42 protein-coding genes are annotated in these 49166 nt (G+C 38.4%); 19 read left to right on the top strand and 23 right to left on the bottom strand.

All coding sequences use genetic code 11. The features are described from left to right. Positions 1 to 47 precede the first annotated feature (47 nt). From ACYVFA_RS23945 to traM, 6 genes are all read right to left on the bottom strand, one after another. A complete protein-coding gene (locus ACYVFA_RS23945; protein ID WP_460474394.1) occupies positions 48 to 1259 on the bottom strand; it encodes a recombinase family protein in 1212 nt (403 codons plus the stop codon). Next, positions 1210 to 1398 (bottom strand): hypothetical protein, encoded by a 189-nt coding sequence (locus ACYVFA_RS23940; RefSeq protein ID WP_460474393.1) that lies wholly within the window; start codon positions 1396 to 1398, stop codon positions 1210 to 1212. Before ACYVFA_RS23940 ends, ACYVFA_RS23945 begins: the two co-directional genes overlap by 50 nt. 68 nt (positions 1399 to 1466) lie before the next feature. After that, positions 1467 to 1760 carry a hypothetical protein gene (locus ACYVFA_RS23935; protein WP_460474392.1) on the bottom strand — a complete coding sequence of 98 codons (294 nt, stop codon included), beginning with the start codon at positions 1758 to 1760 and terminating at the stop codon, positions 1467 to 1469. Between the two features lie 21 nt (positions 1761 to 1781). Then, positions 1782 to 2585 (bottom strand): hypothetical protein, encoded by an 804-nt coding sequence (locus tag ACYVFA_RS23930; protein WP_460474391.1) that lies wholly within the window; start codon positions 2583 to 2585, stop codon positions 1782 to 1784. Between the two features lie 31 nt (positions 2586 to 2616). After that, entirely contained in the window at positions 2617 to 3468 is an 852-nt protein-coding gene (gene traN / locus ACYVFA_RS23925) for a conjugative transposon protein TraN (protein WP_460474390.1), read from the bottom strand. A gap of 28 nt (positions 3469 to 3496) precedes the next feature. Further along, positions 3497 to 4582 (bottom strand): conjugative transposon protein TraM, encoded by a 1086-nt coding sequence (gene traM, locus ACYVFA_RS23920; protein WP_460474389.1) that lies wholly within the window; start codon positions 4580 to 4582, stop codon positions 3497 to 3499. A gap of 449 nt (positions 4583 to 5031) precedes the next feature. Between traM and ACYVFA_RS23915 the strand changes: the two genes are divergently transcribed. Further along, complete coding sequence (locus ACYVFA_RS23915; protein WP_460474388.1) at positions 5032 to 6243, top strand: zinc metallochaperone GTPase; 1212 nt, start codon at positions 5032 to 5034, stop codon at positions 6241 to 6243. Positions 6244 to 6267: 24 nt separating this feature from the next. Here the strand turns inward: ACYVFA_RS23915 and ACYVFA_RS23910 are convergent, their stop codons facing one another. Beyond that, positions 6268 to 6735, bottom strand: coding sequence for a DUF3299 domain-containing protein (locus ACYVFA_RS23910; RefSeq protein ID WP_460474387.1), 468 nt, complete (start codon positions 6733 to 6735; stop codon positions 6268 to 6270). A gap of 112 nt (positions 6736 to 6847) precedes the next feature. Continuing rightward, entirely contained in the window at positions 6848 to 7315 is a 468-nt protein-coding gene (locus tag ACYVFA_RS23905; RefSeq protein WP_460474386.1) for a DUF3299 domain-containing protein, read from the bottom strand. Between the two features lie 92 nt (positions 7316 to 7407). Between ACYVFA_RS23905 and ACYVFA_RS23900 the strand changes: the two genes are divergently transcribed. After that, entirely contained in the window at positions 7408 to 7776 is a 369-nt protein-coding gene (locus ACYVFA_RS23900) for a hypothetical protein (RefSeq protein ID WP_460474385.1), read from the top strand. Between the two features lie 11 nt (positions 7777 to 7787). After that, the gene (locus ACYVFA_RS23895) at positions 7788 to 8225 is read left to right on the top strand and encodes a hypothetical protein (RefSeq protein WP_460474384.1); all 438 of its coding nucleotides are present in this window, start codon (positions 7788 to 7790) and stop codon (positions 8223 to 8225) included. A 219-nt stretch (positions 8226 to 8444) separates the two neighbouring features. On the opposite strand, the gene ACYVFA_RS23890 is transcribed toward ACYVFA_RS23895, so the two are convergent. The 4 genes from ACYVFA_RS23890 to ACYVFA_RS23875 are packed head-to-tail and all read right to left on the bottom strand — an operon-like array spanning position 8445 to position 14669. Beyond that, a complete protein-coding gene (locus tag ACYVFA_RS23890; protein WP_460474383.1) occupies positions 8445 to 9902 on the bottom strand; it encodes a DUF3526 domain-containing protein in 1458 nt (485 codons plus the stop codon). An 11-nt stretch (positions 9903 to 9913) separates the two neighbouring features. Then, on the bottom strand, positions 9914 to 11326 hold the full coding sequence (locus ACYVFA_RS23885; RefSeq protein ID WP_460474382.1) for a DUF3526 domain-containing protein: 1413 nt from the start codon (positions 11324 to 11326) through the stop codon (positions 9914 to 9916). A gap of 9 nt (positions 11327 to 11335) precedes the next feature. Then, a complete protein-coding gene (locus ACYVFA_RS23880; RefSeq protein WP_460474381.1) occupies positions 11336 to 12523 on the bottom strand; it encodes a hypothetical protein in 1188 nt (395 codons plus the stop codon). A gap of 4 nt (positions 12524 to 12527) precedes the next feature. Continuing rightward, positions 12528 to 14669 carry a TonB-dependent receptor domain-containing protein gene (locus ACYVFA_RS23875; RefSeq protein WP_460474380.1) on the bottom strand — a complete coding sequence of 714 codons (2142 nt, stop codon included), beginning with the start codon at positions 14667 to 14669 and terminating at the stop codon, positions 12528 to 12530. A gap of 489 nt (positions 14670 to 15158) precedes the next feature. On the opposite strand from ACYVFA_RS23875, the gene ACYVFA_RS23870 reads away from it, so the two are divergent. The 5 genes from ACYVFA_RS23870 (at position 15159) to ACYVFA_RS23850 (ending at position 23515) form a co-directional block, all read left to right on the top strand. Beyond that, positions 15159 to 17663, top strand: a complete 2505-nt coding sequence (locus tag ACYVFA_RS23870; protein WP_460474379.1) for a TonB-dependent siderophore receptor — start codon at positions 15159 to 15161, stop codon at positions 17661 to 17663. A 77-nt stretch (positions 17664 to 17740) separates the two neighbouring features. Further along, entirely contained in the window at positions 17741 to 19189 is a 1449-nt protein-coding gene (locus ACYVFA_RS23865) for an ABC transporter permease (protein WP_460474378.1), read from the top strand. 1 nt (position 19190) lies between these two features. Next, positions 19191 to 20552 carry a DUF3526 domain-containing protein gene (locus tag ACYVFA_RS23860; RefSeq protein ID WP_460474377.1) on the top strand — a complete coding sequence of 454 codons (1362 nt, stop codon included), beginning with the start codon at positions 19191 to 19193 and terminating at the stop codon, positions 20550 to 20552. A gap of 12 nt (positions 20553 to 20564) precedes the next feature. Beyond that, the gene (locus tag ACYVFA_RS23855) at positions 20565 to 21260 is read left to right on the top strand and encodes an ABC transporter ATP-binding protein (RefSeq protein ID WP_460474376.1); all 696 of its coding nucleotides are present in this window, start codon (positions 20565 to 20567) and stop codon (positions 21258 to 21260) included. A 47-nt stretch (positions 21261 to 21307) separates the two neighbouring features. After that, positions 21308 to 23515, top strand: a complete 2208-nt coding sequence (locus ACYVFA_RS23850; RefSeq protein ID WP_460474375.1) for a carbohydrate binding family 9 domain-containing protein — start codon at positions 21308 to 21310, stop codon at positions 23513 to 23515. 105 nt (positions 23516 to 23620) lie between these two features. Here the strand turns inward: ACYVFA_RS23850 and ACYVFA_RS23845 are convergent, their stop codons facing one another. Further along, entirely contained in the window at positions 23621 to 24649 is a 1029-nt protein-coding gene (locus ACYVFA_RS23845; protein WP_460474374.1) for a YncE family protein, read from the bottom strand. Positions 24650 to 24871: 222 nt separating this feature from the next. On the opposite strand from ACYVFA_RS23845, the gene ACYVFA_RS23840 reads away from it, so the two are divergent. The 7 genes from ACYVFA_RS23840 (at position 24872) to ACYVFA_RS23810 (ending at position 30850) form a co-directional block, all read left to right on the top strand. Next, on the top strand, positions 24872 to 25666 hold the full coding sequence (locus ACYVFA_RS23840) for a DUF4198 domain-containing protein (RefSeq protein ID WP_460474373.1): 795 nt from the start codon (positions 24872 to 24874) through the stop codon (positions 25664 to 25666). Positions 25667 to 25793: 127 nt separating this feature from the next. Further along, positions 25794 to 26186: a hypothetical protein gene (locus ACYVFA_RS23835; RefSeq protein WP_460474372.1), complete on the top strand. Its 393-nt coding sequence runs from the start codon at positions 25794 to 25796 to the stop codon at positions 26184 to 26186. Between the two features lie 223 nt (positions 26187 to 26409). Next, positions 26410 to 27222 (top strand): MbnP family protein, encoded by an 813-nt coding sequence (locus ACYVFA_RS23830; protein ID WP_460474371.1) that lies wholly within the window; start codon positions 26410 to 26412, stop codon positions 27220 to 27222. Between the two features lie 8 nt (positions 27223 to 27230). Then, positions 27231 to 28739: a cytochrome c peroxidase gene (locus tag ACYVFA_RS23825; protein WP_460474370.1), complete on the top strand. Its 1509-nt coding sequence runs from the start codon at positions 27231 to 27233 to the stop codon at positions 28737 to 28739. Between the two features lie 13 nt (positions 28740 to 28752). After that, on the top strand, positions 28753 to 30252 hold the full coding sequence (locus ACYVFA_RS23820; protein WP_460474369.1) for a cytochrome c peroxidase: 1500 nt from the start codon (positions 28753 to 28755) through the stop codon (positions 30250 to 30252). Then, positions 30249 to 30506, top strand: coding sequence for a YHS domain-containing protein (locus ACYVFA_RS23815; RefSeq protein WP_460474368.1), 258 nt, complete (start codon positions 30249 to 30251; stop codon positions 30504 to 30506). Before ACYVFA_RS23820 ends, ACYVFA_RS23815 begins: the two co-directional genes overlap by 4 nt. Continuing rightward, a complete protein-coding gene (locus ACYVFA_RS23810) occupies positions 30503 to 30850 on the top strand; it encodes a heavy-metal-associated domain-containing protein (protein WP_460474367.1) in 348 nt (115 codons plus the stop codon). The genes ACYVFA_RS23815 and ACYVFA_RS23810 overlap by 4 nt, the downstream gene beginning before the upstream one ends. 799 nt (positions 30851 to 31649) lie before the next feature. On the opposite strand, the gene ACYVFA_RS23805 is transcribed toward ACYVFA_RS23810, so the two are convergent. From ACYVFA_RS23805 to ACYVFA_RS23765, 9 genes are all read right to left on the bottom strand, one after another. Then, complete coding sequence (locus tag ACYVFA_RS23805; protein ID WP_460474366.1) at positions 31650 to 32999, bottom strand: c-type cytochrome; 1350 nt, start codon at positions 32997 to 32999, stop codon at positions 31650 to 31652. 6 nt (positions 33000 to 33005) lie between these two features. Further along, positions 33006 to 34475, bottom strand: coding sequence for a c-type cytochrome (locus tag ACYVFA_RS23800; RefSeq protein WP_460474365.1), 1470 nt, complete (start codon positions 34473 to 34475; stop codon positions 33006 to 33008). A 181-nt stretch (positions 34476 to 34656) separates the two neighbouring features. Further along, a complete protein-coding gene (locus ACYVFA_RS23795; RefSeq protein WP_460474364.1) occupies positions 34657 to 35385 on the bottom strand; it encodes a helix-turn-helix domain-containing protein in 729 nt (242 codons plus the stop codon). A 352-nt stretch (positions 35386 to 35737) separates the two neighbouring features. Then, positions 35738 to 37687 carry a TonB-dependent receptor gene (locus ACYVFA_RS23790; protein WP_460474363.1) on the bottom strand — a complete coding sequence of 650 codons (1950 nt, stop codon included), beginning with the start codon at positions 37685 to 37687 and terminating at the stop codon, positions 35738 to 35740. Positions 37688 to 37885: 198 nt separating this feature from the next. Next, positions 37886 to 39055 carry a DJ-1/PfpI family protein gene (locus ACYVFA_RS23785; protein WP_460474362.1) on the bottom strand — a complete coding sequence of 390 codons (1170 nt, stop codon included), beginning with the start codon at positions 39053 to 39055 and terminating at the stop codon, positions 37886 to 37888. A 46-nt stretch (positions 39056 to 39101) separates the two neighbouring features. Further along, positions 39102 to 40214 carry a DJ-1/PfpI family protein gene (locus tag ACYVFA_RS23780; protein WP_460474361.1) on the bottom strand — a complete coding sequence of 371 codons (1113 nt, stop codon included), beginning with the start codon at positions 40212 to 40214 and terminating at the stop codon, positions 39102 to 39104. Between the two features lie 54 nt (positions 40215 to 40268). Further along, positions 40269 to 42584: a TonB-dependent receptor gene (locus tag ACYVFA_RS23775; protein ID WP_460474360.1), complete on the bottom strand. Its 2316-nt coding sequence runs from the start codon at positions 42582 to 42584 to the stop codon at positions 40269 to 40271. Positions 42585 to 42868: 284 nt separating this feature from the next. Beyond that, on the bottom strand, positions 42869 to 44113 hold the full coding sequence (locus ACYVFA_RS23770; RefSeq protein ID WP_460474359.1) for a PepSY-associated TM helix domain-containing protein: 1245 nt from the start codon (positions 44111 to 44113) through the stop codon (positions 42869 to 42871). A 65-nt stretch (positions 44114 to 44178) separates the two neighbouring features. Further along, complete coding sequence (locus tag ACYVFA_RS23765) at positions 44179 to 46536, bottom strand: TonB-dependent receptor (protein WP_460474358.1); 2358 nt, start codon at positions 46534 to 46536, stop codon at positions 44179 to 44181. 329 nt (positions 46537 to 46865) lie between these two features. Here ACYVFA_RS23765 and ACYVFA_RS23760 point away from each other — a divergent pair, with 329 nt between their 5' ends. Beyond that, positions 46866 to 47180, top strand: a complete 315-nt coding sequence (locus tag ACYVFA_RS23760) for a hypothetical protein (protein WP_460474357.1) — start codon at positions 46866 to 46868, stop codon at positions 47178 to 47180. 88 nt (positions 47181 to 47268) lie between these two features. Here ACYVFA_RS23760 and ACYVFA_RS23755 read toward each other — a convergent pair whose 3' ends face one another. Further along, the gene (locus ACYVFA_RS23755) at positions 47269 to 47646 is read right to left on the bottom strand and encodes a hypothetical protein (RefSeq protein WP_460474356.1); all 378 of its coding nucleotides are present in this window, start codon (positions 47644 to 47646) and stop codon (positions 47269 to 47271) included. 316 nt (positions 47647 to 47962) lie between these two features. Between ACYVFA_RS23755 and ACYVFA_RS23750 the strand changes: the two genes are divergently transcribed. From ACYVFA_RS23750 to ACYVFA_RS23740, 3 genes are read left to right on the top strand one after another with little or no spacing between them, the layout of a single operon-like run. Next, the gene (locus ACYVFA_RS23750; RefSeq protein ID WP_460474355.1) at positions 47963 to 48172 is read left to right on the top strand and encodes a helix-turn-helix transcriptional regulator; all 210 of its coding nucleotides are present in this window, start codon (positions 47963 to 47965) and stop codon (positions 48170 to 48172) included. Further along, positions 48165 to 48497, top strand: a complete 333-nt coding sequence (locus ACYVFA_RS23745; RefSeq protein WP_460474354.1) for a HipA N-terminal domain-containing protein — start codon at positions 48165 to 48167, stop codon at positions 48495 to 48497. Before ACYVFA_RS23750 ends, ACYVFA_RS23745 begins: the two co-directional genes overlap by 8 nt. After that, a complete protein-coding gene (locus ACYVFA_RS23740; RefSeq protein WP_460474353.1) occupies positions 48494 to 49132 on the top strand; it encodes a HipA domain-containing protein in 639 nt (212 codons plus the stop codon). Before ACYVFA_RS23745 ends, ACYVFA_RS23740 begins: the two co-directional genes overlap by 4 nt. Positions 49133 to 49166 lie beyond the last annotated feature (34 nt).

Raw genomic sequence — 49166 nt, 5'->3', positions numbered from 1 at the left:
AGTCCTTTTTCCGCAAAGTAAACCCTTTTTTAGCTACTCCCCAACTTTTAAGATTGATCCGAGAACCATCTTTCGTAGGTGTCATGAGAGATTTTATTGGTAATCCATTTTTCTTCTATGGCAAACAATTTCGAATCCTCTGCTTCAAGCTCCTTTTGTTTCTCAAATAGTAGCTGTTTATCAGAAGCTGTTTTGGTTTCAAAAATGCGGAGTGCATTTTTTTGAATAACCCCAATCATTTTGTCTGGTAAGCTCATGAGCCCGAAAACTTGTCTGAGTTGGTCATGGGCCTTTATTGCACTCAAATTTATATGGTTGGTTCGGTTACACTTATAATAGTAATAGTAATTACCCAGTTTCCCGCGTGAGGGCGCTCCTGTTAATAGCTTTCCGCAAAAACATTTCAAAACACCTCTTAAAGGTATTTTCTCATCAATAACCACTCTTTCCTTTTCGGGTTTTCTAAGTTTACGCTGAACCATTTCCCATGTAGTAAGGTCAATGATCGGTTCATGCTGTGCAGGGAATAGCCCGCCGGGATAATCTTTGAAAGCATCTACATGTTGCAACCCTGCATATAATGGATAGCTCAGAATACGTTGAATGGCTACATTGCCTGAACGCCTGAATCCTTTTTCTTTAGCCTGTTCAGCAATAATATAGATAGGTATTCCTTTTAAGTAAGCATTGTAAATAAATTTTACCACAATCGCTTCGGATTCATTAACAACGAGTTTCCGATCCTTACGTTCTCCTACTTTAAAATATCCGAAAGGCGGGTTCTTATAAATATAGCGTCCTTCCTTAGCTTTAGCTGTATAAATACCCCCACGCACCTTGATACTCCTGTTAATATTATCTTCTTCGGCCAGAAGCAACTGCAGACCCGCTCTGAAGAAACTACCCGGTGTATCGTAATCAAAGGTTATTCCTTCAGTGACACTTACAATCTGGATACTGTAAGTTTTTTGCAACTTTTTTACGTAACCCATCGCTTCACTCGCATTACGGCTAAAGCGATCAAGTTGGTCGACAATCAGATAGTCGACTCTTTTATGGTGTTTCGCTATAAACTCCTGTAATTTTATAAAGTCTGGTCTGTCAAATGTTTTGGCACTATAACCCCGATCAATGAATGTGTCGACTAAATCTACATCATTGTTTCGAAGCCATTGACTGGTATATAATTCCTGTCTTTCAATGGATCCGTTACTTTGCTTTCTGTCGCTGAAGCGTAGATATCTGATTGCTTTCTTCATATCTTTCCCGAATTGAAATATTTACGATAATTTCCGCTATCAAATTTAACAATTTGGCTTCAATAACAGAAGAAACAGGCTCTTTAATTGTTGTATAATTTAAACCAAAATGAGGGTTTTTCTTTTCCACTTTTTCCATCTTACACCTCCTAATTTTAGACAATAAAAGCCCTTTCGGGCTTTCATTAATTGTTTGTATTAATCTGATTATTTACTTTCAAAAAAATAGATTTTACTGCCTTTGTTCTTATTGAAAGAAGGTTCATAACGGATATAACCAAAATCACTTAAATCTCTTACACATTTCAGATAAGTTGCCGGAGAAGAGATTTTAGCAATAGGCATGATCTCATTACTAAACGCAATTATCGGGTTTTTAAAACCTTTTTCTTTTCTGTATTGCAGTAAAGAAGCATAAATACCAATATGTGTGATACTGATGCGAGGATCCTTTTCAATGAATGAGAAGAATTGCGATAATGGTGCTAATACCTCTTCCATGACGAACTTATCACTGTTTTTTTAGGCGAATTGCGATTGCCTTTTAGTCTTTTTTTTCATTTTGGAAGTCTCAGGACCTTCGTCATCAGCGTTGCCCTGGCGTTCGTTCCTGCTTCCTTTCTTCAATGATTGACTTTCTGATGTCGACTGTTTTTCCGATTTCTCTTGTCGCATATCTATTCTTTTGAGATTCGTATCATAGATGTTGATGGTCTTGAATTGGGGGCTGGCCTCAATATAATGCTTTTGGTCGATCCCATCTTTCTGAAAGGTTACCGACTGAAGATTACCTTTTTTCAGCGACTCAATTAGATTATTCTTAAATTCTTCGTTAGTAAACTCCCTGATAGGATGTTTGGCCAAAGCTGTTTCCAGATCGTATCCATAATTTTGGTGATAATGCTTCAACTTGAAGTTGCCATTGTCATGGCTTTCTTTAAAATCCATCTGTATCCAGGCATTAAAGACCTGTCCTTCTTTATTAGTCAAGTCTTTATTCACAGCCCTGCCACTCATGAGATTGTAGGCCTCTTTGAGCGTAATACTATTACCCTTATTGATATAGAACTGCTGCTCCATTTTTTCTGAAGCCCCTTCTTTCTGTAAACTGACCTGATAGGAATTAAAAAAATATAGGTCACTTTGTTTAGACTTACTGAAATTTAATTCCGTATTTACCGTATCATTGCCATACTTTGTATAATGGTGGAGCTTAAACTCCTGCGTGCCCTTTTCAATAGCCGTTTTCAGTTTATCTTCCAGGCCTTCTCCGAAACCTGTGAACTTAATCTGGTCCCGCAGATATTCAAAATTTTTCTGATTCATGACTTCCATCTATTTAGCGTTTAAAAGTGAATTAATCGGATGTGTATAGCCCCTTGACGGGCTCAGCCCGGACAATGGTCTTGTTTTGTACCTTTAAGTTCAGGTGTCTGCCTCCATTCTTTTCCATGAGCTGTATAGCCAGGTACTTCTTGTCGGGAATGGTGAATTTTGGGAGAGCAAAAACGACTACCTGCTGAGTCTTCCCTGAAATCCTATCAATATTACCCTCTACATATACAGGCTTTATCTCTATTTCCTGCGAGGCGGTTCGTTTCGCTTTTTTCTGGTCGCGGATGAAAAAGCGTAACTGGTCAATATCAAAGGCGAGATGTGTATCATTCCCCAATCTTAGCCGATAATAGATGATATTATCTCTGATAAATAGCCCGTCTAATAACAGCGTAATTCCAAACTTCCAATCCCTTTTTCTGGTCGTTTTTCTATCAGAATTGGCTATCACACCTACATCGAGCCTAACTTCAGCAGCATTGATTATTTCGGGAACAAACTGGATAGTCCCTTTTGTCTGATTCTCCGTTACCAGCGAAAGATTTAATAATGCTGGACTATCGGCGTAATTTACCGTAAAAGAATATAGTCTGCCATCTGCTGTCACAACCGTCAGATTCGTTTCCTCAAAATCCTGTTTTGCGGCCTTTAATTGAAGGATATTCTCTATTCCTCCCGCTTTCTGAACTAATACGTCTTTGCTCCCCCTGTCCACACTTTTGATAGCATAGGGAAAAACAATGTTCGTTGTTTTAGCATATGTAATCTGCAATTCTCTGGAAGGAATGCTTTGGTCAGATTGTTGCGCATGTGCATTTATATAAGTGAGAAATAGGCCTATACACATAATTCCTGCTACACTAACTGTTCTCATCTTAATGAATTTTTAAGTTTTACAATAGTTAATTCTGTTTCTGTTTTTCATCATACAAAAGCACCTGGTATCCTGCTTTCACCGTAACCTTGACTAACTTTACTTTCTTACTTAATAAGGATTTTGCAGCCTGAACTCCGGCAGTGGCTGCCTGTGCCTCCCAGGAAGAGTCCAATGAACTCAGACCTATGGTCTGAATAGACCGGTCAGCGGATTCTTTAGCCACCTCACGATTGATAGCCCCAGGAATATAAATTCCTGCCAATCCGTCCAGATCATAGACAGACAAATCAACCCGAAAGAGGGATTGATTGTAGCGTATGCTATTAATCTGTATTTCCAGTCTTTCTCCATTCAATTGTGCCATTCCAAATAGAAAATTATCTTTAGGAATATTCACTCCATTGATTACCACCTCATTGATCAACCTGAGTTTTACTGTTGAGCCGTTGACTAGTGTCTGGGTTTCGTGGATAACGGCTTCAATCGCATTCTGAACATTTTCTCCTGCATAGGTGTCGAAACCATTCGTCATACGATTATTCTCGCCATCCGTACTGAGTAGGGAAACAGGGAGTTCCTTCGCAGTAGTTGTGACTGGATAAACACTTCCTTTTTGCTGTACAGTATTTTCACTTGACCTTTGCTGAACCCGTTCTGGATGCTGAATGTCCAGAATCGTTTCCAATACACTGTTAATCTGCTTCATTTCTTCATCCTCTTTTCCCGGATCAGTCATCGTCTTCATCATTTGTTCCAGGCGATCAATATCTGCTGAATGCATGCTGTTACCCAGGTTTCCACCAAATGAGGAAGATGCATAAGGATTAGGTAAATTAGGCCTGGAACTATCGTTTAACTCCCGATCCAACTGTGCAAGTTTCTGATAGATTTTTTCTTCATTTGCGTCATTGTATCTGGTATGGCTGTTCAGGGAGGTGTTCAGGCCGCCTGCTATTAAAGTATCGTTCTTGCCATTGAGAGCTGATTTCCTGTAATTGGGATCGTTTTTCATGAGCTCTTTGAGTTTTGCCGAATCTGCCTGTGCCTGATTATAAAAATCAAGTTTGGTTAGTGCATGGTCATCTTTCAGCGTTGCATAAGGTAGGTCCAATAGGAGACCTGAAGGATTTCAGGTCACAGCCTATTCCGGTAGGCTGAAACAAAACCCGGGCGGCAAAAAGACAATCCCTACATAGGGTAGGGCAGTCTTTTCGCCGGAAATCGGTACAGCCACTTGCACCGAAGCAGCCTGTCGCATTTTCCTGAAGGAGGCTTCGGTGCAAAAGGCTGTGTACATAAGTAGGATTGTAGCTGATTGGTTTTTTATAAAATCTGATTTTAACAGTATTTACATAATGACGAATAACGTTGAATTACCTGAGAGACTTAGCTCCAATGAATGTTAAGATGGTTATCACAACAGTATTCATGTGCATATAGCCCACCAATTTTCATTACTACTGATTGAATCATAGTAATTTTAAATATTTTTGCAACTTTGTTGCAAGTGAGTATTTTGAGTTTTATTTTTGCAACAATGATGCAAAAATAAAACTTTACATGAAGAAACTACCCGTAACAGTTCTGTCCGGTTTTTTAGGTGCCGGAAAAACAACCCTGCTTAATCACATCCTACATAATAAAGAAGGGCTCAAAGTAGCAGTGATTGTCAATGACATGAGTGAGGTAAATATTGATGCCCAACTGGTTGAAAAAGAGAACACCCTCTCGCGTACGGAAGAAAAGCTCGTTGAGATGTCGAATGGCTGTATCTGTTGTACTCTCCGTGAAGACTTAATGATTGAGGTAGAAAAACTGGCCAGAGAAAATAGGTTTGATTATTTGTTGATAGAATCGACAGGTATTTCTGAGCCGGTTCCGGTTGCTCAGACTTTCAGTTTTAGCGATGAGGAAAGTGGGCTTGATTTATCAAAATGGGCATACATAGATTGCATGGTAACAGTTGTTGATGCTTTCAATTTCGGTAAGGATTTTGGTTCGCCTGATACCATTGGTAGCAGAAACCTAACCGAAAATGATCAGGATTATCGCAGTATTGTCAACTTACTGACTGACCAGATTGAGTTCGCTGATGTCATTATTTTGAACAAGACCGATCTAATTACTCCTTATCAATTAGGAGAACTGAGGGCAGTCATACACTCACTGAATCCAGGATCCAGAATCATTCAATCATCCTTCAGTAAGGTCAACTCGAATCAAATCATTAACACCGGGTTATTCGATTACGATAAAGCAGAGGCATCGGCAGGCTGGGTTCAGGAGCTTGAAAATCGTAAAAAAGGTAAAGTTCACACCCCGGAAACAGAAGAATACGGCATCAGCAGCTTTGTTTTTCATGATAAGCGTCCGTTCCATCCGGAAAGATTCTGGACCTATCTGTCAGAAAACTGGCATGCGGGCATTATCCGCTCTAAAGGATTATTCTGGATTGCTTCAAGACCGGATGAAGCCCTTAACTGGAGCCAGGCTGGAGGATCGCTAAGGGCGGAAAGTGCTGGTGTGTGGTGGGCCAGTATGCCTTTTAGTCAACGAATCAGATATGCATCATTTGTAGACAATCAGAAAAAGATTGAAAGCCGCTGGGACAAGAGATTTGGTGACCGCCAGAATGAACTCGTTTTTATCGGTCAGGACCTGAACAAGGAACTCATTGAGTCGGAACTAGAGCATTGTTTATGCTCAGAAGCCGAAATAAAACACATGGAAGCAAAAGGAAGATTTAAAGACCCTTTTCCGTTGTTTAATTGAAAATTGGTTTGGTATCTTGAGGAGCTAGTTTATTTTCTGAATTGGTTCAGTATCAGTCAATATATAATTAAGTTCCTCAGGATTAGTGCCATTTAATCTGAAAATACCTCTGACAATCCAGATTTCATCGGTAGTAAATTTTTTCTTTTTCTTCAGTTTCAATTGAATAATTGATTCGGGGCCGGAACTGCCACAGAAAAAACAGGAAGCCATAGGGTTGGCCGAAAGAACGTATATATTATTAGCAGCATCCACAGGAATCATGTATCCTTTGATTTCCACTTGCTTGTATTCCAGCAATTGAACCTTGTTGCCGAATTCAGGATATAAGACATACATTCGCTGTATCTGACTAAACCTCTTACGAAAGCGTACATCTTCCAGATCTTTCCAGGTGATTTTTATAACAGCAGGCAGCATTGTGAATCCGGCAGTGGCAAGGCAGGCGACTATCATTATCCAGTTTCTGATTTGTACTTTGAATACTTTCATTATTTCCAGAGGGTTTACTGTTTGCTGAAATAGATATTAAACTGAAGCCATCTTAAAATCCCTGAAAATTTTAGATGACTTACAAATTCAAGGACTTTTTTGTAAAGCCTTATCAATTAATTTTCCTGACTGGTTGCGTATTTACCAGTATATAATTAAGCTCTTCTACATTGTCGGCGTTTAGTTTAAGTATTCCCCTAACCTCCCATATATCATCAGTTACGAATCTTTTAGCCTCCTTCATTTTCAATTGAATTATTGATTCGGGGCCTGAACCGCCACAGAAAAAACAGGAAGCCATGGGTCTGGCAGAAAGCACAAAAATTTTCTCAGTAGGATCTACGGGAATCATAAATCCTCTTATCTTAATCTCTTTCCCTTCAAGTGCTTTCACTTTTGCACCAAATTCAGGATAGAGCATATGCATGCCTATGTCTTCATTAAATTTCCTTGTGAATCGCACATCCCGCAAATCCTGCCAGGTAATTGTCAACACTTCTACGGGAGGAAGAAAACTGCAAATAAGAGGCAAGGCAGCCATGAAAAATACAAGACTGATTTGTTTACTAAACTTTTCCATAAAATAGATTTGATAAGAATGAAACAAATACATTTGCAACATTGTTGCAAATGTATAAATATTGTTCTATTTTTACAATAGATTTTTTTAGTATGAAAGAAACAAGGAGTTTTTTAGGAATTGCCATTACCACACTTTTACATTCTTATTGCTGTATATTTCCCTTATTTATTAGTGTCTGGGGTAGTGTGTCAATGCTGGGGAAATTATTAGTACTTCAACCATTTTTCTGGATTATCCAGGCTGGTGTATTAGGATTTACTTTATATGGGTATTACTTTAAAAATCCAAATCCCACCAAAAAGCAACGTTTAAGAATTATGCTTGTTTGGGGCTTATTACTATACTCATTAGGGATTTTTATTATCCCCCATACAGACTGGATTAAATCTGATATTGAAAAATTAAAAATCGAACAAACGAAAAGAATATTACAATCTAAAACATCAAAATCTGATTAGGTATGAAAAAAATGGCATACTTATTTGTTTCGCTACTGATTGCCTGTAGTTCTAAATCTCCGAAAGATGATCCTGTTTTAGTTGAGGCTAATAAAATTCATCTGGATGCATCCGCCATTCAGGAAGAAATTGAACCAACTATTGATAATTTGGATAGCCTTAAAGCGCTGCTAGTCACGAAGAAAACACCTGCGGCAGATTCATTAGTAAGCAGCATTGAAAAAATCAAAACGGATTTTGAAGAGTGGGAGAAAAATCTGTTTGAGGTGCCCGGTTTTGAGCACGCCCACAAAGAAGGGGAGCACCACCATCATAACCATACTCCCGCACCTGAACTTCCAGCCGACAAAATGCTTGAAGTACAAAAAGAAATCAAAGCTGATATAATAAGAATTAAGCAAGAACTAACTGATATTTTAAACAAAGCTAACAGCAAAGTAAAAGCCTGAACATAATTTTCAAGTTGTTATGATATGCCCATTGAACGAATAATAGGTTGTGTTAAATCAGCAGAAATTTCAAGTTTTGCTTAGCCGAAAAAGCCATTAGTAAATGCAACTAATGGCTTTTTCGGATGGTTAAAATTAATTTGAGTTCCATCATATACAACAAGTATTAGTTTGAGAGGCATGAGTTCTGGTGAATATTCCGATAATTTTCTGTGCGGATTACATGCGCAAGGTATTAAGTTTTTTATTACTTATCTGATATAAAATATAGCTGGCAGTTATTAAAAATAGAAAACTGCCAAATAATAATAGGTTGTTCGGGGTGTGAGATTCCGGTTCAAAAACAGGCAATTTCTTATAATCAGACTCCTGAAGTGGGCGCACATTGAATAAAGCCGGGAAATAAGCTGCATGTATCTTCTGCTGAAACTTTCTTGCCTGCCAGATAAACTCATGATTTGCCTGAGCATCATTAGCGGCCAGACTTGTTAGGAGACCATCTACCGCTGCCGCAGGATTAATAAAGACACTGCCGTCAGTAAGGGCTTGTCGTTGTTCAACTGATGAATAATATTTCTTAACTTCAACTGTGTGCATTTCATTCAATAATTCGTGATAAGCAATAAAAACTGCTAACCTGAATGCCGGGGTTTCCGGTGTGATGCGGGCATTTTTATATGCCGGGTGTAACTCACCTAACTGACGGATAGTCTGTTTGCCAAAATCGTCATTTTCGAATTTATCTCCCTGTGGCCGTCTCGACATCGTACTCACAATGGTATTATCTACCCTTACTATCGTTTCTGCAAGCATCGTTACTAAGGCAGGCATAAGCATACAAGTGGTAATCCACATCATACCACTACAAAGGGCATTAAAAGAGGTTGATTTACCAAAGGAATTTATAAAATATACGATAGCAAACCATAAGAGCAGATACAGGTTTACAGCCACAAAAAAATGTAAATCCTGCAAGCCAGCGTTCTGATGAAAACTAAGTGCATTAAGGGTGATACCTGCTGCAAAAATTAAAAGTAGTAAGATTTCTATCAATAGGGCTGTCAGAAGAAATTTTGCTAGTAACCAATATTCTGCTGAAACCCCCTGACTAAAAATAAGACGCCAGTTTCCGTTATCCAACTCTGCCGAAAAGGTGTTGAAATTTAAGAGAATAATCAATAGCGGAAGCAGATAGATAACCCAGAAGGTAACATCGAAATGCCCTGCCAGCGAACGCAGAGGGTTGTTGATTTCGCCCTGCTTGAATAATTGCATGAAAAAATTCTCTATCTTAATTGTATAATAGTAGGGAAATGTATCTGCCTGACCGATGTTATAGATAGCCGTGCTGATGGACTTTTTAAAAGCAGGCAAAGCAATGATGCGGTTACCCACAAAAACGCTGCCTGCAAGATTAATTTTCGCTTTACCCTCTGCAGTGCTTGTATCAGCATGAAAGTTCTGAAGCTGGTCGTTTATTACTTTCTGCTTTTCAGCCGCAAAAGTTTCAATAGTGTTTATCTGCCTGCGCTTGAAACTAAATCCCTGATACAGGCTATACATACCTGCAATCAAAAACACGCCAATCAAGAACCAGTTGCTTTTTTGTTTCCTGAATTTCCAGTAATGTAAACGTATTAAGGATGGAAGACTGATGGTATTAACTGATGAATTCATGATTGTTGATTTTAACTAAATAAGTTTTTATTACCTATGCTCACGAGCACTAGACTCAATGCAAGCACCCATAAAACCAGCCATATATTTTCTTTGATTGCATACTGCAACGACCAGCCCAGCGGATGGGAGTCAATATGCAAATCTTTGATCGTATCATAGATGCCTGATTTAACCTTATAGGTTTCGAATTCACCATATTTTGAGTTTTCCATCATATCCACATTCATGGTTTGAACAAAATCTCGTCGGTATTTTTCGGCTTGTTGCTGAAAATCTATTTCTGTTTCCAAAGTAGCACTTGTTCCTGTCATGGAGAGCGTTCTGACAGCTATAAAAGGGCTAAAAATAGAAAACCAGCCTTGCAAATCTTTCTGTTTTTTCAAGGTACGGAATATTCGGTCAAAATAATGGTCATAAACCTTACTGCTATATTCTTCTCCCTGCTGCATAATGTAGCCCACAAAATTGAATGGCAATTGTTGCACACTATCTACTTTGTATTTTATGAGCAGGTCTTTTTCTATTTTTTTCGCTCTGTCACCACTAGCATTATGCCCATCAAGGCCTTTTTCAATGGCTTGCGCAATCTCTTTTCGGAATTCGTAATTGGTTGAAACAGGGTAGGTGTTTTCAGCAATATTGGCAGCCACTCTTGGTAAAATAATAAGCGTTAACATCCATATTAACAGTAAGGCAGAAACAGACGTACCGACATCTTTTATCTGTGCAGAGATAATGACCCCTAATAGACTCCAGAAAACATAATACAGCGAATAAATAAGCCATAGATATAGGGTAGCTTCCAAACTTAGGTTACCAAAGAGAAACCAGGCACTTAAAGCGGTTAAGGACAGATAGCTTATCAGAAATATTTCAAAAATCAGAAATACTGCCAGAAACTTCGACCAGAGTATGTGTTTCATGGCTACCTCTTGCGAAAGCAGAAGCGCCAATGTTCCTCTTTGCCTTTCTCCATTGATGATATTAAAAGTGAGCAAAGCGATTAGCAAAGGAATAATAAACTGACAGATCAAGGCAGGAGACATCCAGCCAAATCGTATGCCTGTATCGCTTTCCTGCGTTTTGTTGAACAGAAAATCATTCTGGCGGTGAGGCTCCAGATAAATGGAGGTTCCGGTATAAATGGTTAAACCAGGATCAAAACAATGCAGGGCATAGGGCTTTTTGTAGGCATAGTTACCGAAGTGAGCCGCAATGTGCGGATGCTTTAACTCCTGTGTAAGCCAGGCTGCCCGTGATTTCTCCTGGGCTGACATTCTGGTCTGCCACAAATCGTGCTGGTAGTGCAATTGATGAACTAAGGCCAGCAAACTGAGGAACATTAGAAAAAATATCAGCCACTTAAGGCGGCTATCACGCCGCCATTGAAGCCATTCGTTGAAAACAAGACGTTTAATCATTTTTTCAGCTTATTTAATTTTTACGAATCCATTACATTCGCCTGCTGCCACATCAAATTCCTTGGTTACGGCACCCGTTGCCAGATTCATCGAGTAAATGGCATTCGTACTGGCTGTAGGTGCACTCAGGTAAAGTTTTGTATTATCCCACTTTTTTGCAAAAGCCGTGCTGAATACCTGAGGTAAGCTCGAAGAAACTTCACCTTGTGAGGTTCTGGCGTTCAAATCGATTTTATAGTACTTATATCCGGCTTTTTCTGAGTTATCGAAAGGATAATAATCAGGGTCTTCACTTTTTAAGGTTAATGCCTTGCCATTGCCATAGTAAAAGATTCCCTGCGCATCTGAGCCAAGAGTAGATTTCAGATTAAAAAAGTAGTTCTGGTCAAAAGCGGTTTCTCCATTTTTTATTCGCACAATTCCACTCGGTACTTTACTGCCATTTCCTGTACCCATAATATACAGGTCTTTATTTTCATCAAGCACAAGGCTGCTGGCTCCAAATCCATATTGCGGGCCGGAGTTCCAGATTATGCCGCATCTACCATCAGCAATAAGTTTTTCTACCTGATTGGTGGTTCGGTTAATGACTGTTACATAAACAGAATCACCCAAGTTTGAAAAACTGGCATCCTGATAGTTTACACCCATAAAAAGGTAGTTATCCCGATGTGCCATGCCCAGATAATATACTTCTGTGGCCTTAGGTTTCTGGATAGAGGTAAGGTCGACAGAGGCGGTTACCTGCATGGTGGTCGGATTAAATTTTACCAGTTTAGGTACGCCACCAAAACCATTGCTGGCGGCATAAGCTTCCGTATCACTGATGAAATCAATGGCACCAAAAGTTTTTAAACCCTGTACTATAAACGAACCTAATTCTTTGGGTTTGCCGGCATCGTCAAAGCCATATTTGCGCAAAGTAGCCGGGGCTCCAAAAGTAGTAAGATACGTATAGCCATTATAGGCATACATGATTCCACTACTGGGTAACTCGGCCGCCCCTGCGGTTGAGACTGTACCTGTCGGGAAATTCTCGAAACCCATAAAGTAAGTAGTCTGGTTAGGATAGGTACCTCCTGTAACAGCCATGGTATACTGAATACTTTCTCCTTTGGTAGGAGGAGTTTCGGCATCTTTACAAGCATTGAATAAAATAATAATGGCACTACAGAGAAGTAAGGTAATCTTTTTCATTGATTTAAGTTTTAGAATGATAAAATCGGAGTTTAACATGATAGGTTCTGCCCGGAAGCTGAACCTTAAAATTATCGTAGAGCAGTTTATCAAAAAGGTTATTGACATCTATTGCCAAAGAGATTCTGCTTTTGTAGTGCAATAAGGAAATACCAATATGATTGATAAACTGACGGGGAATAATATTTTTCAGGCTGGGGTCTCCATCTACTGCCCAATACAGATAGTACTGATGCACATAATTGCAGTTCCAGTAAAACTGCATATTTGCTTTTTTGCGCATGACACTATCTTTTACAAGTGTAATGCCCGCATTGGCAAACAGATAGGGGATATTGGGAAGCCTTGCATTTTTGTAGCGTTCATTATCAATTCCATAGCCTGCCACATAAGACTTGTTGCGTAGATCCTGAAAGGTAAAGTTGGCATCCAGATTCAGCCAGGCGTAAGGACGTACCCTGACAGCAGTTTCTACACCTTTTATATCGGCTCTGAGTATATTCTGATATTCAGAATAAAAAATGGAAGGGGGTAGATAAATAATGTTGTCTAGTTTCCGATAAAAACCTGTTAGCTCTGCATCTATGACAGCACTTCTGAAAACTGTATTCAGGTTAATGTTGTCTGAAGTTTCAGGTAATAAGTTTGGATTAGGGCGAACCAGCCGTAAATCGCCGAATGTTTCAAGCTCGTCAGGCAGCCGGGTAGCCTTTTCATAAGAGGTCTTTACAAAAAGCTGGCTGTTAATAAAATAAGTAAAAGCAGTATTGAAACCAAAACGATGGATTTGATGGCTGACAGGAATTAAGCTTAAATCCTCACGCTTATTACTCGAAAAAGCGGCATAAAAATATTTGAGCGAAGATAGATTAATCAGTTTTTCATTGAACCACTTTGTTTCGATACTTGCCCCACTTACGTTCTTTTTCATGATTTGCGCCTGTCCGAAGAAATCATTGCCATAGAATTTTAAGGCAACGGGGTCAGCGCCTTTCCGATAGAAATACTGGAAAGTATTGGCCAGATTAATTTTAGTATTTTCTGAAAGGAAATACGTAAGTACCTGACGCATATTAAAAACGCTGGCGTTTGTGGTGAGTAAACTTCCGGAGGAACTGATTTCTCCACCCGTGTAACGCCTGTCTACTACTTTCCCTTCCCAATTATAGACATTTAAGGTAGTATCCCTGAATTTACTGATGGTTTCGTTATAATTGAAATAGGTGTTGAAATCGAGATTTTTGAACAGGTTTACTTTTTGGTACCTTAATTGTAAGCCTTTCAGCGAATTTGTAAACAGGGCCTCCCCATAGGGCTGTCTCATAATTACATTATGTTGCAATTCATCAAAGCTGTGGGCATATTGAAATTGTAACGATAAAACATTAGCCCATTTTAACTGGCTCAGCCCTGTTTCTATTTTCAGGTTGGTAAATATAAAACGGTTATGAAAGCGTCTGACATTTTTAATAACTGGATTCCCGAATTCATCAGGTACTTCGGCCTGTACCCGATAATCATTATCTGAATGATTATAACTACCGCCAAGCCCTATATAAAAATGGGGTTTTATGAATTTCTTTAATTGTAATACATTTTTATAAGTATTAAAAGAGCCATAAGCCGTAGAAAAATCAAGATAATCTTTGTTGTCTTTTCGGGTAACAATATTCACGGCTCCACCCAGAGCGTCTGTTCCCAGTTCAATAGGTATCACGCCTTTATATATTTCAAAACGCTCGGTTTGCTGAACCGGAACGATGTTGATGCCTTGTGTTTGCCCCAGATTATCAATAGGGTTGCCATCAACAAAAAACCTGATTTGTTTTCCGCTGATGCCGTTGATGAAAAAGTCAGCATTGGCACCATACCCACCGTTGGTTCTGATATTTACACCACTATTCTGTTTAAGAATATCCAGGCTGTTCTGGTTGCTCTGATAAAATACTTTTGTATTAATGACCAGTACATTCAAAGGCTTTTCTTTGAGTGTAGTGATTACTGAACTTGTGACTTTTACCTCGTTCAGCTGTTTTATCTTTATTGAATCTTCCTGCGCTTGTATCTGACCACCGGCCAGAATGAGTAGCAAAAGGAGAATATTTTTTTTTAGTAGTAATTGTTTCAGGATGTAAGGCTTTCTCATATTTATTAATAAAAGCTATTTTTTAATATACTTTTAATCAGCCGAAGAGTCCGAATTCTAAACTTAATTGCTGCTGTGAGCAAGGGAAATTCAGTTGAATATTTAAGGACAGGTTATATCTTCCAGCGTCAACTCGTAGTTCGTTGTAAAGTCATGCAAACTCATATGGTCAATCCAAAAAGTTTTTTTGTAATGGTTTTTCAAGGCCATAAATGCCTCTTCTGAGTCCATTAAAACACAATTAGCTTAGCGCAACAATAATTTTTTTTTCGTTTATGCAATACTGTTGCAAAAATACAAAAGTAATTTTCATGTGCAACATTGTTGCAAATAATTTTCTTTTTCCTGCAGCTTTTAAGTTATTATATCTCTCCGCTTTATATTATTTGCAATATAGTTGCATTTGTACTTTTTCTTAAACTATATTTGCAACTTTATTGCATAAGCAACATGGTTGAGATTATGTAATGCCTAAACCATAATTATTTAATGAAATCTAAAAATCTACTCTTCATCATTTTCAGTTTAATTCTTTGCTCTTATTCAGGCTTTGCACAGAACAAACTAAAGGGGCTTGTCAGACTTGAAGACCAGAGCCTTGCGGCAGGGGCATCAATTAGCCTGGAAATAAATGATCTTAAAAAAGGTACTATTTCTGATAGCAAGGGCGCATTTCAATTTGATAATCTGCCGGCAGGTAAATTCAAACTTAAAGTTAGTTCAATCGGATACGAGCCATTTATTCTGGAGGATATGCTCAATGAAACGGAGAAGAGTGTTGAGGTTCTTCTGAAACCAGCTGCCAATCAATTGCAGGACGTTGAAATTATAGGGCGTGCACGCAAGGATTATTCGAGCGATTACAGCTTCTCGGCTACCAAAATAGCTGTTAAAAATAAAGAATTACCACAAGCCATGAGTACGGTTACCAAAGAACTGATTGCCGACAGGCAGGCTTTTCAGTTAGCCGATGCAGTAAAAATTGCCAGTGGGGTTATTCCTTCCAGTTATTATAACCAATACAACATCAGGGGTATTAGTCAGAACGAAGAGGGTCAGATTATTAACGGAATGCGCACCCGCCAGTATTATTTTCTGCAACCCCTCACTACCAATATAGAGAGGGTAGAAGTACTCAAAGGCCCGGCTTCGGTTACTTTTTCCAGTGTTGACCCTGGCGGAAGTATCAATATGATTACCAAAAAGCCCCTTACTGAAACACGCCGTGAGGTAAGCCTAAGTGCGGGCAGTTTCAGTACCTTAAGAGGAACGCTCGATTTTACAGGCCCATTGAATGAGTCTAAAACCTTATTATACCGCCTTAATGGGGCTTATCAGGAGGCCAGTTCTTTCCGTGATTTAGTAGGTAACAAGTCTGTGCTGATATCTCCCTCATTTAGCTACATTCCTAATAGTAAAACGGCTATCAATACAGAATTGATATTCAGTAATATGCTTGGTAATCTTGACCGTGGGCAACCGATTTTCGGGGCAGTAGCCGGTCAAACCAATCTGAACAGTACACCTATCAGCCTTAATCTGGGAGCTTCAAACGATTTTTTCAAGTCAAAAGAGTTGATTCTGATGGCTAACCTTTCGCATAAATTCAGCCAGCACATCAGTTTCAATGCTGCTTACATGAAACAAACCTGGACAGAAGATTTGCAGGAACACCGAACTACCAATGCCTTTGCAACCGATATTAGTGGAGCGCCTGTTACAAGCCTGGTTATGATGCAAATGGTACAGCGCAAGCAGGTATGGAATACAGACAACCTGAATGCCTATTTTAACTTTAACTTCGACTTAGGCAAAACTTCTCATAAATTAGTGGTAGGCTATGACCTGCAAAACTGGCATAAGCTGAAAGGCGGTGGGCAGAATGCCGCAAGGGGCTTTTTGTTGAAAGATGGTACGGTTGCCTCAGGTTTTGTTGTAGCGAATGCCGCCAATTACCAGACGATCACGGTTGATGGCAAAACATTGCCTAAGCCTAATGTGAATTATTTTGACCTGAAAAATCCAACTTACACCATCCGTAATCTGAACGATTATGTGATGAATTCACGAACAGCTTTGCCGTCTGCCATGACCAGCACTAATGCTATCTATTTGCAGGAACAACTTAAAGTTGGTAGGTTTTCTGCACTGTTAAGTTTAAGAAATGAGTGGTTTGAAGACATAACCAATTATGAAGCCCCTAAAGAAGCATCTTTTAAAAATACGGCACTCATTCCCCGAGTGGGCCTTACTTATGTAGTCAGCAAAAGTATCAATATCTATGCTACTTACCTGAAAGGCTATCAGCCGCAATCAAATACCGTCACATTGATGCCAAGCACAGGTGGTTATTACGGAACAGACCAATCGGCTGCGCAATTTAAGCCACTGGAAAGCGATCTGAAAGAATTGGGTATGAAATGCACTTTAGGAGGTAGTCAGTTTACGTTGAGTGCGGCTATCTATGAAATCAATCAGAAAAACATTCTGATGAATGCCAACGACCCTACCAATCCTGACCTGTTGGTACAAAGAGGTGCAGACCGCAGCCGTGGCTTTGAGACTGACCTGGCTGGTTATATTCTTCCAAACTGGCAAATCAATGCTTCTTATAGTTTTATTGATGCGGTTATTATGATGGATAGAGACGAAAAACTGATTGGTCAGCGCAAAGAAAATACACCTAAACACAGCGGTAATCTTTGGACACGCTATAATTTCAGTGGCACTTCGGCTATGAAAGATTTGGGAGTAGGCTTTGGTATGCAAACACAAAGCAGCCGGATTCCGTGGTTTAGCAGAGCCTTTGAGGTTCCGGCTTTTACTACGTTCGACGCGGCCATTTATTATACACCAGCCAAAAGTAATGTACAGATGGCTCTCAATCTAAACAATGTTTTTGATAAAACTTATTGGATAGGCGCACAGAATTATACGCGTCTGTTTCCGGGAGCACCAAGAAACTTCATCCTCACAGCTACGTATAAATTCTGATAATCAGGCAAATCTTATAAGTCATGCACTTATAAGATTTGCCTTTACATACTTTTCGGAAACTATTTTTTTATACTATGAAATTTAAAATTTTAAAAATACTGGCAAAACAGGTCTGGAATACTATCCTTAAAAACAAGAGTACTTTTGTACTGATTGGCATTTTTAATGTGATGCTTCTATTGGCTCTTTTTTCTGGTTTCAAAACTCTTCATCAACAACAGAATTCAGTAAAGGATTATAGCCATGAAGTGCGTGAGCGTTGGGAAAATAGCCCTGATAAACATCCGCACAGGATGGCGCACTATGGCTACGTGGTTTTTCGTCAGAAATTCCCCTTGAGTTTTTTCGATTTTGGTATGGATTCCTACCTCGGTAATGCTGTTTTTCTGGAAGCACACCGTCAGAATACTGTCAATTTCTCTGAAGCCAGCCTATCCAACGGCTTGTTGCGTTTCGGTGAGATTTCGGCAGGCATGATTTTACAAATGCTATTACCCCTGTTGCTATTCTTCTGGGGATTTGCGCTCATTGCCAGAGAAAGGGAAAATGGCACCTTAAGAATTTTGCTTACACAGGGCATTAGCTGGCAGGAGTTGATTACAGGCAAAGCTATGGGTTTGTTTTATCTGTCTCTCACCATGTTTATTCCTGTAATTGTGACAGGATTAATTCTCTTGTTATTGGCCAATTCAGGTACAGAAATTGCTCAGGCGCTTGTTCGTCTTCTAACTATGAGTGTCTTTTATCTGGTTTATTTGTTCGTTATCGCTCTATTAGCTGTTTATGTATCTGCCAGAAGCAGCAATCCTAAATCTGCTCTTATTAAACTGATTGGTTGCTGGCTGGTATTTACGCTGATACTTCCTAAAGTTTCACAAGTAGCAGGGCAAGGCCTTTTTCTTTCTCCTTCCAAAGTAGAGTTTGATACAGCAGTGGAGGCAGAACTCATACAGCAGGGTGATAGCCACGACCCGAACGACCCGCATTATAAGGCATTAAAGGATTCATTACTGATGGCTTATAAAGTAGACTCTACACATAAACTCCCGTTTAACTATGGCGGCTATGTGATGAGCGAAGGAGAGCGATTAAGTGCAGAAACCTTTATTCGCCATCAGGAAGAACTGGTCCATATCTATCAGCAACAACAAAATATTGTTCGCTTTACGGCACTGATAAATCCTTATATAGCCATTAAGAACCTCTCAATGGCATTGTCAGGTACAGATTATGGTACTTACAACGATTTTCAGAATCAGGTGGAAGCCTACCGCTACAAACAGGCTCAAGCCATGAATGAATTGCAGATAAAGCTTATCAGTAATAGAGTCAAAAGTTCTTCCGCTAAAGAGGGGGCAATCAGTAGCCGGCACTGGAAAGATTTTCCTGATTTTGACTATCATTTTTTGCCCTTTACCAAGGTATTCAGCAACGAAATCATTTCTGCGGCTTCCCTGTTGCTCTGGCTTTCCGGCCTGTTCTTTCTGATACGACTCACTTCTAAACGACTAAAAGCATTTTGATATGGCAGCACTGTTAATTAAAAATTTTCTGCGCTCAAAAGGCTTTTTAACTGGTCTTTTGATTTTGTTTTTTTCCGGCTTACTCAGTTTGTATATCGGGAAACATTTCCTTGAAAAGAATCGGGAGATTATTGAGAAAACAGCCCATTTTCAGCAGGAAAATCTCGACCGCTATGTGAAAAATATCAAAGAAATGAGTTCTCTGCTCTACTATGTCCGCTTTGGATTAGTTAACAAGACCTCTAACCTGTCTGGACTATCCATTGGTCAGCGAGATATTAATCCTGCTGTTATGAGTGTAACTATCCGTAACCTGCAGGAACAGAAATACAATAACGATTTAATGAACCCTATGTATCAGCTAATCGGTAATCTGGATTTCAGTTTCGTTCTAATCTATCTTTTTCCCCTGATTATCATCGCGTTTGGCTTCAATCTGATTTCAGAAGAAAAAGAAGAAGGTACCTGGAGCCTGGTATTGAGTCAGGCGGTTTCTCCGCTTAAAATGCTTCGGGTAAAAATAGGTATCCGTTATGCCAGTGTATTAGCTGTTCTGTTACTGCTTTTTTTGATTGCGAAATTTTACTTAGCTATTCCATTTGATGCAGCATTTGGAGCGTATATCATCAGTGCGTTACTTTATACGAGTTTCTGGTTTTGCCTAGTCTGGCTGGTGGTATCGTTTCACAAAAACTCAAGCCAGAATGCCCTGGTTCTGCTTACCTCATGGGTGCTGTTGACCATTGTGATTCCAGCAGCGGTCAATGCTGCTATTGTTAATTTATATCCCGTACCAGAGGCTTTCAGTACAGTGCTTGAAAGCCGTGACGGCTACCATACACAATGGGATAAACCAAAAGAACCTGCCATTCAGCATTTTTATCAACGCTATCCTCAATTCAGGCAGTTCAAACACCCGGAAGGTGCAGATTACAGTTCACTTTGGTATTATGCCATGCAACAACTCGGAGACGATGAGGCGATTAGTCAGGCAAATGCCTTGAAAGATAAACTCATGCAACGGGAGACTATTAGTAATGCCATTGGACTGTTTATCCCAACCATACATACACAACTCACGCTTAATTTATTAAGCCTGTCAGATATGAATAATTATCTGAATTTCAATGAAAAACTGGCTGATTTTCATGAGAGGAAAAAACTATACTTTTTTCCGAAAATGTTCAGCAATGTTCCTGTGGCTCAACAAAACTGGAAGATTTTTCCGCTCGAATATTTTCAGGATCAAGTGACCGTTCAATGGTTGAAATTGCTTCTGCCATTAATGATCATCAGCGGAATATGCCTGTTATGGGCCCAAAATAATTTTATCAGAAAAGGCACTCTTAATCATCATCTCTAAATTCTATATATTATGCTAACAGCTAAGAACCTGACAAAAAAATATGGCGAACAAACGGCATTGAACAGCCTCAATCTCGAAATTAATTCAGGAGAAATATTTGCCCTTCTCGGACAAAACGGTGCTGGTAAAACCACTACCATCAATTGTTTTCTGGGCTTTATCGAACCTACTGGTGGCGAAGCCAGCATCAATGGCAAGTCTGTATCCAGTCATTCGCTTGAAACAAAAAAAGACCTGGCTTATATTCCGGAAACGGTAATGCTTTACCCGAACCTGACAGGCTTAGAAAACCTTGAATTCTTTTCTTCACTGGCCGGATTTACCTATTCAAAAGCGGAATTAAGCGGTTTTCTGAGCAAAGCGGGATTGCAGGCATCGGCACATGAGCAAAGGGTAGGAGGGTATTCTAAAGGAATGCGCCAGAAAGTAGGTATTGCCATAGCCATAGCCAAAAAGGCCAAAGCCCTTTTGCTAGATGAGCCTACGAGCGGTCTTGACCCGAAGGCCTCCAATGAATTTTCGGAGATATTGAAAGAACTCTCACAAAGTGGGACAGCCATTCTAATGGCTACCCATGACATTTTCAGAGCCAAAGAAGTAGCAAACCGGATTGGCATTATGAAAGAGGGAAACCTGGTTTCGGTTATCAATGCCAGAGATATTTCGGCTAATGAGTTAGAAAAACTGTATCTGCAAACTGTTTAAAGTTTCAGTTAAGGCTGAATGAATGCCCGGGTCTGACATTCTATGTTATGAAAAAACTTATACCTTTTATTTTCTTATTGCCAGGTCTGTCATTGGCGCAAGACTCGCTCTCTAAAGGCAACTTCAATCCACCTGCCTTTGCTCCGGTTGTAAAAGCTCTTGAGACAAAAGAGCGTATGCAGATAGATGGAAAATTAGATGAGGTATCATGGCTTAGTGCGCCTGTTACTGATAATTTCTTCATGATGGAACCCCGGCAAGCAGGACAGATTAAACATAAAACATGGGTAAAAGTATTGTTTGACGACAAAAATCTGTATTTCGGTGTGTTCTGTGCCGATAGTCTGGGTAAAAAGGGGGTAAGAATTCAGGACTTACGAAGAGACTTTGTTTACGGGGAGAACGATGTATTTTATTTGCAACTGGATCCGCAAAACCTGAAACGCTTCTGCGTGAGTTTTCAGACCACTCCCTATGGGAACCAGAGAGAATTGCAGGCCTTTGATGACACCTTTAAAGATAATGACTGGGATGCCCTCTGGAAGGTACGTACTCAGATTACAGATGAGGGATACTTTGCTGAGTTCGCTATTCCTTTTAAGTCGCTAAGGTACGAAAAAGATAATAGAGACTCAGTTTCGTGGGGCATTACGCTGGCACGACTAGCCCGGAGAGATTATGAGATGACAGTCTTTCCGGCCATACCTCAGACTTTTTCTCCTTACCGCATGACCTATGCCGCACAACTGACTGGATTAAAGCTTCCCAAGCCCTCTCTGAATCTGCGTGTAAACCCTTACCTACTTTATCAGAATGATAAAGTAACTGATGCTGTCGGTAATACCCGGATAAAATCTACCCCCAAACTAGGTGGAGAGGTTAAATGGGCTGTAAATCCTAGCTCTGTAGTGGATTTTACTTTCAATACAGATTTTGCTCAGGCAGATGTTGACCGTGCGGTAAATAATCTGACCCGCTTCAATGTTTTTTTTCCTGAAAGAAGGCAGTTTTTTCTGGAAAATTCAGGTATATATGCCGGAGCCAACGTAGATGGTGTAAATCCATTTTTCAGCCGGACCATTGGCCTGGCCAATGCGCAGTTTAATGCAACTCCGGTATCAATTGATGCGGGCTTGAGGTATACCAGTCGTACGCAGAAGCGTACCATCGCAGGCTTGTACGTACATCAACGAGGCAATGAAACACAATCAGGAGCGAGTTTTGGCGTAATGCGTTATCTGCAGAATTATGGCAAACAGAATAATATAGGGGTCATGTTGACGCACCGGTTGGACGAAGCCAGCCAGGAAAAAGGCCTGAGCCAAAGAAATAATACAACCCTGAGTCTGGACGGACTCATTCGTCCCAACGATAGCTGGACCATTACCTATTTATTGTCTGCTTCAAGAAATAACACTAATGATAACATTGGCATAGCCGGAAATATCTATACGGCATTTACGCCTCAATATGCGTATATAGCCTGGCAAAGCAAATTTGTCGACCAGAAATACGTGCCGGGTATGGGTTTTGTTTTTGCCAACAATACCATACACCATAATCCCGGAGGCTACTTTATCTGGCGGCCAAAGGGTAAGCTAGGCCAGCTGATTCGCCGCTGGGACCCGGGTTTTTTTGTTAATTACTATCAGAATACCAATGATTTCAGTATACAGGAATCAAACCTGTATTTGTTTCCTGTGTATATTATTACTTCTACCAACGCACAAATTGAATATGCGATTTATCCAACCTGGCAGAGATATAATTTTGTATTTAGCATTTTAGGACGAGATATACCTTTAGGGAATTATAATGTAATAAGGCAAATGTTTCGGTATGAAACAGATGCTTCAAAAAAAATTTCACTTGAAACTAAATATGAGTTTGGCGGCTATTATAATGGTCGTTTAAATACGCTCACGCTGGCAGGGCGTTTGGCACCTATACCACACTTAGCCCTGACTGCCAATTATGAACACAATACTTTCAGTAATTTCGGAACAAAAAAAGAAAACTTCAGGACTGATTTGTATTCAGTGGGATTGAGAATTGCCCCTAATCCCCGCATTCAATTATCTTCCTTTTATCAGTATAATACCCTGGATATGAGAGGACAATGGAATATCAGAGGCTCGTGGGAGTTTGCCCCATTGAGCTTTCTGTATCTGGTTTTTAATAAGTCTGATTACCGGGAATCACCTATTGCCACTCAGGCTTTTATCAGTAAGATTAGTTATATGAAGCAATTTTGAATCGGGTGTTGGTAAATAGGAAGGTTTATTTGTTCTATTTACCAGCATTTGAAATGGTAGTTGCCGTTTAAAAATTTGGAGTCCACGAATAATCTACGAAAATTTTTATTCGCTCAGCACAACGCCATTGGGCAATGCGCCAACCGGAATATCGGTCAGTTTCTGGTGTTTCGTTGCATCTACTACCGATAGCGTATTGTCTTTTTTGTTAACAATGTAGGCCATTTTTTCGTCACCCGAAAATGCGATGGCGCAAGCATCCTGCCCGGTGATGATAGTAGACTTCAGAACCCAGGTATTATTCTTTCGTTCAAAACAAGCTACCTTATCCTCTCCCGTTTGGCAAATCCAGAGTTCGTTCAATAATTTATTATAGGCTACTTGTCCGGGCTTAAACTTGAGGTCAATAAACTCATACGTTTCAAGGCTTGTTTCATTCACAATGTTGATGGTTTTCAGATTCTTGTTTTCTACATAGATATTTCCGTCATTTCCAGCCCAGACATTCGTCGGGAATGGGTCAACTTTAATATACTTTTTTATCTGTTTTAATCGGGTATCAATTGCCAGAATGAAGCTGCTTTCTTCTAAAGCTACAAATGCGTAATCTCCATTTTTAGAAAATATAATTTCGGTAGGATCTGATCCTAATGAAAAAACGGCTTTTTGTTCTCCTGTGTTTGCATCAAAAACATGCATTTGTCCGGCATGCGTAGCTGCTGCTGACCATATTTCAGAATTATCATTAGAGAACACTGCGTTATAATCCGGCTTAGGCAAAGATAAATTTAACAGAACTTTGCCTGTTTGAGCATTCAACACCATAACACCTCCTTTTTTATCTGTAGCCTGATGCAATAAATCATGGCTCTGGTTAAAATCAAATTCAGGAGTAGCTACCAGTATTTTTTTCCTGTCGGGCGATAAGCCGATATGATGAGGAAAGCGGTCTTTTACAGGTAGTTGAATTGTTTTTTTTACTTTCAAAGTTCTCAAATCAATCACAGAAATACTACTGCTGCCTCCGTTTACTACATAAACAGCCGGACGTTTAATTCTTCCACTGGTACTTGTAAAATTTTTCCCACATGAAGTCAAGCTTAAAAGTAAAAAGAAGTAACATATCAGTCTCATCTACAAGAATTATTTTGTTGTTAAGCTTGGGTATTTGTTTGCAATATAAACTTCCGGTAGTTATTAAATACAAAATCTCCTCAATCATTGTACAATATTGCATTACTAAGAAAACTCATAAGGAATAAATAATATTTTATGACCGATTCACTAAATGGAGTAATTTTGTCTGAAAGAGAATAAACCTACCTGATTGTACCCTGTTTTTAATGCGATACATTTATGATGAAGAAAATTACTGTTACATTAAGTCTGATTTTTATATCTTCGCTACTGGTTATAGCGCATGAGTTCTGGCTCGAACCCCAAAAATTTCTCCTGGAGATAGGCGAAAAATTACATTTGAAACTCTTTGTGGGAGAAGGATTTACTGGGGAGGAGATAGATTTTACAAAATTAAAAGTGGCTAAATATACACACTACACCCCTGATGGAGAACGAAATACCAGTGGCAGTTTAGATGAACAGCAACTGAACGATTTTTTGAAATTTGAAAAAGAAGGGAATCATTTGATTGCCTTGAATAATACCAACAAACATATAGAACTGGAAGCCGATAAATTTAATGACTATCTGAAAGAAGAAGGGTTGGATGACGTATTAGCATGGCGGAAAGCCCATAATGCACTGGATAAAAAAGGTCGGGAAATGTATCAGCGCTGTGTCAAGACGCTGCTGCAAGTTGGGAAAAAGCATGATGAAATCTACCGCCAGAATACTGGCATGCGTTTAGAGCTCATTCCGCAACAAAATCCGTACACTACTACTCAATCACTCACATTTCAGGTATTATTTGATAATAAGCCTATAAATAAAGCCCTTGTTTTAGTATGGCAGAAAGGAATCGAAAAGCCGGAACTTAGAAAACTAAGAACGGATAAATCAGGCAAGGTGTCCTTTAGTTTTGAACCTAAGGGTATCTATATGGTCAGTACAGTTCACATGGTTCCTTATAGTAAACCTGATGAAGCCGACTGGCAGAGTTATTGGGGCAGCTATACTTTCGGCTTCAAATAAGTTATTTATAATGACAATAAAAAAGTCAAATTTCGTTGTATAGAATAGATTGACTAAAACATGATGTTGATCAGGTTTAGCTAAAAAAGACTCATCTGGTAAGCAATTATGCATTACCTTTGTATTGATGTTCAAATTCAAGCAAATAGCACTCATTTTTCTTTCACTGGCCTTAGTAGTGAAGTCTTTTATTGTGCCTTTTATTTGCCTTGATTATGAACTTCGGAAAGATTTTATCATCAAAAATTACTGCGTTAATAGAAATAAACCCGAATTGCATTGCGACGGAAAATGCTTTTTAGCAAAAAAGATCCAAGCACAAACAGAAAAAGAAGAACGAAGTGCGCTTCAGAATTTTATTTATAAGCTATTAGAGATAAATACTTTTGAGAGCCTGAATAACTTTACGTTTGACAACGTAATTGAAACTAAAGAATATTCTGCAAGAAACTACCCTTATAAACTTGAATTTACCAGAGAATCTCTTTCTTCTGTATTTCATCCTCCTGCTTTAATCTAAAAAGCTCTCTTATTTTTTACAAGTCTGATTTCATTTTGAGACAAGCGATTATTTTTCAATAATTGTAGTTTGTCTTAGTTGAACTATTACACGGGTAGTAATTAATTCAGATTTATGGACTGGGTGGTTATATCAAATCAATGATAAACAACTACACCTTATAAGGAGGAGCTAACTAAGTTGATTATCTTTTTGTAGTAATTAATTGATAAAGAATTTAACAATGAAAAAAATACTATTTATTCTATTCTGTGCTGTTTCGGTAGCAAACGCTCAAAAAACAGGCTCTCTAAGCATTCATTTTGACCACTTTGTAGGTAATGAGCCATTAGTTTTAAACGATAAAAAATACAAAAATGCAGCAGGAGACGAGTTCGATATTTCTCTGTTTCAGTATTATGTAAGTAATGTCAAACTTATCAGAAAAGACGGGTCAACATACGATGTTCCCCAAGATGATTCATACTTCCTGATCCGCGAAAGTAATAAAGAAAGCAAAACTATTACGCTTACCAATATTCCGAAAGGTAAATTTACGGGTATTAGTTTTTTGATAGGTATTGATAGTGTCAGAAGTGCCTCTGAAATAGGACAGCGCAAGGGATGTCTGGATGTAGCTGGAGAAGCCAAAGACATGTACTGGGCGTGGAATTCAGGCTATATCTTCGTCAAAATGGAGGGCACCAGTCAGCAATCTACTGCAAAAAACAATATTTTCATGTATCATATAGGTTTATTTGGAGGCATTGGCAACAAAAAGACACTTAACAATATTCGTTATGCCACAATTAATTTAGGTGGAGAAACCTTGCGGATTAAAGACAATAAAAGTGTGCCTCAGATTAACATTAGAACCGATGCCAGTAAATTGTTGAATGGCGATACTAATGTTGAGATAGCAAAAAATCCGACTGTAATGGGTGGCCCTTATTCTGCAAAAATAGCTGAAAACTATAAAACCATGTTTTCGTTTGCAGGTTTAGGTACTTTGGCCACAGGTATTGATAAGAGCAAAAATGCTTTGGGTATGAACTAAAAACAGACATGAGAGCAAAGGTTAAAATATTTTTATTGTTAACAGGGGTTGCTTTTTTATCATTTAAAAGCATGACCGGGCCTGAGCTTTTTTCTGTTCCAACTAATTTCCCCAGGCCGACTTATCATTTCGACAGTAACCCACTTAGCAGTGCAGGCGTAGAATTGGGCAAGACCTTGTTTTATGATGCCATCATTTCATCAGATAATACCGTTAGTTGTGGTAGCTGTCATCAGCAGTCGGCCGGGTTTACCCAGCATGGGCATGTATTAAGCCATGGGGTAAATGACCAGCTCACAAAGCGCAATTCAATGCCTTTGTTTAACCTGGCCTGGTCTGGCAGTTTTGGCTGGGATGGCGGTGTGCATGACCTTGATTTCTTTGCCGTTTCTCCCATTACCAATCCGGTTGAAATGAATGAGTCTCTTGGAAATGTGTTAGAAAAACTCCGGAAGTCGCCACAATATCATGCTTTGTTCAAAAGTGCCTTTGGAACGGAAGAAATCAACACAGAGAGGTTTCTGAAGGCACTTTCTCAATTTATGCTGACCATGGTTTCTGCCAATTCCAGATATGACCATTATATGCGCTATGAAGGAGTAGAGCTTACTAAAGTTGAACTGGAAGGAATGGAGATATTCAAAAAGAAGTGTGCTTCTTGCCATTCGGGCGAATTATTTACTGATTTTTCATTCAGAAATAATGGCTTGGCGCATTTGAGCGAAAATGACTTTGGACAGTTTGAGGTTAATCAGAATGAAAACGACAAGTTTAAATTCAAGGTGCCAAGTCTCAGGAATCTGTCTTATACTGCTCCTTACATGCATGACGGCAGATTTACAACCTTAGAGGAAGTGCTGGAACACTATGATTCAAAAGTTGAGAAAACAGATTTTCTTGATAAGGAATTGAGTAAGGATGGCAGATTGGGGATAGCATTGACACCAGATGAAAAACAAAAAATCATGGTTTTTCTGAAAACCCTGGATGATGAGGATTTTGTGAAAAATCCATTTTTTTCTGAGGGGTCACTCCTTAATGCCATTCCAGTTAAGAATATTGACGATGACTTGATGAACTTTAAAATTACAGATAAAACCCAACAGGATTTGTTCAGCCAGAGTGTCGAGGCCTATCTGAAAATCAAGACTGCCATTCAGGCAAATAATAGTAAACTGGCCGGAAGTGAAGCCAAAAAACTGATGAAGGTATTATCTAAATTCAATATTCAGCAAGCTTCTCAAAAAGAGTTTTTCAGGAAGTATCAGGATAAATTATTCTTCGATGCAGAGCATATCCTTGAAGGAATACACTCTACCGAACACCAATTAGACCATTTTAAAGACTTATCGGACCATTTGTATATTCTTATTGCGTCTTTTAAAGCCAATCAGAAAACCCTGTATTTTACTCAATGTCAGGAATTTAAAATGGATTGGTTAAGCAATATGCCTGCTGACCCGTTTGTAATGAAAAATTGTAAAGAAGTGCAAACCAGAATTTTAAAGAAAGAATAGATGCTTTAACCAAATGAAAGTCAGGCTTAAAATAGGATTCATATCAGTCATGATTGCTTTTTTATCGTTCAGGAGCATTTCTGAGCCGACACTTTTTTCAGTGCCTGATAATTTCCCAAAACCTGATTATCATTTTGACCGTAACTCAATTACTAAAGCCGGAGTAGAATTGGGCAAAACGTTATTCTATGACGCGCTTCTTTCATCTGATAATACCATTAGTTGTGGTAGCTGCCATCAACAATCAGCCGGATTTACCCAGCATGGCCATGTGCTGAGTCATGGGGTAAATGACCGGTTAAGTAAACGAAATGCCATGCCTTTATTTAATCTGGCATGGGCTAACAGTTTTGGTTGGGATGGGAGTGTATCTGATCTGGATTCCTTTGCGGTAATGCCCATCACCAATCCGGTAGAGATGGACGAGTCTTTTGAAAATGTACTTGAAAAATTGCGTACATCCACACTATACCCTCGTATGTTTGAGAAAGTATTCGGTACCAGTGAAATCAACTCAGAACGACTCTTGAAGGCGCTTTCGCAATTTATGGTAACTATGGTTTCGGCTAATAGCAAATATGACCGCTATGTTAGAAATGAGGGGGTAAAGCTGACAGAGACAGAGATGGAAGGGCTAACATTGTTTAAGCAGAAATGTGCCTCCTGCCATTCAGGTGACCTATTCACAGATTTTTCGTTCAGAAATAACGGATTGTTCATGAGTGAAGAGGACAAAGGTCGATTTGAAGTAACCAGGCTTGAAACGGATAGGTATAAATTTAAAGTGCCTACGCTTCGGAATCTGACTTATTCGGCACCTTATATGCACGATGGCAGATTTGCAACGCTACAAGAGGTATTGGAACATTATACCTCTAAAGTTGTAAAATCTCCAACATTAGATGTTTTACTTGAAAAAGACGGTAAACCGGGCATTCCTCTGAATGCTGATGAACAACAAAAGATTATTGCCTTTCTGAAAACACTAGATGACGAGGACTTTATACGAAATGCATCATTTTCAGAAAGTACCCTTGTCAATGAAATTCCGAGAAAGAATATTGACGCTGATCTGAAGGATTTCAGAATAAGCGATGTGTCAACAAGAGTATTATTCAATAAGAGTATTGATGCTTATTTGTCAATTAAATCGGCGATTGAAATAAAAAACAGTGTGCAGGCAGCTGATGCAGCAAGAACCTTTATTAAAACCCTCAACAGGATTCGTATCTCCGATACAGCCCAGAAAGGGTTCTTTGAAAATTATCAGCAAAAACTCTTTATTGATGCCAAACGTATTATTGAGGGAGAGAATTTCTATGCACACCAATTGGATTATTTTGATGAACTATCAGCGCACTTATATGTTCTGATTGCCTCATTTAAAGTTAATGATAAAGTGCTTTATTTCAACGAATGTCTGAAATCAGATGCCAAATGGCTGAGTGATACTGTTAATGATACTTCTGTAAGTGTAAATTGCAATGATATACAAACAAAAATTTTAAAATGATGAAAAAATACATTGTTTTGTTCGCTTTAGGTTTTTACTATTATGAAGCTGATGCACAGGAACCAGTTACAAAAGGTGCAGCACAGAAAGAGAATAAAACGCTGGATAAAGATGGCAAAGACCCTGTTTGTGGCATGAAAGTGAAAAAAGGAACAACGCTGGTGAGTGTGTATAAAGAAAAGCAACATGGCTTTTGCGGAAAAAACTGTAAAGAAAGATTTGATAAAGAACCTGACAAGTATGTAAGAAAATGAATCGCAAAAAGTTCATTTCTACATTCACTTTTACGTTGTCCGGCCTTTTGGCTGTTGGGAATGACAAGATACCCAATTGTACTATTAAGACCAGACGCATTTGTAATGTCTGTCAATATAAGTTAGGCAAAAGCATTTATTTCGAAAAAGGTGTAAAGGATGTTAAGGTTGACTGGATAAAAGAAACTATCCAGGTTTCTTACGATGCTTCTAAAACCAGTCCTGAAAAATTGAAACAGTACATTGTTTCAATTGGCTATGATGCGGATGAGTTAAAAGCAAATATAAAAAAAAGAGAAATTCTGAAGGTCTGCTGTGAAAGTGAAATAACGATTTGTAAATAAAAGATATAAAAAAAAGTATTCCTTCTATTTTTGGTAATCATTTGGTTTGATGTGCTTGCCTGAGATATTTGTGGCTCTGCAAATGGGGGGGCCTTTGTGGGGATGGCATCCGTGCAGGAATCCAATTTATAGGGCTTCGGTATAGATACCGTAGCTTTGAATCGCATCTGAATAATGTATTACTGAAAACCCGTGAGACTTTTCAAACAACTCAATTATAGGCAAGATTTTGTACCGTTAAAACCCGGCAGATTATGGCTTTCCCGCCTTATAATTCCAATCAACAAGTATTATTAAATAGTAAAACAGAAACTCAAAAGAACTAAGTATTTCTTACAGACTTCCGGTATATCAGAACCTAGGAGAGGGCGAGCTAAAGTTTTTACCCCAATATGGGCTAAACCATGCCAAGAATTTCTGAATTTTTACAATTCAATAAAGTGGCTTTAAGAATTATTTATTGAACTTGTTTAAAATTAAATATTCAAAGAATGATACTCATACCAAACAGATATTATGTTCTCAGAATACCTGTTTGACAAGCAATTTTTACACTTGCATATTTTTATGCAAGTACAACATTTTATTAATAACAAGCTCCAAATAGTTACTTATTATTAATAGAGCCCTTTTATAAATTGATAGTTTTTTTCTAACTTATTCTCTTCTTTGAGTAATTTCTTGTCTTTCCTTAAAACAATAAGTAGCGAATAAATATCAATTGTTATTTTGGAAATTAAAACAATTAGACCCAAAGTAAGAGCGACGAAAATTGATGTTGTTTGCATGCTGTTAAATTTTATTTAATTGATAGAATATATTTGGCTACTTCGGTTCTGTCTTCGTCTGATAGCTGAGCAAAAGCAGGCATTTGTGGGTAGTCTGGTCTTTTTTTACCCGGGGCTTTTATCCAATTTTTTAACTCCTCAATATTGTTTGAATAAATGGAAACCATTTCTGTAATTGGCGGGCCGACCAACTTTTCATTTTGTTGATGGCATGCTGAACAGTTTTGTTTAAAAATGGCGGCGCCTTTGGCTACTTCTCCCAGTGATGGGTCTATTTCTGATTCTTCCATTTTTTCGGCTATCGGATTTTCTCTTGCTTCCTTGCTCAATCTTTGAAATTCTTTAGTGTGTGCTGCTACCAATTGCTGGTGCTTAACCAAAGCGTTGCTCCTATACATTTGTCGGCTACCCCCGTAGAAAATCATAAAAACAAAGATAGAAAAAGCAATTTTTTTGAAGTGAATGTCTATATTTTCTCTTTTACCTACTATAGATTGATAGCTAAACCACAACGCAAGAACCAATAAGCACCCAGCACCTATCATTAGGCCTATTATATCATACGTTATTCCTTTAGATGGTAAAGTAAATAGGACGATTATTCCGAAGAATATTTGTAAGAATAACCCAACTAAAGCAATTTCATAGCCTAGTTTTTTTATATCATAGCGAATGAATTCATTCTTATAAATAATTTCAAAGGGATAGTTTTTACGGTTATTGTACCATGTGATGAATAGACCTGTTACGGCTATGCAAGCTCCAAGAAATTCAAAGTACCTAGGAAATACATTAGGTAACATCAATGCACTAATAAAACCCTTTATTGTTCCCCATTTTTCAGGAAACATCATCAGGTTTACATTGGTTAGAAATATTAACGGTATGATTAAGAAAATACCCACTGCTAAAGCCATGATCAGAATATGTATTTTCTTATTATGCTCGAAACTATGCCAGGTATATTTATGCAAATAGGTGAGTAAAAAAGCAATTGTAACTAATGGGATAATCATGATCCAGGCAAAGCCTGTGAGTGCATTTGCAGAATAAAAATAAATGGTATACAGCGTATTGATGCTCAACAATGGAGCAATACCCAAAACAACTGCCAGACTTTTATTTACAGTAATAGTTTTGGCGATTTCGTGGGCAAAATCATCGAAACGTTTGTCCCGCAATCCTTTTATCTGAGCCCAAAGGGTAACTATACTACCACCAACCATTAAATTGATGAAAATGATATGGACCAGAAAAGATACCACCAGCAGCACAGTTAAAAGCCAGACCGGCAAGGGCAAGTCTAAAGGAATATCTTTAGGAATAGGTGTAGCTACTTGCAATAAGATATTATCGAGCATGGTATATTATTTTTTGGTTAATTGCTTATCTGTTTCCTGATTTTTGCTTTCTAACATTGAAGAAACAGCAGTAGCACTATTAATAGGGTTCACTACAATACCTGTGATTTGAGCACCTTCCAAGCTTTCACCGGTTTGCTGAACTGTTTTGATATAGGCAACAAGCGCATTTAATTCTTTTTTATTACCGGGGAATGGGGGCATATAGGTTCTCCCTTTATGCATATTGGGGATGTACGCTGCCATAGAATTTTCGTCTAATGGCTTGCCAAAACCGTACATCCTTTCAAATACAAATACAATTGAATTAACACCTTGAGTTGTATGACATCTACTGCAGGTATTCATAAAAACATTTCTGCCCGCTTCAATTTTATTTTCTTCCGTTATTTCATTTACTGTAGTATAAGTAGCGTATTTAAGTATCCCGTCTTTTTTGTAAAGCGGATAATCTTCTTCTCTTAAAAGATTAGAATACATATATTTACCAATTACATAAGGTTTACGGACAAATTCTCTCACTCGTTCAAAAATTCCTAAAAAACCAAATACAAACAGGCAAGGGATTAACACATAGGCAAACCTTATTTGTTTAGGCTTAAGCAATGCAGCAATTGCCAGTACTATGGAAAGTGCGGCTGTGCCGATAATAAAGTATTTCAGAAGATTATAGTATTGAGCAAATTCCTGTGTACCTATGGCTACACTCATATTGTCTTTCATCGCAGAGGGTAGTACGTTCCAGTAGAACGTGGCACCCAGTAATACAAAAGGTAGCCATCCTAAAATCCACTGACCTGCGTATTTAAGGGCCTTAGTTCGCATTTCTGTTCCTCTTTTTGAAAAAACAGTAGTAAGTAGCATGCCAAAAACACCAGCCACAAGCATGGCCGTAGGGGTTCTGAATAAAAGTTGAGGAACATAGATTGGATTTGTAAAACCATTAATCAGGCTTTTACTGGTATTCCAATTACCGGGGTCCATCATAAAACCCAGGATAGATACAATGATAGCCATTGTTATCCAGGAAAAAATAGATAAAAACCAACCAAATTTAATATGACGGAGCTTAGCTTTCAGAGATGTATTTGCATTCTTCCAGGTCAGAAAGTAAATCAGTATTAGTATAACTTCCGTAACAAAAACAAGCCATTCAGTAAACCAGGCCCAATAGAAAACCCGAATGAGACTACCGATGGAAGAAGGACTTACCAATGCTACTGAAAACCATATACCAACACCGGTCATCGCACCTATGGTGGTTGTTATGATAAAGGCAACTTTCATTTTATTATAAACAAAATTGTCCCAGGCTAAATCAGTTATTTGATCGCTTGGTGCGTTTTTCACGCCTTTTTGCTCTAACCATGTAATATAGGGGATGAATCCAACAGCTAGACCGTGATTGATAAATACATGCAAAATGGCTATCGCAGCTATCAGGAAGCGATCATTGAGCCAGTCTAGGTGAAACATTGGGAAATCCATTTCTAATCAGATTTAATTTGGATGCAAAATTGATTAGAAACGGCAATGGAAGCTAAAAATTAAAAAGCGGAAGGTTTAGATTTTCGTTAGTGAGGGTTGTACTAAATCATATCTTTATTTAGTTTTTTATATCCGAATATAATATTTTTCAATTTGTTAATTTTGTTTTTCAATTCTGTATTTTTCTGAATTGTTCTGGTGTTGATTCGGTTTGTTTTTTAAAAAAGGTAATAAAATAGGAGCTACTTTCAAATCCTAACTTATCGGCTATTTCGTTGATGGAAAAACTGGTATAATGTAGTAATCGCTGAGCTTCTATTGTGATTTTTTTTCTTATCATTTCTCCCGCTGTTTGTGCTGTTTCTTCCTTACAAATTTTATTAAGGTAATTGGGGCTTACATTTAACTGTTTTGCATAAGCTGAAGGTAGTTTTTCTTTGTTGAACTGTTTATCAATCAATGCCTCAAATTGATGTACTTTCTCTTGCTTATGGTTTTTCTTAAACATTAATCCATTCGGATTCATCAGCCTTTCTACTTCAAAAAGAAGAATATTTAAATAAGACCTTAATACTTTTGTATATTCCTTTTGGCCTGATTTATACTCTTCGTGTATCAGATTTATTAAAGTGTCCCACCGGATTTTTTTTTCATTTGATAGCCTGATATAAGGTTTGATGGTTAGTTTTAAAAAGGAAAACTGGTATAATACATTACTATTATATCGTAATGAAAAGAAATCTTCGGTGAAACAAATTATCTTACCTTTTGCCTGCCTGTTAATATCAATGCTACTTATGCAACGAGGTTTAACCATAATCACTTTCGGTTCGTCTAAGCGTATTTTATGATTGTCGATGAGCATTTCACCCTCAGCATGCTCTATAGTAATAAGCATATAAAAATCTTGTTTGTGCGATGATTCCAAATCCGGAAACTTTTCTAGTAGCCCCTTTAAGTCATCCATCCAAAATTGTCTTATATACTTGCCAAATAGCTGTAGCCCGTATACTTTTAATTCTTCTATGCTTTGCATATTATTATGTATGATACTGTCGTTGAAATTATTTCTGAAGAGTTACCTTTTTTAAACTAACTCATTATTTAGCAGATAATTCCCTGAATCATTAAGTCGGTTTATTCAAGCTCCTGTTATACTTTTCAAAATGCAAATGATTAAAGTACTTATTTCTCTCATAGCCTTTTAAAAGACTATGAGAGAAATTCAAATGATGTCTTTGAAAGAAAAATTATTTTAAACCAATTTTAGCAAAACTTGCAGATACACCAATTTGTATCCAGCGTCCAGGCATCACATAACCAGGGCGATAAGCATAACTTGTATTAAATAGGTTTTCGATAGCAGTAAATATCTCACCTTGTTGGCCTAATATTGGTAGTTTATAAGAGATTCGCGTATTGATTACAGTAAATCCACTTACACGTTCGCCATTTATATCACCAGCTGAGCGCGTTCTGTTAAGTGCCCACGTTGCTGATTGGTATTGTCCGTCAAAAACTATTCTCAGGCGTTTAACTCTTCCATTGATACCTAAAGTAACTGCAGTTTTAGGTGCGTAGGGAAGGTTTGAGATAGTAGGATCGAGTAGTGTTATTCCTGTAAAAACTTGCCATTGTTTTGCAAAAACTTGTCTTAAACCTATTTCTAAACCTTGAATTTGGTAATCTTCTAGGTTTATAAACTGAGGAGGTGGAGGTACATTAGGTGGGAAGCCGAATACATAACGATTTTTAACTTTGTCTTGAAATAAATTTATGTCTAAATCAGTATTTGCAACCGGCGACCATTTTATGCCCACTTCCAGATGATTAACTTCCTCCGGTTTTAATAGCTTCCAACTATCTCCTAAGGGAGCTATTAATGAAGATAAAAGCGGAGCTTCCAGTCCCGGGTAATTAATACCTTTTGATAAATTTCCGAATAGAGTGAATACATTAGATTTAAGGCTTATGCCAACCTGTGGGGCAAAACTGGATTCGAATTTATTATGGCTATAATATCTGAGGCTTACAGATGGTCTTAGTTGCCATTTGTCATTAAGTAAAAGAGCTTGAGTTAAAGCCAGATAAGGAGACGTTATACTAAAATCCGGAGCATTATAAGTTGTTTGAGGTGCAGGAGCGATTCTTTCAAAATCGGCTGAACCTTGCCAGTAATCAAAGTCCAGGCCGACTATTAAATTAGCTAATTTCCAAGGGTTTATTGATTCGTTCCAATGTAAGCCACTTGTTTTAAAGTGAGAAATGGTATTACCATCTGGTGCGGGCAAATCTAACCACGAACCCATGCCTTGATTAGTATAAATCTGTAACCTTCCTCTGAGTTTTTGATACTGATGAATTAGGCCAATAGAAAACATACCTGCTTCAGTGTTATACTGTGGCGCTATTGCTGGCAGTGTAGTCCGTGCATCACCCGGGTCGCTGGCTTTATTGTTGACATATAAAAACTTAAATTCTGTGCGCCAGCTTGAACTTAAATGAATACCTACGTTTGCCAGAATATTTTTAAGTTCCCCATTTGCGTTTGGCCTATGACCGTTTGAACGGGCAAAGCCCTGAGCTATATTGTAGTCTACTTTGCCAGCTTTACCGGCAAGATATACCTGCTCTACAAAAGTACCGAACGAACCTGCAGAAATTCTTCCGCTACCTTCAATTTTAATACTATCGGCAACAGAATTGAAGGTTGTTAGATTAATTGAAGCAAAATTATTCCCGTTAATATGGGGTTGAGGGCTTTTATAGACTGTGACATTCTGAACTGCGTTAATTGGCAAAAGGTCTAATAACGGGTGATTCCAGAGACCCATGTAAAAAGGAAGTCCATCTATGTAGGTCTTGATTTCGCTACCGGGTCGACTTACGCCCATTCCTCTAATAAAAACAGCACCACCTTGGTCTCCACCGAAAGCGCCTACCGGATTATAGCGTGCTATTTGAACTCCGGGAGTACGGCGAAGTGCTGAGGCCAGATCGATAGCATTCAAATCCCGTATCTGGGCCTTAGAAATAACAGCCGATACTGAGGCAAATGAATCTACTTTTGTTTCTTCTATCAGAGGTTTTGCTATAACTACAACTTCTGGCAGAGCAGTAACCTTTTGTGCATATAATCTACTGCCTGACAAAAACGTTACTGAAAAGAATATTAATATTTGTTTTAATCTCGTATTCATTTTTAAATTATTTATGATAATCATACTAACTTATATCGGAAGAATTTATATATAAACCTATACAGACAGAAGACTCTAACTATTTCGAATTTAAGTCTTGAAATCGGAAATGATTAAAAGATTTCGCTACATTCAAGCTTGGTTACATTAGTTGAGTAGAAATAAATAATGTTTTTTATCTTATTTAGTACGCTTGTCCTAATGATGGCACTTCTCTATTACCTCATGAAAGCGGTCATGCAGTGCAAAAATGGCCTTCTTTAATTCTTCCTCTGTTTTTTTCTTTTTTACCAGTTTTGCCAGAGCAATTGATTCTTTTTCAAGAAGGGCAATGGATTCTTCTACACCCGGTTTTTGAAACTTTGCCGGAATTACCGATTTTTTCAACAGGGTAGCTTTGGTAGCCAATACGGAGGCGTTAATATAAAGTGGCTTCAGGTTACCCTCTTCAGCAGGATGAAAAGTCTGCGACATAGTGATGTGATAATCATCTAACTCAGGCCATTTGCCTTCATTTACTTGTTTATCTCTCAAGGCGGCCTCTCTTTTTTGTTTCTCTTCTTTAAACAAAGACTGCATACCCATATCATACATTTCAAGCATCATGTCAGCCACAATTTTATCTGTTTTAGCAACAGAACCTGCATCATAAGGAGGCTTTGGGTCATATTCCAGATCAAGCATCACGCCTTTGGTGTATTTTTCACCCATCAGTTCATTCATCATGCCTAATGCCATATCAATACCTGCGGATACCCCTGCCGAAGTCCAGTATTTACCATCTCGCACGTAGCGTTCGGGCCGATAGGTTGCGCCATACATTTTCATGATTTCATCAGCACGATACCAATTGCAGGAAACTGTTTTACCTTCCAATAGTCCTGTGGCTCCCAGAATCCAGCCACCTGTGCATACACTTGCTGTATAGACAGAGTTTTTGTCTATTTTTCTTATCCAATCCAGCACCTCAGTATCCTGAGTCTGAAGAAACGTTTCTTTTGCACCACCCGGAATCACCAGAATATCTAACTGCTGTACATCGGCAATCGATTTGGTAACATTCACTTCTAATCCCCGCTGATTTTTGATGAGCCCTTTGTTTTTGGCAACAAAGAATATATCTACCTTCATGAGCTGCGATAAAACCTGATAAGGGCCTACGGCATCCAGCGTATTAAAGCCGTCATACACATATACGCCAATGGTTTTGATATTCTCCTTGGGCTTAGTCATCAGGATTTTCATCATTTCCATTTTTTGCTTTAATTTTGATTGCTCCTTTTCACTTTCAGGTTTTTCCTGAGTAAATGCCATGACAGGCATCAGGAAACAAAGAAACATGAGTAAATACAATTGATTTTTTTTCATATCGGGTTTTGTTTAACAGAGAGATATTTATCAACTATGATTTATCTTATTGGTGTGAAATACTGAATCTAACCTCAAGCATATTTGATTCAGTTTGATGAATCTGAATAGTCGAGAACCAGTTTTTATTTCTATCCTTTTTTGTCCATTTATTTTCAATTTCTGTTTTTTGCCAACCTGCTGCCTGCTCCAGTTGAATTCTGAAAAGATTCTGCAATTCATCTTTTGGTATTGTGGCTTTTACATTGGCTGAAACCTGCCATTGCTCTTCATTCCCGTTATAGTTGGTAAGCACATAATCAAAAGGAATCAGTACATTCAAAATGTCCAGCACATATTTGTCTGCCAATTTTCCTCTGACAAATTGCTGTTCTTCTTGCCAGTTATATTCCAGTTCGACAGCCAGCTTTTTTGCCTGCGCTTTTCCTAAATACATTGAAACCAGATGAAAAGCCGCATCTATTCCGGATGAAAGTCCGGCTGCGGTAATTATTTTACCGTTATCGGCATATCTTACTGAATCTACCACAATTGCTTTAGGCGTAATTTGTTTTAATCTTTCGATGGCAGAATAAAAGGTAGTGGCGGTAAGATTATCTAAAAGGCCTACTTTAGACAGATAAAACGCACCATTGCAGACTGACATGAGATGTTCTGTTTGTTTGCTCATTTTCAGAATCCAGTCAGTTATTGTTTTCTCAGACGGATTTAAATTTCCACCGGGAATCAGAACTATGTCAGGGGCAGGCGCATTTTCAAAGGTATAATCAGGCTTTATTTTAAGACCCATACTTGTTGCCACCGTTGCATCATTAACCGAAACAGAATACACCTGCATTCCGGCTGCGGCTAAAACCTCCCAGGGGCCTGTAAAGTCAATGATTTCTACACCTGAGAAAATAATAACAGCCACTTTTTTATTGCAACTATTTCCATGTAAGCCCTCTTTGTTTTCATAGCCCTGATAGGCAGCAAAAAGGGTCATCCCACAGGTAGGACAAGTGCCTGGCTCTGAAAAGTGAACAGTATCACACTCCATCTGGCAGGGCGGGCATTGAAAATGAATTTTCTTGTTGTTGAATTCCAGTGTTTGTGCCTGCAAGTTTTTCAATGGCAACAATGTAAGTAAAGCAATAAAATATAGCCAATTCCTCTTCATGATTTTGCTTTGATTAGAGCAGAAGGGCTTTACTCCTTCTGCCTGATTGAAATACTAAAACTTTCCAGTCAATGTAATTCCTGCCATTCGTGGTGTGCCCATCATGTAAGAGCCATAGCCATAAGCCATATAGCGTACATCGTTTAGATTACGAACCCAAAAGGCAATATCTATATGGTTGCTCGTAACACCTGCTCGGGCATTGAACATGCCATAAGCACGCTGTTGAAACGCATTTACAAAATCTAACTGGTATTCTCCAATGTATCGGTATTCGCCTCTGATAAATGCCTTTACGTTCTTAGCAGATTTTGAAAGAGGTATGCCATATTGAACCGCAAACATTGATTGTAAAGCGGGATTATTAATCGCTTTGTTGCCTTTGTAATCTTTTACGGAGTTGGTTGCTGCATCAAATAATTCTAATCTTTTATATTCGCTGTGCGAGGTGCTTGCTGTCCAGTCTATTTGCAGGTTTTTGATTGGAAGTGCCGATGCCTCCAACTCCAATCCATAATTATCCATATCACCCACATTCAGTGAGGCATAGTTTATACCATCCTGAGAGGTTGATACTTGTTGGTCTTTTTGTTGAAAATAGAAAGCCGTCAGATTTAATTTCAGACTGTTATAGAACAAACTATTCTTTAATCCAAGCTCATAATTGTCCGATTTTTCGGGGTTGTAAGTCGGGTTTTGTTTATTGCCGAAATTAAACCCACCTACTCTAAAGCCTTTCGCATAAGAGGCATAAATCATCGAGTTATCGGTCAGTTTATAGCTCAGAATAACTTTTGGTGTAAATGCGTTGAAGGTTTTCTTCGCTGTGCTATCGGCTGTTAAGGGTGTTATTATACCACTTTTTTCAAATGCTGAATTTTGCGTTAGCTCACGGCGTTCAATATCATATCTTGCTCCGACTACAACATCAAATTTTGGAGTAATGGCATACGTAGCTTGCCCATAAAACGCTATACCATAAGCGTTTCTTTTTCCATTACCAACCGAGCCATAAGGAGCGTTGGGGTCGAATAGCGCATAATCCTGGTCGAAATAGGTCGTACTACTGTTCTTTGATTTTTCACCGAATAGAAACGAGCCAGCCGTCCATTTAAACTTATTGGCATTGGCAGGAGATGAAAAGCGTAACTCCTGTGTCCACTGTTTTTGTTTTGACAAGGTAGTAAAGCTAATGAGTTGAGCAGGGCCAAAGTCAAAATCGAATCTTCCAGGAAGCCAAATATGGTAATCGACCAATGAAGTGATAGAAGTAAAATTGAAGTTTCTATGGTAGTATTTTACTGCCAAAGAAGTATTGAAATTGGTTCTACGTTCGGTATTATCCCAATTTCCAAAAACCGTAAAAGGGGTAGCTCGGGCAGCACTGTCTGTACCCGACCACGGATAAGCTCCCTGGTCTTTATTATTTTCGTACCTTGTATTCCAGTCGATAGTCAGTTTTTCTGAAGCAATGTATTTTAAATTTACATTTCCGTTGTAAGTGTTGTGCTTGTCAATATATTTGGTTTCAGGTGTTGGGTTCGAGTAAATAGCCCCACGATTATTCGATTGCAAACCCGCATTCATAAACAATTTATCTTTGATAAGTGGCGTATTGAAACCCACACTATAACGTTGTTGTCCATAATTTCCCAAATCTACCTCAGCAAATCCACTGGTTTTGTTTGTGGGTCTTTTGGTAATAATGTTAAGCACCCCACCAAAGGCATTTCTACCGTAGAGTGTACCTTGTGGGCCACGCAAAATTTCAATTCTTTCGATATTGTTAAAGTTGAGTGGTGCCGAAAAATAATCAAACTGATAAACGCCATCTACGTAGGTTGCCACGGCCTGGTCATTTGAAAAACCCATCGCACCACGAATATTTAAAAAATTTGACCCCACACTATTGCCGTGTTCAACCGTAAATGTGCTAGGAGCTAAGGCTGTGAGGTCAGTAATACTCCAAATGCGGTATTCTTCGATTTTCTTGGCGTTTAGAGAAGTGATGGCCAATGGCGTTTTTTGCAGATTAGTTTCGATTTTATCAGCGGTTACTACTACTTCTCCCAAATCCTGTGAACTTTCTTTTAGGGTTAAATCTAAAGTTGTAATACCGTTTACCTCCACATTCTGGATTTGTGAAGCATAACCAATGGCTGAAATCGAAACATTGTATTTTCCTGTTGATAAGGCAATTTCAAAAGCACCGTTTTTATCTGTAATGGCTCCTTTTGGGGTATTCAATATCGCAATCGTTGCTCCAACAACCCCTTCACCAACTTGGTTTTTGATTGTTCCTTTGATCGATTGAGCAAATACATTGCTCATTATCAGGATATTAAATGTAAGTACTATTATTCGTTTCATTTATTTTTTGTTTTAGTAAAACAGCCAGGTCTGATAGACTGTGTGCGGTTTTGTCTATTTGAATTAAAGTGAGTAAATGATGATAGCAATGATTATAAGCACCAAACAAATCAGTGTAATCTGAATCGTTCGGATTGTATAAAGCAGAATGCTTTTCAATTTATTCTGATGTTCGGTTGGCAAATTTTCAAAGTGTTTCATAGGAATAGAGTTAAAGAGATTTTAAACCGGGTGTGCATCTCTGGAATTGTACCAATGCCACTATAGATTTTTGTTATCCTTATCTAAGCCACACTTTGTTTAGACCTGAATTTATCAATTAAGAATATGAGTAATACGCTAAGGCCAAACAGTGGTAATATTACACCTAAGGCAAAAATTGCTATTATTAATGCCATACCTGGGCTTAGGTTTTTTGGAACTTTTGGTACACTTAATGAACCTGTTTTTTTTCTAAAGAAGTAAGTAGCAATTGCAGTAATGCTTAATAGCAAAAGACCTGAGGCTATAAATATCATTAACAGCCAATTCCATAGTCCAAACTCTCCCTGATGAAATGCCATCACCCACTGCCTGCTTTTCATCATTAAGCCTATATCCGCCCATGTATTTTTTTTCAGAACCTCTCCGGAATATTGGTCAAGGTGAATTTTCTCCATAGCACTCAGGTTCGTGGTTTCATTATATACACTATACACACTTGTAGGGCTCTCCGGTAATTCAATAATAGTTGTACCATCTAAGTTCATGGCTTTGGCTTTAAGTACTATTTCATCCAATGCCAGAGGTTCGCCAACAGGAGTAGATTTTATTCCGTTACCTTCCCAGGTACGTGGATAACCACTATTGGTTACTTTCTGAACCCATTGGTAGCTTTTGCCAAAAACATCTGTCCAGGGTAATCCACCTGCTAAAACAAGCAATAGTAAAAATGAGAACCAAAAACCTGCAAGTGCATGTATGTCTCTAAATAATATACGTTTTGATTGGTTGGTACGAACGCTGAAAAAACTCTTGATACCACCGCTTCTTGGCCAAAAAAGATAAAGGCCTGTGATGATCAACACTACCATCCAACTGGCTACTAACTCAACTACCTTGGTGCCATAGCTGCCCAGCAAAAGTTCTCCATGAAGTTTCCGGACTTTATACATATCAGTTTCATTGATATTTATGGATCCTTTAACTTTTTGGCCGAAAGGATCAATATACAAATGGGATTTATGAGAAAATTTACCTGATATAAATTCTGTAGCCTCGTTATCTGATTGTGGAACAATCATGCCTGAAGGTACTTTTTTCCACTCTTTTTTTGCCAGTTGCCATTGTTCTTGAAAACTCATTTTGTTTTCAGTTTTTTGTTCTATATGCGTAAGAGCTGCCTTTTGAGGTGCTTCATACTTATCTTTAAATAAATATATCAAGCCAGTAGTTGCCAGTAAAATAACAATGGGGGCTGAGATTATGCCGCCGATAAAATGCCATTTTACAATCCAGGGATAAATGTTTTTACTAATTTTATTTTTCATATCAATGCTGTTTTCAGGAACACGCAAGACTCTCCTCAAAATCTTGCGTGTTCTTGTGTTGACGATTACTTTTTACCTACAAAATTGTATTGAATACCCATAACAAACGTACGTGGAGCCGCAGCCGTAAAAGTCGAACGGTCGGTTGCAGCATTACCACGGGTAGCATTGGTTGCATATAGTGCATCAGTCAAGTTCATGATGTTTGTATAAACTTCAATGCCTTTCCACTGATACCCTGCACGGAAGTTTACCAGGTCATATCCATCATAAGAAATGGTATTAATCTGGTTTTGATACCACTTACTCACGTGCTGCCATTCAACTGAAGTACGGAAACCTTTCAACCAGGCAGGATAATAACTTAATTCAGCGTTCCACAGCCAACGTGGTGCAGAAGGCATATCTTTACCATTCACGTCTTTCAAGGCATCAGAATCTTTTTGACTTAAAATGAACTCAACATAGCGATGAATTGAATAAGTACCACCCGCACGGAACATTAGCTGTTTGCCTGGCTTGAAAGTTAAGCCTAATTCAATGCCCTTGTGAATTGTCTTACCAGCTGCCTGATAATCGGTTGAATTGTCAGGCTGGCGAATGTTTAGCAATTCGTTTGTGCCGGTCATTTGATAGAATGAGGCATCTACATAAATCTTGTTTTTAAGTAATGATGCCCAACCACCGAATTCGGCGTTATTGAATGTAGCAGGTATCAGATTGTAGTAAAACAAGTCTCCATTAGGTGCCGGAGTGGGTCTTTTACGGAAGATAGCCGTTAAGCCCGATGGAGCAAAACCTTTAGAGAAATTGGCATATAAACCTTTTCCTTTTCCTAAATCGTAGGTTAAACCAAGTTTTGGTGTTGTTTTGGTATAAGTTTTAGAACCTCCGATGGCTTCTCCAGTCGTTTTATTAATGTCAAGATTATTTACGAAGTCGAATGACATATTATCATAGCGTAGCCCTGCCGAAAGTCTGAGGTTTCTGACTGGCTCGAAATCATATTGCAGATAAATGGCTGTATTGCGAATGTCTGCGTTATAATCCGCTATTTTAATATCCGGGCGTTCCTTTAGTATGGTATATTTTTCAACTGATTTTTTATCTGCTCTAAGTTGAGCGGCTAAATCAATCTGATAAGACCAATAATCATTTGGAGAGAAATCAACGGTTGTACCGATGATTGCTTTAGAATTTAAAAACTTAAAGTTTTGCGTATGTTGTGCAATTACACCCAAACTTTTAAAGTCATTCGAGTTAATTTCTCCACGAGCAGTTGTTGCTCCCGAAGTCCAACGAATACCATAGCTTGGGTTTTGCCCATGCTTGTTATCTCTGGCAAAAACAGTGATAAATGACTGAGAGCCGTTGCTCCAATCTTTTTCAAAAGTGAGGCGTGTGCGAAGCGAGTAAGACTTGCGGTAAGTAAAATCGGTTGTACTAATATACTGACGATTATAGAACGCAACGCTGTCTACACTACCACTCGTTTGAGAGTTGTACTTTGCATAAGACAATGTATAAATAAGACGGGCTTTAGGTGAAATCTGATATTCTAAGCGGGCATATTGCGCATTTTTTGTATAATCCGAACTGGTCATCCAGGCATCTTTTTGCTCTGCTACCAAGCCACCCAGATAAATACCAAATTTGCCAATCGTTGCCCCTGCCCCATATTGTACTCTACGATAACCCCATTGGTCGAACTGTACACCTACACGTGCTGTTGGCACTGCCGTTGGGCGTTGCGAAACAAAATTAACAGCACCACCAACTGCTTCGGGTCCGTAGATAGAAGAAACCGGTCCTTTTACTACTTCAATAGAACTTACCGTAAATTGATTCATTTCTAGCAATGAGTTGTGATTGAAAACTCCCATCGGGCGAATCGGCACACCATCTTCCAGATACAAATAGTAGGCATTGGTTGTCATAGGTTGGCGGATTGCCATCATGTGCTGTTCATTATTGAGGTTTACCATCATTACACCCGGGGTTTTATTGATTACCTCATACACAGATGTTGCTTTGGCTTCGTCAATTTGTTTAGGCGTAATTTTCGATATTGCAATGGGCGTTTCGGTACGCAAACTAGCTTCACGATTTCCAGTTACAACAATCGTTTGTAAATCTTCAGATGCCGTTTCGAGCGATATTGAAAGACTTTTCCCTTCTACTACATCAATAGTTTTGGTTTCATAACCAATGTTTGTAATAACTAATTTTGTAGCGTTGACTTTCAATTCAAAAGCTCCACTAATATCTGTTATTGCTCCAACAGTGGTGTTTTCGGCTTTTACAGTTGCCCCGACAACCGGTTCTTTTGTATTGGCATCGTAGATTTTTCCTTTAATTAACTTTTGAGCAAAACTTAAATTGATAGAGATAATGGATAGTATGATATATAATATTTTTTTCATTTCTGATTGACTTAGGTAAAACATAAATACGCACGTATTTTTCCCAATTCTTAAGAATGGATGAATACGAAAGAGAGAAATTTACGTATATGAGATTCCTAAAGCTGTGGTGGCTTCAGAATTGAAGTAGTGGGTGATAAAAAATAATTGTTTAAGTAAGTGTAGTTGAAGATTGGAGGTAAAATGACTTTAGATGTCTTTAAAACATCACAATTTTGACAACGGTGGAATAACTCAAATAACAGTTTATAGGAGTTAACTTTCGATTGATGGTTATCTCGCTCTTCGGCAGCTTTTAATTTTTTGGCTAAATAGCATTTTCCATCACAATGGAGTTGCGGACGATTTTTATTTACACAATAATTCTTAATAATGTATTCTTTATTAAACTCATACTTAAAATAGATAATAGGAGCTATCATAACCCGCACCATCAGCAAGCCACAAACGAACAAGGTCCCTATTTTTTTGCAATTATTCAAGCTCTTTTATCAGGCGTTAATAAGAATATAGCACAAGGTTTCCGCCAAAAGGTATTTGAGCGAAGTTTTAACCTAAATGAAAATGTGATAAGAGTTATTTTTCATGCAAAACTTTGCATGGGCGCAAACAAGCCTTTGAGCCAGGAAGCTGACCTTGGTTAAGGAATGCGGTTTTAGGTCTATCCTAATAAAAACGCATAAGAACTTGACGGAGATTCAGAGATTCCGGCGCAAATAGTAAAAAGAAAGATTAGCTCAGACAGGGTGGACGGAAAAAACGATTGATATACTGAGTAGAATAATGGAAATTGTAAGTATGTATTGGCTTGGGTTGAAGCGTATGAATATAGGCAAAACTTGGCTGAAATATTTCTTCACAGATAATGATAGGCAATTCGAATTTCTCAAAAGCCTGATGGCCCGCCTGTTTTTCTTTTTCTTCTACAGCTTTCAGACGTTTGGCCAGATAGCATTTACCGTTACAATTTAATTGAGGTTTGTTTTTATTCACGCACAAAACATTGGCGATATAGTTTTGTCGGAGCGTATAATCAATTAAATAGTATACCTGAGTAAAGGGTCTGACCATTACCGAAAACAGAAGTAATATAGCAATCGATTTTCTCAAGTAGAAGATATTTGGCGCAAATATATAAGAAAGTAGTCAAATTTCTATCTAAAGTTAAGGTATTTCTATTTACAAGCCTGATAAATGATTTTATTACCTTGTGTCTGTAATTCAGAAATCTTGTTCGTATCATTGACGCAAACGGTTGTTGAGGTAGTAGGGTAAAAGCAAACTCTTTTAGTAGTGTTGTTGGTTACTTATGTCGTAGAAGGTAGGAGGGAATAAGCTTTTTTGTGGGATGATTATATTTTTTATACCCTAAAAGGTATATTTACTTAAAAATAGTTATATTTATACCCGTTAAGGTATGAATATTATGAATCCAATCAGTGAGTTTGTTAAACAAAAACGTAGAAGTGTAAAATTAACACAGGAAGAACTTGCTCATAAAGCAGGGGTGGGGCTTCGTTTCTTGCGCGAGTTGGAACAAGGGAAAACCACCCTCAGGCTTGATAAGGTAAATCAGGTTCTGGATATGTTTGGCAGCCAAGCCGGAGTAATCAGAAAGGAGGTGAGTGATGAATAGAGCTGGAGAGGTGTTTTTCTACGAACAGTTAGCAGGTGTGATTTTTGAAGATGAAGACGGGTATCATTTTCAATATGATAGTGATTATCTTACACAGGAGAAAGCTCAGGCTATAAGTTTGACTTTGCCTTTACAGGAAAAAGCATTTCATGAACAAGTATTATTCTCTTTTTTCGATGGATTGATTCCTGAAGGATGGTTAATGGAAATTGCTGTTGAGAATTGGAAAGTTAACCCCCGTGACCGTATGGGATTGTTGCTGAGTACCTGTCGTGATTGCATTGGCGCTGTAAGTATCATTCCAAAAACAATAGAATCGATATGAAAAAGTGTTTATACTGTTATAAGCCGCTTGAAGAGGAAGCCAATGATTTTCATATCAAATGTTCCAGAACCTTTTTTGGATCAGATAAACCTCCTGTTCTGTCTTTGGCTAAAGCTGATTTAAAAGCCATAGCAAAGCAAATTATTGCTAAAAGTGTTACTGTGACAGGAGTGCAGCCCAAGCTATCATTAGAAATTGAAAAAGTAGATACTAAGCATAGCAGGCTAACCATTGTCGGATTATGGGGCAGTTATATCTTGAAGCCTCCATCAGATGTTTTCGAATCGTTACCCGAGAACGAAGATCTGACCATGAAACTGGCGGGTATTTGCGGTATTAAAACAGCGGCACATTCATTGATAAGACTTCAATCCGGTGAATTAGCTTATATAACTAAGAGATTTGATAGAAATAAAGGTCAGAAAATACATGTAGAAGACTTTTGTCAGCTGACAGAAACATTGACCGAACACAAATACCGGAGTTCAATGGAAAAGGTGGGGAGAGCGATTCGCAAATTTTCTACTAATTCAGGTCTGGATTCGCTTTCATTTTTTGAACTGAGTCTGTTTTGCTTTATAACAGGAAATGCTGATATGCACCTCAAAAATTTGGTTATGTTTCTAAATGTATGATGCTTTATAATTTCTATAGTTCATAGTTAATTTT

This window comes from Emticicia fontis, from assembly GCF_054779675.1.
This window is presented reverse-complemented; position numbering and strand designations above follow the sequence as displayed.

Bases quoted from the DNA above. Each gene is read 5' to 3' on its own strand.
- ACYVFA_RS23945 (WP_460474394.1), bottom strand. From the start codon at position 1,259: ATGAAGAAAGCAATCAGATATCTACGCTTCAGCGACAGAAAGCAAAGT.
- ACYVFA_RS23940 (WP_460474393.1), bottom strand. From the start codon at position 1,398: ATGGAAAAAGTGGAAAAGAAAAACCCTCATTTTGGTTTAAATTATACA.
- ACYVFA_RS23935 (WP_460474392.1), bottom strand. From the start codon at position 1,760: ATGGAAGAGGTATTAGCACCATTATCGCAATTCTTCTCATTCATTGAA.
- ACYVFA_RS23930 (WP_460474391.1), bottom strand. From the start codon at position 2,585: ATGAATCAGAAAAATTTTGAATATCTGCGGGACCAGATTAAGTTCACA.
- traN (WP_460474390.1), bottom strand. From the start codon at position 3,468: ATGAGAACAGTTAGTGTAGCAGGAATTATGTGTATAGGCCTATTTCTC.
- ACYVFA_RS23915 (WP_460474388.1), top strand. From the start codon at position 5,032: ATGAAGAAACTACCCGTAACAGTTCTGTCCGGTTTTTTAGGTGCCGGA.
- ACYVFA_RS23910 (WP_460474387.1), bottom strand. From the start codon at position 6,735: ATGAAAGTATTCAAAGTACAAATCAGAAACTGGATAATGATAGTCGCC.
- ACYVFA_RS23905 (WP_460474386.1), bottom strand. From the start codon at position 7,315: ATGGAAAAGTTTAGTAAACAAATCAGTCTTGTATTTTTCATGGCTGCC.
- ACYVFA_RS23900 (WP_460474385.1), top strand. From the start codon at position 7,408: ATGAAAGAAACAAGGAGTTTTTTAGGAATTGCCATTACCACACTTTTA.
- ACYVFA_RS23895 (WP_460474384.1), top strand. From the start codon at position 7,788: ATGGCATACTTATTTGTTTCGCTACTGATTGCCTGTAGTTCTAAATCT.
- ACYVFA_RS23890 (WP_460474383.1), bottom strand. From the start codon at position 9,902: ATGAATTCATCAGTTAATACCATCAGTCTTCCATCCTTAATACGTTTA.
- ACYVFA_RS23885 (WP_460474382.1), bottom strand. From the start codon at position 11,326: ATGATTAAACGTCTTGTTTTCAACGAATGGCTTCAATGGCGGCGTGAT.
- ACYVFA_RS23880 (WP_460474381.1), bottom strand. From the start codon at position 12,523: ATGAAAAAGATTACCTTACTTCTCTGTAGTGCCATTATTATTTTATTC.
- ACYVFA_RS23875 (WP_460474380.1), bottom strand. From the start codon at position 14,669: ATGAGAAAGCCTTACATCCTGAAACAATTACTACTAAAAAAAAATATT.
- ACYVFA_RS23870 (WP_460474379.1), top strand. From the start codon at position 15,159: ATGAAATCTAAAAATCTACTCTTCATCATTTTCAGTTTAATTCTTTGC.
- ACYVFA_RS23865 (WP_460474378.1), top strand. From the start codon at position 17,741: ATGAAATTTAAAATTTTAAAAATACTGGCAAAACAGGTCTGGAATACT.
- ACYVFA_RS23860 (WP_460474377.1), top strand. From the start codon at position 19,191: ATGGCAGCACTGTTAATTAAAAATTTTCTGCGCTCAAAAGGCTTTTTA.
- ACYVFA_RS23855 (WP_460474376.1), top strand. From the start codon at position 20,565: ATGCTAACAGCTAAGAACCTGACAAAAAAATATGGCGAACAAACGGCA.
- ACYVFA_RS23850 (WP_460474375.1), top strand. From the start codon at position 21,308: ATGAAAAAACTTATACCTTTTATTTTCTTATTGCCAGGTCTGTCATTG.
- ACYVFA_RS23845 (WP_460474374.1), bottom strand. From the start codon at position 24,649: ATGAGACTGATATGTTACTTCTTTTTACTTTTAAGCTTGACTTCATGT.
- ACYVFA_RS23840 (WP_460474373.1), top strand. From the start codon at position 24,872: ATGATGAAGAAAATTACTGTTACATTAAGTCTGATTTTTATATCTTCG.
- ACYVFA_RS23835 (WP_460474372.1), top strand. From the start codon at position 25,794: ATGTTCAAATTCAAGCAAATAGCACTCATTTTTCTTTCACTGGCCTTA.
- ACYVFA_RS23830 (WP_460474371.1), top strand. From the start codon at position 26,410: ATGAAAAAAATACTATTTATTCTATTCTGTGCTGTTTCGGTAGCAAAC.
- ACYVFA_RS23825 (WP_460474370.1), top strand. From the start codon at position 27,231: ATGAGAGCAAAGGTTAAAATATTTTTATTGTTAACAGGGGTTGCTTTT.
- ACYVFA_RS23820 (WP_460474369.1), top strand. From the start codon at position 28,753: ATGAAAGTCAGGCTTAAAATAGGATTCATATCAGTCATGATTGCTTTT.
- ACYVFA_RS23815 (WP_460474368.1), top strand. From the start codon at position 30,249: ATGATGAAAAAATACATTGTTTTGTTCGCTTTAGGTTTTTACTATTAT.
- ACYVFA_RS23810 (WP_460474367.1), top strand. From the start codon at position 30,503: ATGAATCGCAAAAAGTTCATTTCTACATTCACTTTTACGTTGTCCGGC.
- ACYVFA_RS23805 (WP_460474366.1), bottom strand. From the start codon at position 32,999: ATGCTCGATAATATCTTATTGCAAGTAGCTACACCTATTCCTAAAGAT.
- ACYVFA_RS23800 (WP_460474365.1), bottom strand. From the start codon at position 34,475: ATGTTTCACCTAGACTGGCTCAATGATCGCTTCCTGATAGCTGCGATA.
- ACYVFA_RS23795 (WP_460474364.1), bottom strand. From the start codon at position 35,385: ATGCTTATTACTATAGAGCATGCTGAGGGTGAAATGCTCATCGACAAT.
- ACYVFA_RS23790 (WP_460474363.1), bottom strand. From the start codon at position 37,687: ATGAATACGAGATTAAAACAAATATTAATATTCTTTTCAGTAACGTTT.
- ACYVFA_RS23785 (WP_460474362.1), bottom strand. From the start codon at position 39,055: ATGAAAAAAAATCAATTGTATTTACTCATGTTTCTTTGTTTCCTGATG.
- ACYVFA_RS23780 (WP_460474361.1), bottom strand. From the start codon at position 40,214: ATGAAGAGGAATTGGCTATATTTTATTGCTTTACTTACATTGTTGCCA.
- ACYVFA_RS23775 (WP_460474360.1), bottom strand. From the start codon at position 42,584: ATGAAACGAATAATAGTACTTACATTTAATATCCTGATAATGAGCAAT.
- ACYVFA_RS23770 (WP_460474359.1), bottom strand. From the start codon at position 44,113: ATGAAAAATAAAATTAGTAAAAACATTTATCCCTGGATTGTAAAATGG.
- ACYVFA_RS23765 (WP_460474358.1), bottom strand. From the start codon at position 46,536: ATGAAAAAAATATTATATATCATACTATCCATTATCTCTATCAATTTA.
- ACYVFA_RS23760 (WP_460474357.1), top strand. From the start codon at position 46,866: ATGGAGTTGCGGACGATTTTTATTTACACAATAATTCTTAATAATGTA.
- ACYVFA_RS23750 (WP_460474355.1), top strand. From the start codon at position 47,963: ATGAATCCAATCAGTGAGTTTGTTAAACAAAAACGTAGAAGTGTAAAA.
- ACYVFA_RS23745 (WP_460474354.1), top strand. From the start codon at position 48,165: ATGAATAGAGCTGGAGAGGTGTTTTTCTACGAACAGTTAGCAGGTGTG.
- ACYVFA_RS23740 (WP_460474353.1), top strand. From the start codon at position 48,494: ATGAAAAAGTGTTTATACTGTTATAAGCCGCTTGAAGAGGAAGCCAAT.